Annotated in this window: 54 protein-coding genes, 1 other RNA gene and 1 pseudogene (1 of these 56 running past the window's edge); 48 read left to right on the top strand and 8 right to left on the bottom strand. The window is 56.8% G+C overall.

The window, feature by feature from the left end:
* Positions 1-615, top strand: partial view of a histidinol-phosphate transaminase gene (gene hisC / locus FHR87_RS14995; RefSeq protein WP_183167519.1) — the 3' portion only. The gene continues 444 nt to the left of window position 1, outside the view; 615 of the gene's 1,059 nt are visible here — the last part of the coding sequence; the start codon falls outside the window, past its left edge; the stop codon is at positions 613-615.
* Between the two features lie 33 nt (positions 616-648).
* Here the strand turns inward: hisC and algW are convergent, their stop codons facing one another.
* Positions 649-1,791, bottom strand: coding sequence for a Do family serine endopeptidase AlgW (gene algW, locus FHR87_RS14990; RefSeq protein WP_183167518.1), 1,143 nt, complete (start codon positions 1,789-1,791; stop codon positions 649-651).
* A gap of 112 nt (positions 1,792-1,903) precedes the next feature.
* On the opposite strand from algW, the gene FHR87_RS14985 reads away from it, so the two are divergent.
* The 3 genes from FHR87_RS14985 to cysN all read left to right on the top strand — a co-directional run bounded on the left by FHR87_RS14985 (position 1,904) and on the right by cysN (position 5,654).
* On the top strand, positions 1,904-2,662 hold the full coding sequence (locus tag FHR87_RS14985) for a Nif3-like dinuclear metal center hexameric protein (RefSeq protein ID WP_183167517.1): 759 nt from the start codon (positions 1,904-1,906) through the stop codon (positions 2,660-2,662).
* Positions 2,663-2,822: 160 nt separating this feature from the next.
* A complete protein-coding gene (cysD, locus tag FHR87_RS14980) occupies positions 2,823-3,740 on the top strand; it encodes a sulfate adenylyltransferase subunit CysD (protein WP_183167516.1) in 918 nt (305 codons plus the stop codon).
* A 12-nt stretch (positions 3,741-3,752) separates the two neighbouring features.
* Positions 3,753-5,654, top strand: a complete 1,902-nt coding sequence (cysN, locus tag FHR87_RS14975; protein WP_183167515.1) for a sulfate adenylyltransferase subunit CysN — start codon at positions 3,753-3,755, stop codon at positions 5,652-5,654.
* An 81-nt stretch (positions 5,655-5,735) separates the two neighbouring features.
* Here cysN and FHR87_RS14970 read toward each other — a convergent pair whose 3' ends face one another.
* The gene (locus FHR87_RS14970) at positions 5,736-6,212 is read right to left on the bottom strand and encodes a phosphate-starvation-inducible protein PsiE (RefSeq protein ID WP_183167557.1); all 477 of its coding nucleotides are present in this window, start codon (positions 6,210-6,212) and stop codon (positions 5,736-5,738) included.
* Positions 6,213-7,246: 1,034 nt separating this feature from the next.
* Between FHR87_RS14970 and FHR87_RS14965 the strand changes: the two genes are divergently transcribed.
* Positions 7,247-7,771, top strand: a complete 525-nt coding sequence (locus FHR87_RS14965; RefSeq protein ID WP_183167514.1) for an REP-associated tyrosine transposase — start codon at positions 7,247-7,249, stop codon at positions 7,769-7,771.
* 610 nt (positions 7,772-8,381) lie between these two features.
* Here FHR87_RS14965 and FHR87_RS14960 read toward each other — a convergent pair.
* Positions 8,382-8,951, bottom strand: a complete 570-nt coding sequence (locus FHR87_RS14960; protein WP_183167513.1) for a pilin — start codon at positions 8,949-8,951, stop codon at positions 8,382-8,384.
* Positions 8,952-9,280: 329 nt separating this feature from the next.
* Here FHR87_RS14960 and pilB point away from each other — a divergent pair, with 329 nt between their 5' ends.
* The 7 genes from pilB (at position 9,281) to FHR87_RS14925 (ending at position 15,169) form a co-directional block, all read left to right on the top strand.
* On the top strand, positions 9,281-10,981 hold the full coding sequence (gene pilB, locus FHR87_RS14955; protein ID WP_183167556.1) for a type IV-A pilus assembly ATPase PilB: 1,701 nt from the start codon (positions 9,281-9,283) through the stop codon (positions 10,979-10,981).
* A gap of 2 nt (positions 10,982-10,983) precedes the next feature.
* Positions 10,984-12,201, top strand: coding sequence for a type II secretion system F family protein (locus FHR87_RS14950; protein ID WP_183167512.1), 1,218 nt, complete (start codon positions 10,984-10,986; stop codon positions 12,199-12,201).
* A 4-nt stretch (positions 12,202-12,205) separates the two neighbouring features.
* Positions 12,206-13,075, top strand: coding sequence for a prepilin peptidase (locus FHR87_RS14945; protein ID WP_183167511.1), 870 nt, complete (start codon positions 12,206-12,208; stop codon positions 13,073-13,075).
* Positions 13,076-13,178: 103 nt separating this feature from the next.
* Positions 13,179-13,793, top strand: a complete 615-nt coding sequence (coaE, locus tag FHR87_RS14940; protein ID WP_183167510.1) for a dephospho-CoA kinase — start codon at positions 13,179-13,181, stop codon at positions 13,791-13,793.
* Positions 13,790-13,987, top strand: a complete 198-nt coding sequence (yacG, locus tag FHR87_RS14935) for a DNA gyrase inhibitor YacG (RefSeq protein ID WP_183167509.1) — start codon at positions 13,790-13,792, stop codon at positions 13,985-13,987. Before coaE ends, yacG begins: the two co-directional genes overlap by 4 nt.
* A gap of 190 nt (positions 13,988-14,177) precedes the next feature.
* Complete coding sequence (locus tag FHR87_RS14930) at positions 14,178-14,501, top strand: hypothetical protein (RefSeq protein WP_183167561.1); 324 nt, start codon at positions 14,178-14,180, stop codon at positions 14,499-14,501.
* A 344-nt stretch (positions 14,502-14,845) separates the two neighbouring features.
* Positions 14,846-15,169, top strand: a complete 324-nt coding sequence (locus FHR87_RS14925; protein WP_183167560.1) for a hypothetical protein — start codon at positions 14,846-14,848, stop codon at positions 15,167-15,169.
* A 138-nt stretch (positions 15,170-15,307) separates the two neighbouring features.
* Here FHR87_RS14925 and FHR87_RS14920 read toward each other — a convergent pair whose 3' ends face one another.
* Positions 15,308-16,345: an NADP(H)-dependent aldo-keto reductase gene (locus FHR87_RS14920; protein WP_183167508.1), complete on the bottom strand. Its 1,038-nt coding sequence runs from the start codon at positions 16,343-16,345 to the stop codon at positions 15,308-15,310.
* 394 nt (positions 16,346-16,739) lie between these two features.
* Here FHR87_RS14920 and rplM point away from each other — a divergent pair, with 394 nt between their 5' ends.
* The 6 genes from rplM (at position 16,740) to FHR87_RS14890 (ending at position 20,895) form a co-directional block, all read left to right on the top strand.
* Complete coding sequence (gene rplM / locus FHR87_RS14915) at positions 16,740-17,168, top strand: 50S ribosomal protein L13 (protein WP_183167507.1); 429 nt, start codon at positions 16,740-16,742, stop codon at positions 17,166-17,168.
* Positions 17,169-17,182: 14 nt separating this feature from the next.
* Complete coding sequence (rpsI, locus tag FHR87_RS14910) at positions 17,183-17,575, top strand: 30S ribosomal protein S9 (protein ID WP_183167506.1); 393 nt, start codon at positions 17,183-17,185, stop codon at positions 17,573-17,575.
* Between the two features lie 208 nt (positions 17,576-17,783).
* Complete coding sequence (petA, locus tag FHR87_RS14905) at positions 17,784-18,377, top strand: ubiquinol-cytochrome c reductase iron-sulfur subunit (protein WP_183167555.1); 594 nt, start codon at positions 17,784-17,786, stop codon at positions 18,375-18,377.
* Complete coding sequence (locus tag FHR87_RS14900) at positions 18,377-19,591, top strand: cytochrome b (protein WP_183167505.1); 1,215 nt, start codon at positions 18,377-18,379, stop codon at positions 19,589-19,591. The genes petA and FHR87_RS14900 overlap by 1 nt, the downstream gene beginning before the upstream one ends.
* Positions 19,588-20,313, top strand: a complete 726-nt coding sequence (locus tag FHR87_RS14895; RefSeq protein ID WP_183167504.1) for a cytochrome c1 — start codon at positions 19,588-19,590, stop codon at positions 20,311-20,313. Before FHR87_RS14900 ends, FHR87_RS14895 begins: the two co-directional genes overlap by 4 nt.
* Before the next feature lie 180 nt (positions 20,314-20,493).
* On the top strand, positions 20,494-20,895 hold the full coding sequence (locus FHR87_RS14890; RefSeq protein WP_183167503.1) for a ClpXP protease specificity-enhancing factor: 402 nt from the start codon (positions 20,494-20,496) through the stop codon (positions 20,893-20,895).
* A gap of 163 nt (positions 20,896-21,058) precedes the next feature.
* On the opposite strand, the gene FHR87_RS14885 is transcribed toward FHR87_RS14890, so the two are convergent.
* The 4 genes from FHR87_RS14885 to FHR87_RS14870 all read right to left on the bottom strand — a co-directional run bounded on the left by FHR87_RS14885 (position 21,059) and on the right by FHR87_RS14870 (position 24,486).
* Entirely contained in the window at positions 21,059-21,616 is a 558-nt protein-coding gene (locus FHR87_RS14885) for a BON domain-containing protein (protein ID WP_183167502.1), read from the bottom strand.
* The gene (locus FHR87_RS14880) at positions 21,613-22,206 is read right to left on the bottom strand and encodes a phosphoheptose isomerase (protein WP_183167501.1); all 594 of its coding nucleotides are present in this window, start codon (positions 22,204-22,206) and stop codon (positions 21,613-21,615) included. The genes FHR87_RS14885 and FHR87_RS14880 overlap by 4 nt, the downstream gene beginning before the upstream one ends.
* A 91-nt stretch (positions 22,207-22,297) precedes the next feature.
* The gene (locus tag FHR87_RS14875; RefSeq protein ID WP_183167500.1) at positions 22,298-22,663 is read right to left on the bottom strand and encodes a YraN family protein; all 366 of its coding nucleotides are present in this window, start codon (positions 22,661-22,663) and stop codon (positions 22,298-22,300) included.
* The gene (locus tag FHR87_RS14870; protein WP_183167499.1) at positions 22,660-24,486 is read right to left on the bottom strand and encodes a penicillin-binding protein activator; all 1,827 of its coding nucleotides are present in this window, start codon (positions 24,484-24,486) and stop codon (positions 22,660-22,662) included. Before FHR87_RS14870 ends, FHR87_RS14875 begins: the two co-directional genes overlap by 4 nt.
* Positions 24,487-24,571: 85 nt before the next feature.
* Here FHR87_RS14870 and rsmI point away from each other — a divergent pair, with 85 nt between their 5' ends.
* The 30 genes and pseudogenes from rsmI (at position 24,572) to FHR87_RS14725 (ending at position 56,410) form a co-directional block, all read left to right on the top strand.
* Positions 24,572-25,519 (top strand): 16S rRNA (cytidine(1402)-2'-O)-methyltransferase, encoded by a 948-nt coding sequence (rsmI, locus tag FHR87_RS14865; RefSeq protein ID WP_183167498.1) that lies wholly within the window; start codon positions 24,572-24,574, stop codon positions 25,517-25,519.
* Between the two features lie 74 nt (positions 25,520-25,593).
* Positions 25,594-25,952: RNase P RNA component class A (gene rnpB, locus FHR87_RS14860), an RNA gene on the top strand.
* Between the two features lie 271 nt (positions 25,953-26,223).
* Positions 26,224-26,679 carry a division/cell wall cluster transcriptional repressor MraZ gene (mraZ, locus tag FHR87_RS14855; protein ID WP_183167497.1) on the top strand — a complete coding sequence of 152 codons (456 nt, stop codon included), beginning with the start codon at positions 26,224-26,226 and terminating at the stop codon, positions 26,677-26,679.
* Entirely contained in the window at positions 26,676-27,623 is a 948-nt protein-coding gene (gene rsmH / locus FHR87_RS14850; RefSeq protein ID WP_183167496.1) for a 16S rRNA (cytosine(1402)-N(4))-methyltransferase RsmH, read from the top strand. The genes mraZ and rsmH overlap by 4 nt, the downstream gene beginning before the upstream one ends.
* Complete coding sequence (gene ftsL / locus FHR87_RS14845) at positions 27,620-27,910, top strand: cell division protein FtsL (RefSeq protein ID WP_183167495.1); 291 nt, start codon at positions 27,620-27,622, stop codon at positions 27,908-27,910. Before rsmH ends, ftsL begins: the two co-directional genes overlap by 4 nt.
* Positions 27,910-29,634, top strand: a complete 1,725-nt coding sequence (locus FHR87_RS14840; RefSeq protein WP_183167554.1) for a peptidoglycan D,D-transpeptidase FtsI family protein — start codon at positions 27,910-27,912, stop codon at positions 29,632-29,634. The genes ftsL and FHR87_RS14840 overlap by 1 nt, the downstream gene beginning before the upstream one ends.
* The gene (locus FHR87_RS14835; RefSeq protein ID WP_183167494.1) at positions 29,634-31,100 is read left to right on the top strand and encodes a UDP-N-acetylmuramoyl-L-alanyl-D-glutamate--2,6-diaminopimelate ligase; all 1,467 of its coding nucleotides are present in this window, start codon (positions 29,634-29,636) and stop codon (positions 31,098-31,100) included. The genes FHR87_RS14840 and FHR87_RS14835 overlap by 1 nt, the downstream gene beginning before the upstream one ends.
* Complete coding sequence (locus FHR87_RS14830) at positions 31,093-32,475, top strand: UDP-N-acetylmuramoyl-tripeptide--D-alanyl-D-alanine ligase (protein ID WP_183167493.1); 1,383 nt, start codon at positions 31,093-31,095, stop codon at positions 32,473-32,475. The genes FHR87_RS14835 and FHR87_RS14830 overlap by 8 nt, the downstream gene beginning before the upstream one ends.
* Positions 32,475-33,557, top strand: coding sequence for a phospho-N-acetylmuramoyl-pentapeptide-transferase (mraY, locus tag FHR87_RS14825; protein WP_183167492.1), 1,083 nt, complete (start codon positions 32,475-32,477; stop codon positions 33,555-33,557). The genes FHR87_RS14830 and mraY overlap by 1 nt, the downstream gene beginning before the upstream one ends.
* Positions 33,558-33,563: 6 nt before the next feature.
* Positions 33,564-34,910 carry a UDP-N-acetylmuramoyl-L-alanine--D-glutamate ligase gene (gene murD, locus FHR87_RS14820; protein ID WP_183167491.1) on the top strand — a complete coding sequence of 449 codons (1,347 nt, stop codon included), beginning with the start codon at positions 33,564-33,566 and terminating at the stop codon, positions 34,908-34,910.
* Positions 34,910-36,136 (top strand): putative lipid II flippase FtsW, encoded by a 1,227-nt coding sequence (ftsW, locus tag FHR87_RS14815; protein WP_183167490.1) that lies wholly within the window; start codon positions 34,910-34,912, stop codon positions 36,134-36,136. The genes murD and ftsW overlap by 1 nt, the downstream gene beginning before the upstream one ends.
* Positions 36,126-37,196 (top strand): undecaprenyldiphospho-muramoylpentapeptide beta-N-acetylglucosaminyltransferase, encoded by a 1,071-nt coding sequence (murG, locus tag FHR87_RS14810; RefSeq protein ID WP_183167489.1) that lies wholly within the window; start codon positions 36,126-36,128, stop codon positions 37,194-37,196. The genes ftsW and murG overlap by 11 nt, the downstream gene beginning before the upstream one ends.
* Positions 37,189-38,643 (top strand): UDP-N-acetylmuramate--L-alanine ligase, encoded by a 1,455-nt coding sequence (gene murC / locus FHR87_RS14805; RefSeq protein ID WP_183167488.1) that lies wholly within the window; start codon positions 37,189-37,191, stop codon positions 38,641-38,643. The genes murG and murC overlap by 8 nt, the downstream gene beginning before the upstream one ends.
* A 1-nt stretch (position 38,644) precedes the next feature.
* Positions 38,645-39,589 carry a D-alanine--D-alanine ligase gene (locus FHR87_RS14800; RefSeq protein ID WP_183167487.1) on the top strand — a complete coding sequence of 315 codons (945 nt, stop codon included), beginning with the start codon at positions 38,645-38,647 and terminating at the stop codon, positions 39,587-39,589.
* Between the two features lie 3 nt (positions 39,590-39,592).
* A complete protein-coding gene (locus FHR87_RS14795; RefSeq protein ID WP_183167486.1) occupies positions 39,593-40,465 on the top strand; it encodes a cell division protein FtsQ/DivIB in 873 nt (290 codons plus the stop codon).
* A gap of 13 nt (positions 40,466-40,478) precedes the next feature.
* A complete protein-coding gene (gene ftsA / locus FHR87_RS14790) occupies positions 40,479-41,726 on the top strand; it encodes a cell division protein FtsA (RefSeq protein ID WP_183167485.1) in 1,248 nt (415 codons plus the stop codon).
* A 46-nt stretch (positions 41,727-41,772) separates the two neighbouring features.
* Complete coding sequence (gene ftsZ, locus FHR87_RS14785) at positions 41,773-42,969, top strand: cell division protein FtsZ (RefSeq protein ID WP_183167484.1); 1,197 nt, start codon at positions 41,773-41,775, stop codon at positions 42,967-42,969.
* Between the two features lie 105 nt (positions 42,970-43,074).
* Entirely contained in the window at positions 43,075-43,986 is a 912-nt protein-coding gene (gene lpxC / locus FHR87_RS14780) for a UDP-3-O-acyl-N-acetylglucosamine deacetylase (protein ID WP_183167483.1), read from the top strand.
* Between the two features lie 213 nt (positions 43,987-44,199).
* The gene (gene pcaQ, locus FHR87_RS14775; protein WP_338021258.1) at positions 44,200-45,114 is read left to right on the top strand and encodes a pca operon transcription factor PcaQ; all 915 of its coding nucleotides are present in this window, start codon (positions 44,200-44,202) and stop codon (positions 45,112-45,114) included.
* 65 nt (positions 45,115-45,179) lie between these two features.
* Positions 45,180-45,413, top strand: a pseudogene (locus FHR87_RS19305) (peptidase associated/transthyretin-like domain-containing protein); the annotation flags it as partial.
* Positions 45,414-45,419: 6 nt separating this feature from the next.
* Positions 45,420-46,505, top strand: coding sequence for a cell division protein ZapE (zapE, locus tag FHR87_RS14770; protein ID WP_420826745.1), 1,086 nt, complete (start codon positions 45,420-45,422; stop codon positions 46,503-46,505).
* A gap of 3 nt (positions 46,506-46,508) precedes the next feature.
* Positions 46,509-47,438, top strand: coding sequence for an AEC family transporter (locus tag FHR87_RS14765; RefSeq protein ID WP_183167481.1), 930 nt, complete (start codon positions 46,509-46,511; stop codon positions 47,436-47,438).
* Between the two features lie 169 nt (positions 47,439-47,607).
* Complete coding sequence (gene pcaD, locus FHR87_RS14760) at positions 47,608-48,396, top strand: 3-oxoadipate enol-lactonase (RefSeq protein WP_183167480.1); 789 nt, start codon at positions 47,608-47,610, stop codon at positions 48,394-48,396.
* A gap of 247 nt (positions 48,397-48,643) precedes the next feature.
* Positions 48,644-49,591, top strand: coding sequence for a DMT family transporter (locus FHR87_RS14755; protein ID WP_183167479.1), 948 nt, complete (start codon positions 48,644-48,646; stop codon positions 49,589-49,591).
* A gap of 174 nt (positions 49,592-49,765) precedes the next feature.
* Complete coding sequence (gene quiC / locus FHR87_RS14750) at positions 49,766-51,676, top strand: 3-dehydroshikimate dehydratase QuiC (protein ID WP_183167478.1); 1,911 nt, start codon at positions 49,766-49,768, stop codon at positions 51,674-51,676.
* A 297-nt stretch (positions 51,677-51,973) separates the two neighbouring features.
* Positions 51,974-53,401, top strand: a complete 1,428-nt coding sequence (locus FHR87_RS14745; protein ID WP_183167477.1) for an MFS transporter — start codon at positions 51,974-51,976, stop codon at positions 53,399-53,401.
* Between the two features lie 72 nt (positions 53,402-53,473).
* On the top strand, positions 53,474-54,187 hold the full coding sequence (locus FHR87_RS14740) for an ABC transporter ATP-binding protein (RefSeq protein WP_183167476.1): 714 nt from the start codon (positions 53,474-53,476) through the stop codon (positions 54,185-54,187).
* Between the two features lie 49 nt (positions 54,188-54,236).
* Positions 54,237-55,502, top strand: a complete 1,266-nt coding sequence (locus FHR87_RS14735) for an ABC transporter permease (RefSeq protein ID WP_183167475.1) — start codon at positions 54,237-54,239, stop codon at positions 55,500-55,502.
* A 17-nt stretch (positions 55,503-55,519) separates the two neighbouring features.
* Complete coding sequence (locus tag FHR87_RS14730; protein WP_183167552.1) at positions 55,520-56,017, top strand: DUF3299 domain-containing protein; 498 nt, start codon at positions 55,520-55,522, stop codon at positions 56,015-56,017.
* Positions 56,018-56,176: 159 nt separating this feature from the next.
* Positions 56,177-56,410 (top strand): hypothetical protein, encoded by a 234-nt coding sequence (locus FHR87_RS14725; RefSeq protein ID WP_183167474.1) that lies wholly within the window; start codon positions 56,177-56,179, stop codon positions 56,408-56,410.
* Positions 56,411-56,687 lie beyond the last annotated feature (277 nt).

Genomic DNA, 56,687 nt, shown 5'->3' with positions numbered 1-56,687 from the left:
GTTTTTCCCAACCCCAATGCACCGACTGGCTGCCTGCTGCCGCTGGTTGCTATTGAGCGCATTTTGCAGGCCAATCCCGATTCAGTCGTGCTGGTAGACGAGGCGTATATCGATTTCGGCGGCGAGACAGCGGTCGGTCTGGTGGATCGGTATCCCAATCTGCTGGTTTGCCAGACGCTGTCCAAATCGCGCTCGCTGGCTGGTCTGCGGGTTGGTCTGGCCATCGGTCACCCGGAACTGATCGAGGCTCTCGAGCGGGTCAAGAACAGCTTCAATTCCTATCCGCTCGACCGTCTGGCTATTGCCGGAGCAGCAGCTGCATTCGCGGATCGCGAGCACTTCAGCCGGACGTGCAACGCCGTGATCGACAGCCGCGAACGGCTGGTCGCCGCGTTGCAAGTTCTGGGATTTGAGGCGCTACCCTCGGCGGCCAACTTCATTTTTGTCCGCCATCCGGCATGGGATGCCGCCCAACTGGCCGCAACCTTGCGAGAGCAAGGCGTGATCGTTCGTCACTTCAAACATCCGCGAATCGAACAATTCCTGCGTATCACCATCGGCACGCCGGAGCAGAATCAGGCACTGCTGGACGCCCTGGCTGGGCAGCAAGGCTGAAGGAAGCCTGGGCCTGGCGGGGGGGGCCAGGCCTTACTTCTTGACCTGCGGACGTATGCCCACTTCGGCGGTAAAGGTCATGGGCTTGCCATTGCGCAGGATCTTGATATCGATGTGATCGCCAGGCCGCGTCCGCGCAACCTGGTTCATCGATGTGCGGCCATCGCTAGCGACGGCACCATCAATGCTGACGATGACGTCGCCCGGCTGCAGCCCTGCCAGGGCTGCCGGCCCCTTGTCATAGGCTCCGGCGACCACGATCCCTGGGTGACCCTTCATCCCGTAGGATTCCGCCAGTTCGGGCGTCATGGACTGGACTTCCACGCCGAGCCAACCTCGAATGACCTGGCCATACCGGATAATCGAATCCATTACCTCGAGCGCCAGCTTGACCGGGATCGCAAAGCCGATTCCTTGCGAAGCGCCGGTTTCAGAGATGATTGCCGCATTGATTCCGATCAGGTTGCCATCCGCGTCCACCAATGCGCCACCGGAATTCCCCCGATTGATCGCAGCATCGGTCTGGATGAAATCCTCATAGGTATTCAGGCCCAGTTGGTTACGGCCAGTTGCACTGATAATCCCCATGGTCACAGTCTGGCCGACTCCGAAGGGGTTGCCGATGGCAAGGGTGACATCGCCGATGCGGATCTGGTCGGAATGGCCGATAGTGATGCTCGGCAGGTTGGCAAGATCTATCTTGAGCACCGCCAAATCTGTTTCCGGATCGCTGCCTATCAGGCGTGCCAGAGTTTCCCTGCCATCTTTGAGCGCCACGATGATCTGATCGGCATTAGCCGTCACATGGTAGTTGGTCAGCAGATAGCCTTCGGTACTCATGATCACCGCCGAGCCCAGGCTTGATTCGATCCGCTTCTGGCGTGGCAGGTTATCACTGAAAAACTTCTGCATGGCCGGATCTTTACTGGCCGGGCCTTCGGGGTTCGCTGCCGTCTTGGTCGTATAGAGATTGGCCACGGCCGGCGCCGCATGGCTCACCGCATAGGCATAGGAACGAGGCGCCTGCTGCTGGGAGCCCAGTGTTGAATGCGACTGTTGCAGGTGGTAATCGTGTTTGGGCAGGCCCACCCAGTGTGGAAAGCGCTGGATAATCAGCAAGGCCACAAGTACGCCGACCAGCAATGGCCAGCCAAGGAAGCGTAGCGCGTTTACCATCGATGACAACTATCCGGGCAGTTGCGGGCGCGGAAATCGGCCCTTAATGTGCGGCATTATACGAAGCTGCATAAAGAATGCAGTCTCGGCATCAGTCGAAAAGGACAAGAACATGCACACTTCTCTTTCCACGCTCGTCGAGGAAGCCAATCGCTATCTGAATGTAACCAAAATTGCCGATTACTGCCCGAATGGTTTACAGGTCCAGGGGCGTTCGCAGGTTCGGCGCATCGTCAGTGGCGTCACGGCCAGCCAGGCATTGCTCGATGCAGCCGTCCGGGCCGAAGCCGATGCAATACTGGTTCATCACGGCTATTTCTGGAAAAACGAAGCCCCCTGCATTGTCGGAATCAAGCAGCGGCGTCTGAAAACCTTGTTGAACAACGACATCAGCCTGCTTGCCTATCATCTTCCCCTGGATGTCCATCCCGAGGTCGGCAACAACGTCCAGCTTGCCCGCTTGCTCGGCCTGATCGTCGAAGGGCCATTGGAGCCGGATAACCCCAGATCGGTCGGCCTGCTCGGCTCGCTCAAGGCAGCGGTGACGCCCAGCGAATTCCAGCGCCGCATCCAGCAGGTCTTGGGACGTGAGCCCCTGATGATTGATGCCGAAAAGAGCATTCGTCGCATCGCCTGGTGTACCGGAGCGGCCCAGGGCTATATCGAGCAGGCCGTAGCTGCCGGGGTCGATGCCTACCTGACTGGAGAAGCCTCCGAACCCAGTGTGCATATCGCCCGGGAAAGCGGCCTGAGCTTTTTTGCCGCCGGCCATCATGCGACCGAGCGTTATGGAGTACAGGCGCTTGGTGATTACCTGGCGCGGCATTTCGATATCGAACATCTTTTCATTGATTGCCCGAACCCGGTCTGACAAAGGCTTCTCCTGCATCGTAGCAACTTCATGCTTTTGACCCTTGCTGCATATAATTAGATTGCTTTCATCTAGAGCTGCCGCCTGAATAGAAGCTTTTATCATGATAAAATGCAGCGTTTCCTGGCCTGCCGGCCGCAATTGCCTTTCGTGAGTAGCCATGGTCGACAAACTGACGCATTTAAAGCAGCTGGAGGCGGAAAGCATCCACATCATTCGTGAAGTGGCTGCCGAGTTCGATAATCCGGTGATGCTCTATTCCATCGGGAAGGATTCCGCCGTGATGCTGCATCTCGCGCGCAAAGCCTTCTTCCCCGGCAAACTGCCGTTCCCGGTCATGCATGTCGATACGCAATGGAAATTCCAGGAGATGTATCGTTTCCGCGAGAAAATAGTTGCCGAAATGAATCTGGACCTGATCACCTATGTAAACCTCGACGGTCAGGCTCAGGGCATCAACCCCTTCACTCACGGCAGCGCCAAGCATACCGACGTGATGAAGACCGAGGGCCTGAAGCAGGCGCTCGACAAATATGGTTTCGATGCTGCTTTCGGTGGCGCTCGGCGCGACGAGGAAAAATCCCGCGCCAAGGAGCGGGTGTATTCCTTCCGTGACAGCAAGCACCGTTGGGACCCGAAGAACCAGCGACCTGAGTTGTGGAACGTCTACAACGGCAAGGTCAAGAAGGGCGAATCCATTCGCGTATTCCCACTCTCCAACTGGACCGAGCTGGACATCTGGCAATATATCTACCTGGAAAGCATTCCGATCGTGCCACTGTATTTTGCCGCCGAACGTGAAGTGGTCGAGCGGAACGGTACGCTGGTCATGATCGACGATGAGCGAATTCTCGAACACCTCTCCGATGAGGAAAAGGCGCGTATCCAGAAGAAAATGGTCCGCTTCCGCACCCTGGGCTGCTACCCACTGACCGGCGCGGTGGAATCCACTGCTGCCACCTTGCCGGATATCATCCAGGAAATGCTCCTGACCAGAACCTCCGAACGTCAGGGCCGGGTCATCGACCACGACGGCGCCGGATCGATGGAAGAAAAAAAACGTCAGGGCTACTTCTAAGGTTTACGCATCATGTCGCATCAATCCGAACTGATCAGCGAGGATATCCTCGCTTACCTGGCCCAGCACGAGCGCAAGGAACTGCTGCGCTTTCTGACCTGTGGCAATGTCGATGACGGCAAGAGCACCCTGATCGGGCGTTTGCTGCACGACTCCAAGATGATCTACGAAGACCACCTCGAAGCCATTACCCGTGATTCCAAAAAAGTCGGCACCACCGGTGAAGACGTGGACCTGGCGTTGCTGGTCGATGGCTTGCAAGCCGAGCGGGAGCAGGGCATCACCATCGATGTGGCCTACCGTTACTTCAGCACGGCCAAGCGCAAGTTCATCATTGCCGATACGCCCGGCCATGAGCAGTACACCCGCAACATGGCCACCGGTGCCTCGACCTGCGATCTGGCGATCATCCTGATCGACGCCCGCTATGGCGTACAGACCCAGACGCGCCGGCACAGCTTCATCGCATCCCTGCTGGGTATCCGGCATATCGTCGTGGCCATCAACAAGATGGACCTGATGGATTTCGACCAAACCGTCTTCGAACGCATCAAGGCCGATTACCTGGCTTTTGCCGACCGCATCGGCTTGAAGCCCACGTCGCTGTACTTCGTACCGATGTCGGCGCTCAAGGGCGATAACGTAGTCAACCGCACCGAGAAAGCGCCCTGGTACGACGGCCAGTCGTTGATGGAAATCCTCGAAACCGTAGAGATCGCCGGTGATCGCAACTTCGACGATATGCGCTTCCCGGTGCAGTACGTCAACCGACCGAACCTGAATTTCCGTGGCTTCGCCGGCACCCTGGCCAGCGGTATTGTGCGCAAGGGTGATGAGGTCGTGGCATTGCCTTCCGGCAAGGGCAGCAAGATCAAATCCATCGTTACCTTCGATGGTGAGCTGGAGCAGGCCGGTCCGGGTGAAGCCATCACCCTGACGCTGGAGGACGAGATAGACGTTTCCCGTGGCGACATGCTGGTGCATGCCGACAACCTGCCACAGGTTACTGACAGCTTTGATGCTATGTTGGTCTGGATGGCCGAAGAACCGCTGCTTCCGGGCAAAAAGTACGACATCAAGCGTGCTACCAGCTACGTACCCGGCAATATTGCGGCTATCGAATACCGCATTGACGTTAACAGCCTGGAAAAGAATGCGACGAGCGAACTCAAGCTCAACGAAATCGCCAAGGTTCGCGTCAGCCTGGACGCTGCTATTGCTTTGGATGGCTACGAGCAGAACCGCACCACAGGCGCTTTTATTGTCATCGACCGTCTCACCAACGGCACGGTCGGCGCCGGCATGATCGTCGCCGAGCCAACACGTGGGCACAGTTCGGGGAGACATCATGGCAAGCTGGCGCATGTTGCCACTGAAGAACGGGCGGCCCGCTTCGGCCAGCAGCCGGCCACGCTGTTATTCACCGGCCTGTCCGGCGCGGGCAAAAGTACCCTGGCCTATGCCGTCGAGCGCAAGCTATTCGATAGCGGACGGGCGGTCTATGTCCTGGATGGGCAGAACCTGCGTCACGACCTGAACAAGGGACTGCCGCCCAATCGGGCCGGACGTGCCGAAAACTGGCGCCGGGCCGCCCAGGTTGCCAAGCAGTTCAATGAAGCAGGCCTGCTTACCCTGGCCGCTTTCGTCGCTCCGGATGCCGAAGGCCGCGAGCAGGCCAAGGCGCTTATCGGTGCCGGACGCTTGATCACCGTCTACGTCCAGGCTTCACTACAAACCTGCCGCGAGCGCGATCCGCAAGGCTTGTATGCGGCTGGTGGGGATAATATTCCTGGCGAATCCTTCCCGTACGACGCACCGGTAGATACCGACCTGGTGATCGATACCGAATCCGTTTCCATAGAGCAGGGCGTCAAGGACGTATTGGCTCTCTTGCGTGGACGCGGCTTGATCTGAGGACACTGGTTTCCCTTCCCCTGCAATGGGGGAAGGTAAGTGCCACGTCGTTTCAGCTTCCAGGTTCGACCGAATACAGCATCAATCGCCTTCGTTGGGACGGGGCTTTTGCTGCTCTATGCTATCGCTCGAACCAGAAGGGAAACGATAAGAGCCATAACGAACCACCAGCGTCGCTAACGACAGCAGCAGGATAGCGCCGCTGATCATGATGATGCCCATATTCGGCGTATGGTCATGCTGGATGGAACCAATCAGCATGCGAGTCAGCGCGGTGATTGCTACATAAATCAGAAAGCGCACCGGCATGTGCTTGGTTTTGAAGTAGATGCCAACCATCGCACCCAGTTCGAGATAGATGAACAGCAGCAGGATATGGTCAATCGTCGCGTTTCCTTCTTCGAGCATGTCGAAAAAGGTCCCGATACCGGCCCAGGTGACGGTAGCCCCGATGGCAAACAGTGCCAGATAGTGGAAGGCATCGACCAACAGACTGCCGTAGCTGTCCGCCTGCACGTTGATATAGCTGTGAAGGCGCTTGGCCCAATGGATACGCATGTTCGAAGAATCTCCTTGGATAGACTTCTCCAGGTGTCGAAAAGCCTTGGTGAGCAGGTTGTAAAGGATATCGGCAAGGCCGAGCAGCAAGTGTTTCAGGCACTTGAGCCAGTCGGTAAGCATGGCGGCGAGAATCTCCTCGTCCTTGATTAGCTGGGGCTTAATCAGGCCATAACGAAACGATTGTGACAAGTTTGGGAATGACTGCCTGGCGGATAATAGGTCATTCTCATTGCCATTGTGCCTCAGGGAGCCTATGGCAGGTTGTAACGCTTGGTATTCCCGGCGATTTGGCGTTTTTTTGGCGCGATAGCGGCGCTGGATACGACTCATCGGATGTGTGCCAATACAGCAGAATGCAAACACCCCGCATGGGGCGGGGTATTCGGTGATGCGTGCCGGTTTGTAATGGCGGGTTGCACCCGCCCTACGGAAGCGGATTTTGTAGGGCGGGTGCAACTCGCCGATGAAGGGGCGGGCCGGTTCGTGTTGGTGGATTGTGCCGTAAGGCCATCCGTAATCGACGAGGCCATAGAATACAAACACCCCGCACGGGGCGGGGTATTCGGTGGATAATGCGTGCCGGTTTGTAATGGCGGGTTGCACCCGCCCTACGGAAGCGGATTTTGTAGGGCGGGTGCAACTCGCCGATGAAGGAGCGGGCCGGTTCGTGGTGGTGGATTGTGCCGTAAGGCCATCGGTAATTGACGAGGCCATAGAATACAAACACCCCGCACGGGGCGGGGTATTCGGTGGATGATGCGTGCCGATTTGTAATGGCGGGTTGCATCCGCCCTACAAGGCTACGGAAGCGGATTTTGTAGGGCGGGTGCAACCCGCCGATGAAGGAGCGGGCTGGTTCAGCGCGGTGGGTTGTGCCGCAGGCCATAGGCAATCGACGAGACCGCAAAATGCAAACATCCCGTATAGAATGAGTGTCCGGCGATGCGCGCTGGTTTGCAATGCCGCCTCACGAAAATCCGATTCAGACAATATGGATCGTTCCCCTGTTCCAGCACAACAAGGATGTTGTCATGTCAGGTTATCGGCGGGCCACTGTTCCCGGTGGGACTTATTTCTTCACAGTGGTTACGGAGCGGCGTCAGCCAATCCTGAATAATGCAGATATCCGGCAAGCCCTGCGCGAGGCTATCGTTCTTGTGCGGGAAACGCTGCCTTTTCGCATCGATGGTTGGGTATTGCTGCCCGATCATTTGCATGCCATGTGGACCTTGCCCGAAGGCGATGCCGATTTTTCCAGCCGCTGGCAGCGGATCAAGCGCCATGTCACCCATAGCTGCGGGGCTACTTATGCACGTCCAGACTACCTGACCCCGCGACGCATAGCGAAGCAATGCGGCACGCTCTGGCAGCATCGGTTCTGGGAGCATCTGATTCGCGACGAGCAAGATTTCCGGCGGCATCTGGACTACCTGCACGGCAACCCATTGAAGCATGGCCTGGTCGAACGGGTGGCTGACTGGCCGTGGTCTTCGTTCCATCGTTGGGTTCGGCAGGGCGTGTATCCGAACGATTGGGGTGGTGACGATTTGGGGTGAGGGAACGGAGTTTGTGGTGGTCAGGTATACCGCCATGTAATGGCGGGTTGCACCCGCCCTACGGAAGCGGATTTTGTAGGGCGGGTGCAACTCGCCGATGAAGGAGCGGGCCGGTTCGTGGTGGTGGATGGTGCCGTAAGGCCATCGGTAATCGACGAGGCCATAGAATACAAACACCCCGCACGGGGCGGGGTATTTGGTGGGTGATGCGTGCCGGTTTGTAATGGCGGGTTGCACCCGCCCTACGGAAGCGGATTTTGTAGGGCGGGTGTAACCCGCCGATGAAGGAGCGTGCCGGTTCGCGGTGGTGGATTGTGCCGTAAGGCCATCGGTAATTGACGAGGCCATAGAATATAAATACCCCGCACGGGGCGGGGTATTCGGTGATGTGCGCCGGTGTGCAGTGGCGGGTTGCACCCGCCCTACAAGGCTACGGAAGCGGATTTTGTAGGGCGAGTGTAACCCGCCGATGAAGGAGCGTGCCGGTTCGCGGCAGTGGGTTGTGCCGCAGAGTCATAGGCAATCGACGGGGCCGCAGAATGCGAATACCCCGCACGAGGCGGGGTATTTAGTGATGTGCGCCGGTGTGCAGTGGCGGGTTGCACCCGCCCTACAAGGCTTCAGGAGGACCAGTCAAAAAATCTCCAGCGTTAGTAATGCCTGCGTCAGAGCATGAACCTGGAAGATATTTTTTTACTGTAGCATCAGGAGTACCGCAGCGCCACGAGTTCACTGCTTTACCAAGATCGTTTGCAACTGTCATTGCTGTAGCTGAAGTTCCTCCGTTCATTGGTTCTAAATAAATGTATCCTACAGAGTCAGCACTGGCTGTAGTAAGAGGATCTCCAATGACTCCAGAGTTTGTACGGATACCGACTCGCACCTTGCCATTTAGAGTTGTTCCAATTTCAGATACGTATTTTGTTCCAGTTGTGCCATCAGTAGTTCCAGCAAATTCGCAACCCCAGTTACCTGCACCAGGACCATTACCTGTTGTTGCTGTTTGATATTTTTCAGTAATTGTGGTGCGACAAGAAGATGCTGCAAGAATGACTTCTGTCATCTTGGCTTTTCTTGTGTAATCTTGATAAGCCGGTAACGCCACTGCCGCCAAAATCCCGATAATCGCCACCACGATCATCAATTCAATAAGCGTAAAACCCTGCTGTTTCGAATTCATCCTATAACTCCTTGTTGATGTTTCAGACTCGAAAGAGCAAAGGCATTACTTGTGCCGCTATTGGGCCATTATGTGTATTTGGTATTTGTTCTGTGATCAATCTCTCAAATTAACCGGCATGCTTGATAAATATTATTCGGATTTTTATTAAAGGGCTTTTGAATGGGTAAAACTTGATGTGAATTTATAAAGGTAAGTTATCTGAGGTTGTTTTTTTAACCTCCCCAGGTCATGAACTGACAACTTTTGTCACCTCCCTTTAATCCAGTTTGGCTGGCGAAAACAGTTGGGATATAAGCGCAGCATCAATCCAATGCATGAGTACTTATATGGACGATAACGCGCCGCTTGGCGGCTTTGTCCGGCAGTTGGTACTGGCGGGTCATCTGGACGAGAAAAATGCTCGATATGGGCAAGCACAGGCCCGGCGTGACCAGGTGCCGCTGGTCAGCTGGCTGGTGCAGAACAAATTGATCAATAGCCGGACAGTGCTTGAGATCGCTACCGAGCAGTTCGGTCTCCCCTGTTTGGACTTGGATGCACTGGATAAAGAGGCGCTGCCCAAGGATATCGTCAGCGAAAAGCTGGTTCGCCAGCATCATGTGCTACCGCTCAGATTGCGAGGCAACAAGCTGTATATCGCGCTTTCCGATCCTTCCAACCACCAGGCAATCGTCGATATCCAGTTCAGTACCCAACTGACGGTCGAGGCTGTGCTGGTCGAAGAAAAGCAGCTGAAAGTCGCTGTCGACAAGTTTTACGAGTCGGCCGAAAGTGGTTTGGGGGCCTTGCTGGAAAGCGACTTGGGTGAACTGGAGATCGAGGCGGGTAACGAGCAGAAGGACGAAGAGGAAGAAAAGCCCGAGGAAGACGGCCCAGTGGTTCGCTTCGTCAACAAGATGCTGCTGGATGCCATTCGCCTGGGTTCTTCGGATTTGCACTTCGAGCCTTATGAAAAGACGTACCGGGTGCGCTTCCGTACCGATGGTGTGCTGCACGAGGTGGCGCGGCCGCCGGTCGGGCTGGTCAGCCGTATTTCCGCGCGTCTGAAGGTGATGGCCAGCCTGGATATCGCCGAGCGCCGCAAGCCGCAGGACGGGCGCATCAAGCTCAAGGTTTCCACTACCAAGTCCATCGATTTTCGCGTCAATACCCTGCCCACGCTGTGGGGCGAGAAGATCGTGATGCGGATTCTCGATTCCGCCAGCGCCAAGATGGGGATCGATGCGCTGGGCTATGAACCGGAGCAGAAGGAATTGTACCTGCAGGCGTTGAAGCAGCCGCAGGGCATGATCCTGGTGACCGGGCCGACCGGTTCAGGCAAGACGGTCTCGCTGTACACCGGCCTGAATATTCTCAATACGCCGGATGTGAATATCTCCACGGCCGAAGACCCGGTGGAGATCAATCTGGAGGGGATCAACCAGGTCAACGTCAACCCGCGCCAGGGGTTGGATTTCGCACAGGCGCTGCGGGCCTTCCTGCGCCAGGACCCGGATATCATCATGGTCGGCGAGATCCGCGATCTGGAAACCGCCGAGATCGCCATCAAGGCAGCGCAGACGGGGCATATGGTGCTCTCGACCCTGCACACCAACAGTGCGGCGGAAACCCTGACGCGCCTGCGCAACATGGGGGTGCCGTCGTTCAATATCGCCACGTCGGTGAACCTGATCATCGCCCAGCGCCTGGCGCGCAAGCTATGCCCGGCCTGCAAGCAGGAGGTGGAGCTGCCGCATGATGTGCTGCTTGAGGAAGGCTTCGCAGAAAGCACCATCGGTACGTTCAAGCTGTACCGCCCGGTCGGTTGCGATCATTGCACTGGCGGCTACAAGGGGCGTGTCGGCATTTATGAAGTGGTTAAAGTCACGCCACCCCTGCAGCAGCTTATTATGGAGGACGGCAACTCCATCGATATTTCCAGCACGATGCGCCGGGAAGGCTTCAACGACCTGCGTACTTCGGCCCTGTATAAGGCTATGCAGGGTGTGACCAGCCTGGAAGAGGTCAACCGCGTAACCAAGGATTGAATATGGCGCAAAAGGCGATGAAGACGAGCGTTTTCCTATGGGAGGGGCTCGACAGGAAGGGCGCCAGAATCAAGGGGGAGATGAGTGGAATCAGCCCGGCCCTGATCAAGGCCCAACTGCGCAAGCAGGGTATCAATCCGCAGAAGGTGCGCAAGAGGGGTATTTCGCTGTTGAGTTCGGGCAAGAAGATCAAGCCGATGGATATCGCCTTGTTCACCCGGCAGATGGCGACCATGATGAAGGCCGGGGTGCCGTTGCTGCAGGCCTTCGATATCATTTCCGGCGGTTTCGAAAACCCGAACATGCGCAAGCTGGTGGACGACATCAAGCTGGAGGTCGCTGCGGGCAACAGCTTCGCCAATTCCTTGCGCAAGAAGCCGACTTTTTTCGATGATCTTTACTGCAACCTGGTCGACTCTGGCGAGCAGTCTGGTGCGCTGGAGTCTTTGCTGGACCGGGTGGCGACCTACAAGGAAAAAACCGAGGCGCTGAAGGCCAAGATCAAGAAGGCGATGACCTATCCGATTGCGGTAGTTGTAGTGGCTGTCATCGTGTCCGCTATTTTGCTGATCAAGGTTGTGCCGCAGTTCGAAACCGTTTTCGCCAGTTTCGGTGCCGAGCTTCCTGCTTTCACCATGATGGTCATCGCTATGTCGCGCTGGTTGCAGGAGTGGTGGTATGTGGCGTTGTTTGGTTTTTTTGCGGCTGCTTTCACCATCAAGGAAATATACCGGCGTTCGGCAAAGTTCCGTGACGGCTGGGACCGGTTGCTGCTCAAGCTGCCTCTCGTTGGCAGCATCGTCTATAAGTCGGTCATCGCCCGTTATGCCAGAACCCTGGCGACGACTTTCGCGGCCGGCGTGCCGCTGGTCGAGGCGTTGGAGTCCGTATCCGGGGCGACGGGCAACGTGGTATTCAAGAATGCCGTGGACAAGATCCGCAACGATGTGTCATCGGGCGTGCAACTGAACGTCTCGATGCGAAACGTCAGCGTATTTCCAGCGATGGCCGTGCAGATGACCGCCATTGGCGAGGAATCCGGAGCCCTGGACGAGATGTTGGATAAGGTGGCCAGTTTCTACGAGGCCGAGGTCGACAATATGGTGGATAACCTCACCACGTTGATGGAGCCAATGATCATGGCGGTTCTTGGCGTGTTGGTGGGTGGTTTGATCATCGCCATGTATCTGCCGATTTTCCAACTGGGAGCCGTGGTTTAAGTCAATGGATCTTGTCGAATTTCTGGCCAGCAATACGCTGGCCTTCGTTTTGTCTGCGCTGGTGCTGGGGCTTCTGGTCGGCAGTTTCCTGAATGTTGTGATCTATCGCCTGCCGATCATGCTGCTGCGCGACTGGCGTGCGCAGGCGCGGGAGTTTCTGGAGCTGCCAGCGGAGCCGGAATCCGAGCCTTTCGATCTGGCGCGACCGGCTTCGCGCTGTCCGCATTGCGGGCACCGGATTCGCCCGTGGGAAAATATTCCACTGTTCAGCTGGCTGGCCTTGCGTGGTCGGTGTTCTGCGTGCCAGGCCGTAATCAGCAAGCGTTATCCGCTGATCGAGTTGGTTGCGGGGCTGCTTTCGGCCTATGTGGCCTGGCATTTCGGGTTCGGCTGGCAGGCCGCTGCGCTGCTGGTGCTGACGTGGGGCTTGCTGGCCATGAGCATGATCGATATCGATCATCAGCTAATTCCCGATTCCCTGGTGCTGCCGCTGTTGTGGCTGGGTCTTATCGTCAATTGCTTCGGTCTTTTCGCTTCGCTGGAGGATGCTGTCTGGGGCGCGGTTGGCGGATATCTTTCCCTGTGGTCGGTGTATTGGCTGTTCAAGCTGGCAACGGGCAAGGAGGGCATGGGCCATGGCGATTTCAAGCTGCTGGCGCTGCTGGGCGCCTGGGGTAGCTGGCAGATTCTGCCTTTGACGATTCTGTTCTCAGCCCTGGTTGGCGCGATTCTCGGTACCATAATGCTGCGCTTGCGCGGTGCTGATAGCAGTACGCCAATTCCATTCGGGCCTTTTCTTGCTGTTGCCGGCTGGGTAGCGTTGCTGTGGGGCGATTTCCTTACTGCAAGCTATCTGGCGTTTGCCGGGTTTTGATCTCGGCTTCGTTAGGCGTGCCTGGCCTGGCTTCCTTCGGTCAAACCGATTTGCTTTTCAGTGCTTCGGGCACTATTTCTTCGTACTCCAGCTTGTGTAGGGGATGGTATTGAAACCTTGGGTTCTCGGTCTGACAGGTGGCATCGGTAGCGGTAAGAGTGCGGCGGCGGAAAACTTTTCCGAGCTGGGCGTGCATCTGGTCGATGCCGATCAGGTCGCTCGCTGGGTCGTCGAGCCGGGGCAACCGGCGCTCGAACGGATTGTCGAGCATTTCGGCAGAGAGGTGTTGCTGGCTTCCGGTGCGCTGGACCGTGGCGCGCTACGGGCGCGGATCTTCCAGGATGCCGAGCAGCGCAAGTGGCTGGAGGGTTTGCTGCATCCTCTGATCAGGGAGGAGATTGGCCATAGCCTCGCGCTTGCTCAATCGCCTTACGCTATCTTGGTATCGCCGCTGTTGATCGAGTCGGGGCAATATCAGCGCATGCAGCGGGTGTTGGTGGTCGATACGCCCGAGTCGCTGCAAATACAGCGTGCCATGGCGCGCGATTCCGCCGATGAAGAGCAGGTCCGCGCTATTCTCAAGATCCAGATGCAACGCGATGAGCGCTTGCGGCATGCCGACGATGTGCTGGTAAACGATCGCGATCGATCCTGGTTGCGCCAGGAGGTCGAGCGCCTGCACGGTTTCTATCTGACTCTGAAAGGAGGTCGAACATGACGAGTACCATTATACGTTGCCCAACCTGCGGCTCTCCGGTGGAATGGGGGCCGCAAAGTACGCACCGGCCTTTTTGCTCTCATCGTTGCAAGTTGATCGACCTTGGCGCCTGGGCGGCCGAAGAGCATGCGATCCCCGGTGATTTGCTGGCAGATGAGCTGTTTTCCGAAGATCTGCCGCCGCGCAAGCACTGAAGCCAGGCTATTGCTCGATTGCGTTGCCAGAATTGGGTCGTTGTCGCCAATAAGAAAAAATCTTTATTGACCATCAGTGGAAAATCTTTGAATCTGAAAGTGTGTAACAAAAAGATGCTGTAGACATCTTGCGGTATCTTGCCTCGCGTGCCTTATCCAGAAATTACAGAGCAAAAAGGAACTTTATCGAATGAAAAAGATCGTTGCTTTTTCCCTGCTGCTGGCAGGGAGTCATTACGCGAGTGCCTCCGAAGTACATGCTGAAAGCGATGCCAAGGCGGGAGAGGGGTTTGGCGGCCTGTCCGGCATGATGGTGGGCGCAGCTGCGGGTGGTCCCGTTGGCGCGTTGGCTGGTGCCATGGCCGGTATGTTCACCGGTGAAAACGTCCAGGACGTAACCGGGATCTCCGCCACCGATAATAAAGATGTATTAGCCAGCAAGTTGTCGGAGAAGAAGGCTCTCGACGAGCGCTTTGCTAACCTGGAGCGTGGAAGCAGAAACGCTCTCAACTGATGTAGCTCTGCTCGGCAATTACCCGTTCCTCTTGGTGATTGCCGAGCTGTTCCTGCCGATAATCATTCACTTCCTTAAGGCCAGTTCATCGCGGGCTGGCTATGCCATGGGCCGGCGGCAATGGGTTGTGAGCGGGTATGCAGTATGAAAATACGCAGGCTCTAAGATGGTCGGCCATTCCTATCAGAATGGGAAGGTTGTTGTAAATAAGGAAAAATCCTTATTGACCATTAGTAAAAAATCTTTGAATCTGTATGTAACAAAAGATGCTGTAGACATCTTTTTTCCTTGCCTTGCGTGACTGTATTCAAAGAACTCCAGAGCAAAAAAGGAACTTCGTTAAAATGAAGAAAATTGTTGCTTTTTCCCTGCTTCTGGCAGGAAGTCAATATTCAGCAGCCTCTGAGGTGCATGCCGAAAGTGATGCCAAGGCAGGAGAGGGGTTCGGTGGCCTGTCCGGCATGATGGTGGGTGCTGCTGCCGGTGGCCCCATCGGTGCAGTAGCCGGTGCCGTGGCTGGCATGTTCACTGGTGGAAGCGTTCAGGACGTAGCCGGTATTTCCGCCAACGACAATAAAGAAATGCTGGCTAAAAAGATGTCAGAGAAAAAATCCGCCGACGAGCGCGTTGCTAATCTGGAGCGTAGAGGCAGAAACGCTCTTAACTGATTCTGCTTCGTTCGGCTCGACAACCACCTGTTCTGCTCGGTGGCTGTCGGGCAGTTTCTTTCAGCAATTATTCCCTTTCTTGCGTCAGCCCGTCCTGGACTGGCCGTCTATATTTCCAACCTTGGTCCGACTCGATATTCAGGGGGCGGGATTGGGTTGTTTCCGATGAATGGCTTCGATGGCTTCGAGCAGGTCGCTCGATAGGTCGAGATCGATGCTGGCCAGATTGCTTTCCAACTGCTTGAGCGTCGTGGCGCCGATGATATTGCTGGTCACGAATGGTTGTCCGGTAACGAAGGCCAGGGCCATCTGCGCTGGGTCCAGGCTGTGCTGGCGAGCCAGTTCGACGTATTGCGAACAGGCGGCAATGGCTTGCGGGTTGGTATAGCGCGTGAAGCGGCTGAACAAGGTAATGCGGGCGTCTGCCGGATGGGCTCCGTTTTCGTATTTGCCCGATAGCATGCCGAACGCCATCGGTGAGTAGGCCAGCAGGCCACAATCTTCGCGTAGCGCAATTTCCGCCAGGCCGACCTCGAAGCTGCGGTTGAGCAGGTTGTAGGGATTCTGGATTGAAACGGCTCGTGGCCAGCCACGAGATTCAGCCAACTGAAGATACTTCATGGTTCCCCAGGGCGTTTCGTTGGACAGGCCAATATGGCGGATCTTGCCGGCTTTCACCTGTTCGTCCAATGCAGCCAGGGTTTCTTCGAGCGGCGTGAAATTCTGTTCCTTGTGGCTATAGCCGAGTTGCCCGAAAAAATTGGTGCTGCGTTCGGGCCAATGCAATTGATAGAGGTCGATCCAGTCGGTCTGCAAGCGTTCGAGGCTTGCGTCTACGGCTGCCTGGATATGCTGGCGATTGAATTTCAGTTCACCGTTCCTGATGTAGTCGATGCCATTGCCCGGCCCGGCGATCTTGCTGGCGAGAATCCAGTCGGCACGATTGCCGTGTGTCTTGAAGTAGTTACCGATGATGCGTTCGGTCGAGGCATAGGTTTCGGCCTTTGGCGGAACCGGATACATCTCGGCCGTATCGATGAAGTTGACTCCTGCTGCTTTTGCCATATCGATCTGGGCAAAGGCCTCGGCCTGGGTGTTCTGCTCGCCCCAGGTCATGGTGCCCAGGCAGAGCGCGCTGACATTGAGGTCCGTTCGGCTTAGTCGGCGATATTTCATGCTTCTCCTCATTATCGAATTCGCTGGGTGTCTGCAAGCTTAGCCAAAAAAACCGCTGGAAGGCCAAAGAGCGAAGCTTGGGCGTTAGCTGGACATGCCGGTAATCAAGGCGAGTGCGTTGCCGATTCGGACAAGCATTTTTTGTCTGTAGATTTGGCAGGTTGCTATTTTTCTCGAAATCAGCATAATTTTGCGCCTTCGTCGGGAACGCCTGGCCCGTCGAGTGAAATTCCGGCAGGGGATGCCTAGCCTGTCGCATTTCTGCCGTGGCGGACGCGCTGACCCGAGCCCCCGATAGCGTCTGTTTCCGGCCGCCTGGCCTTGCCAGGGAAAGTACTTATTCGGTAAGATCCGCCGTCTTATTTCAGGGCGGCCCCTGAGGCTATTAGAAAGAATGAAGACTTACACAGCTAAACCGGAAACTGTAAAGCGCGACTGGTATGTGGTCGATGCTGCCGGTCAGACCCTGGGTCGTCTGGCCACCGAAATCGCTACGCGTCTGCGCGGCAAGCACAAGCCCGAATACACTCCGCATGTTGATACTGGCGACTATATCGTCGTGATCAATGCCGAGCAGGTGCGTGTTACCGGTGCCAAGTCCAGCGACAAGATGTACTACTCCCATTCCGGTTTTCCGGGCGGCATCAAGTCGATCAGTTTCGAGAAACTGATCGACCGGGCTCCCGAGCGCGTGATCGAGATCGCAGTCAAAGGCATGTTGCCGAAGAACCCACTGGGTCGAGACATGTATCGCAAGCTGAAGGTGTACAAGGGTTCAGCCCATCCGCACACTGCCCAGCAGCCCCAAGAACTCAAGATTTAACGGGATAGATCATTATGTCGGCGACTCAAAACTACGGCACTGGCCGTCGTAAGACTGCAACTGCTCGGGTGTTCCTGCGCCCGGGTACTGGTAAGATTTCCATCAATGATCGCACGCTGGAAAACTTCTTTGGCCGCGAAACTGCGCGGATGGTCGTGCGTCAGCCCCTGGAGCTGACCGAGACTGTCGAGAAGTTCGACATTTACGTGACTGTTCTGGGTGGTGGCGTGAGCGGACAGGCTGGTGCCATTCGTCACGGTATCACTCGGGCATTGATCGAGTACGACGAGTCTCTGCGTGGTTCGCTGCGCAAAGCTGGTTATGTTACCCGCGATGCACGTGAAGTTGAGCGTAAGAAAGTTGGTCTACGCAAAGCGCGTAAACGTCCGCAGTACTCCAAGCGCTGATTTTTCATCGCTTGTACGAAACGCCCGGCTTCTTCGAAGCACGGGCGTTTTTGTTTTTCGGGCTTTATTGTTTTATTCATGGCCCGTTTTCTATTTGTGCGGTTTTCTTGTCCAAATGAGATTGCTTCTCTAACATCCTTCCGAATTTTTCGAGCGCTTGCTCATTGTTCAGCAAGAAATAAGAAACGGCCTGGATGGAGGCAGTTGGATGAGGGATGACGGCGAAAATGCCGGGCGGCGTCGGTTTCTGGTGGCCGCTACTTCTGTCATGGGGGCGGTAGGAATAGCAGGTGCCGCTGTTCCTTTTATAAAGTCCTGGCTCCCTAGTGCTAAAGCCAGGGCTGCAGGCGCTCCGGTGAAAATCGATATCGGCAAGATCGCGCCTGGCCAGCAGGTTGTGATCGAGTGGCGAGGTCAACCGATTTTCATTTTGCGGCGGAGCGAGCAAATTCTACGAAACCTTGAAAAGTTACCGAGCGTGCTGGCAGATGCTGAATCCCGTGCTTCGGTCCAGCCTGCTTATGTCGATCCCGGAAATCGCTCGATCAGACCGGATATTCTGGTCGTCATCGGTCTGTGCACCCATCTTGGTTGCGCCCCATCTTTCCGTCCTGAGAGTGCTCCTGCCGATCTCGGTTCCGATTGGCTCGGCGGTTATTTCTGTCCTTGCCATGGTTCTCGCTATGATCTGGCCGGGCGAGTCTATAAGAGGCAGCCGGCACCCTTGAATCTGCCGGTACCTCCTTATTCGTATGAATCGGATGACGTGATCGTTATCGGTGCCGATCAGGAGAACGCTTGATGAGCAAGCTTATGGATTGGATCGATGCACGGTTTCCTGCAACCCATCTATGGGAAAACCATCTTGGCAGGTATTACGTTCCCAAGAACTTCAATGTCTTGTATTTCTTCGGTTCGCTGGCCCTACTGATTCTGCTCAACCAGATCGTTACCGGTATCTGGCTGGCTATGAGTTTCGAGCCTTCTGCCGAAGGGGCCTTTGCTTCCGTCGAGTACATCATGCGCGATGTGGAGTTCGGCTGGTTGATTCGCTATCTGCATTCAACCGGCGCATCAGCATTCTTTATCGTTCTATATCTGCATATGTTTCGTGGCTTGCTCTACGGTTCCTATCAGAAACCGCGCGAGCTGGTATGGATCTTCGGAATGCTGATCTATCTCGTGGTGATGGCCGAGGCATTCATGGGTTACCTCTTGCCCTGGGGGCAGATGTCTTACTGGGGCGCCCAGGTCATTATTTCGTTGTTCAGTGCGATTCCTTTTATCGGTGATGATCTCGCCCAGTGGATTCGTGGCGACTATCTGGTTTCGGGAATTACCTTGAACCGTTTTTTCGCCCTGCATGTAATTGCCCTGCCTCTGATTCTTGTAGGGTTGGTCGCCTTGCATGTGGTGGCTTTGCATGAGGTGGGGGCGAATAATCCGCTGGGTGTGGATATTAAAAAGGCCAGGGATGAATCTGGTCGGCCATTAGACGGGATTCCGTTTCACCCTTACTACACGGTGAAGGACATCGTCGGTGTGGTGGTTTTTCTATTCATTTTCTGCACCGTCGTGTTCTTTTTTCCAGAGATGGGAGGCTATTTTCTGGAAAGGTCGAATTTCGAAGTGGCGAATCCGCTGAAGACTCCCGAACACATTACGCCTGCCTGGTATTTCACGCCGTTCTACGCAATTTTGCGTGCAGTGCCGGATAAGTTGCTGGGGGTCATGGCCATGGGGGCTTCGATTGCCGTGCTGTTTATTCTGCCCTGGTTGGACCGCAGCCCGGTCAAGTCCATGCATTACAAGGGGTGGGGCAGCAGGGTTGCCTTGCTGGTGTTCTGCCTTTCCTTTATCTCGCTTGGGGTGCTTGGCGTGTTGTCTCCTACGCCCGAGCGGATTCTGCTATCGCGAATCTGTACGGTGGCCTATTTCGCTTTTTTCATTCTGATGCCGTTCTATACCCGGATGGAGCGCACGCGGGCAGTGCCCCAGAGAGTAGGCAGCCGATGAAACGGTTTTTCATCATGCTGATCGTCGTGCTTCTGCCTGCCCTGTCTCTGGCTGATGGCACTCTGTCGCTCGACAGGGTTGCGCTGGATCTGCAGGACAAGGCGGCGATGCAGGATGGCTTGCGTACCTTTGTCAATTACTGCATGGGTTGTCACGGTGCCCGTTATCAACGTTACGAACGAGTGGCTGCTGATCTTGGTATTCCCGAGGCGATCTTGCTGAAGAGTGTGGTATTCACTGGCGCGAGGGTTGGCGATCACATGGAGTCCAGCATGCAGTCTGCGGATGCCAAGGCCTGGTTCGGGTCCGGAGCGCCGGATCTGACCCTGGTCGCGAGGGTGCGCGGGAGCGATTGGCTCTATACCTATCTGCGGGGTTTCTACGAGGATTCCACCCGCCCGTATGGTGTGAACAATACGGTTTTTCCGAATGTGGGAATGCCGCATGTGCTTGCTCCTCTGCAGGGACGCCAGGTACTTACCTGTGCGCCTGCCGGGAATGACGGGGCTTGCGAGCGCCTGGCTGTCATACCGGGTACCGGCAGGCTGAGTCAGAGCGACTATGATGAAATGGTCAGGAACTTGGTGACGTTCCTAGCTTATTCCGCCGATCCGTCCAGGTTGGAGAGCCGGCGTATCGGCACTTACGTACTGCTGTTTCTTTTGGTGTTTTTCGTTTTTGCCTATTTGCTCAAAAGAGAATATTGGCGGGATATCCGCTGATATGGTCTGGTTTTTAGCGTGTTTTTGGTTCAGGGCGCAGGTCTTGGTAGACTGGCGACAATTGCCTGTCCTGCAACTGGATATCGGATGCTGCAGGAATCGGTCATGGCGCGACAAGTGCCAGGCCTGAAAGGCTGGTTTTCCGATATCGAGCGACAGATTCGCTAAGAGGCCGTTGTGATGACTTCAAGCCGACCCTACCTTGTTCGTGCCTTGTACGAGTGGATTGTCGACAATGAATGTACGCCACATCTCCTGGTAGATGCCGAGCACCCAAAGGTGCAGGTACCCTCCGGATATGTGAATGATGGGCAGATTGTGCTGAACGTTTCTCCGAACGCTATTCGTCAACTGCAGATGAATAATGATGCGGTGAGTTTCGAAGGGCGCTTTGGTGGCGTCGCACATGAGCTCTATATTCCCGTCAATGCTGTCATGGCCATCTATGCTCGGGAAAACGGGCAAGGCATGGTGTTCGAAACCGAGCCTGAGCCGGAAGGTGATGGGCCTGACGATAGTGCTCCTTCGGATGTTGCCGGTTCCCGGCCCACTGGTCGTCCGAGCTTGAAGGTGGTGAAGTAGGGGGCAGCCTTGACGAAGTGCATCTTGCTTGGTGCGCTTTTTTGCAGTGTCCTGAATCGTCAGCGGTGCTGTTGATTATGCCAAGTGCACTGGAGGCTGAACGGGCTGCTGCTTGTCTTGCCCTCAGCCTCCTACGCCTTTCCAGTGAAGGCTTGGTGATCGCTTAGTCGATATATTCGAACAACTTGACGACACGCTGAACGCCAGACACGCCTTGAGCGGTGCTGGCTGCGAGGTTGCCCTGCTGCTGGGTAACCAGGCCCATCAGATAGACGATGCCGTTTTCAGTGATTACCTTGATGGTCGTGCCGTCACCGAGCATCTGGGTCTTGATCTTAGTGGTCAGCCAGGCATCGTTGCTTCTGGCCAGCCCGGAAGAGGGTGCCAGAATCTGCAGTTCGTTGTGGACGAGCTTCACGCCCTGAATATTACTGGCCGCCTGGCCGGCTTTTTCCTTCAATTCCTGCCGTGGAGTCTGGCCAGCGATCAGAAGGACGCCGTTGTAGCTGGCAACGACGATATGGGAAGTCTCCAGATTGGGATCGGCCTTGGCAATGTTTACCGACGCTTTGGTTTCGATCAGGGAGTCATCGATTTTCCTGCCAAAGGTGCGCGTGCTTCGGTCGTCGTCGATAGGTTCGCTGCGCGTGGCATTGAGCATCGAGCCGCAGCCTGTAAGCACCAAGCAAACACCGAGCAGGGATGTTCGCAGCTTGTTCATTCTTCGCTCCCGAACAGTTGGTTGTCGATCAGGTCGCATAGACAATGGATGACCAGAAGATGCACTTCCTGGATCCGGGCAGTGACTTTTGCAGGCACGCGTATTTCCACATCTTCGGGGAGCAGTAGCGATGCCATGCCACCGCCATCGCGACCACTGAGCGCCACGATGGTCATTTCTCGATCGTGGGCAGCCTGAATTGCCTGGATCACGTTGGCGGAGTTGCCGCTGGTGGAAATGGCCATAAGGACATCGCCAGGCTGGCCCAGGGCGCGAATCTGCTTGGAAAAGACTTCGTTGTAGCTGTAGTCGTTGGCGATCGACGTAAGTGTCGATGTGTCGGTCGTGAGGGCTATGGCCGGCAGGCTTGGTCGCTCGCGCTCGAACCGGTTGAGCAACTCCGAGGAAAAATGCTGGGCATCGCCGGCAGAGCCGCCATTGCCGCAGGTCAGGATCTTGCCTTCGGTGAGCAAGGCATCAACCATGACCTGTCCTGCAAGCTCGATGGACGGAGCCAATACGTCCATGGCTTGTTGCTTGGTTTCGATGCTGGCTTGGAACAGTTGAAGGATTCGGGATTGCATGTCCATCGATGATCTACTCTTGGTGTGTCGCCAGGTGCCTGTTCGTCATGATCGGCCGGGGCTTGCCGGACGATGATCCACTTTGCGCAATCGATCCTCAGCCGTCGAAGGCGTTGCGAATCCAGCTCGGCTCCGGGCGAGGGCTGCTGGAGTCGAGAGCAACGACATCGAATCGGCAAGGATGTTCGGCCCAGCGGCGTTCTTTCTGTAGAAACAACTGAGCTGCGCGGATCAGTTTTTGCTGTTTGCGCGCATTCACGCTTTCCAGTGCGCCACCCCAGGCCTGGTGGCTTCTGTAGCGAACCTCGACAAATACTACTGTATCGCCGTCGAGCATGACCAGATCGAGTTCGCCCAGGCGACAGGACCAGTTTTGTGCCAGTAGCCGCAAACCGTGCCGACTGAGATGGGCGAGTGCGAACGCTTCAGCTGCGCGTCCGCGGCTCCGGGTGTCGTCGGTCATTGACTATTGCCGGTTGTCGCCAGCGGCACGACTGTGCCATTACGGAACTCTGCCCAAGACAAGGTGCGGACGATCCGTTGTTGCGGGCCTAGACTAAGCCTGCCGGAAAGTCCGTCGAGCTGGGTAGAAGGCAATACTGCAAGTTGATTCAGGAGCGGTGCGAGCAGATAGGCGTCGGCGCCCATGGCGTACAGGCGTCCGAGACTGCCGCCGGCCTGTGGCCACTGCCTTTCCGCCTGTTGCCGCAAAGGTTGTTGGGTGTTCAACAGCCAGGGAGTTTCGGTAAAGCGGATACCTTCGAGATCCTGGAATTGACTGGGATTATTGTTGGCAGCGTATACATGCGAGGTGGCATAGACCGGTATGTCGCCGGCGTTCTGATAGGCCAGGGTTGGGTTGACCTGTTGGGCTTGTTGCGGTGTTGCGGTCAGAAAGAGAAAGTCGGCACCCTGCCTGCGTGCGGGTTGCGAAGCTATGGCTTGGCCTGTCGTACCCTCTGCTTGTTGGTCGCGAGCCGCACTTGCATGCAGTTTGAGCAGGTTGGCTATCTGCTGGGCCAGTGCAACTGGTTGGGCCAGTGGTTCGGCGGCTACGACTGTACCGCCGGCATCCTGCCAACTCTGGCGGAAGGCGGCCAGGACCCGATTACCCCAATCTCCCGCCGGAACCAGGGCAATCGCATTGCGGTGGCCATCGACCCAGGCCTGGCGAGCGACTTCGCGGGCTTCGTCTTCGGCGGCCAGGCCGAACTGAAACAATTGGGGAGGTAGTCGCTGTCCAATATCGCCGTAGTTCAACGCCAGGGTAGTGATGGGTAGTTGTTGGCGATTGCCCAACTGGCGGACCAGATCTTTCTCGAGTGGCCCGATGACCAGTTGCATGCCGTCAGCCTGGGCTTGTTGATAGAACGCATCCAGCGATGTAATACGGCTGCTGTCATACAGTTTTATATAAGGGAGCGCCTGGCCAGTCTGCTGTGCCTGCAGATGGGCAGTCAGGAAGCCATTGCGAATGGCCTGGGCAACATTGGCCAATTGCCCTTGTGTGGGAAGCAGCAAGGCAACGCGATCGACTGGCCGCTCGGTCAATGCCAGCAGTTTCACCAGTGGCTCGGGTAATTGCCTGGCCGCCGGATGCTTTGGATTCTGCTTTTGCCAGTTGCCGATGGCTGTTTGTTGCAGGCTCAGGGTCCCTGCTTGCCTGATACCGGCAGCCAGGCTGAGCCAGCCATCGAGATCCGTTTCGCCGGTCGGTTGCAGGTTCTCGATTGGCAGGATCGATACTTGCGACCAGATAGCTTCGTGGTTTTCTTTGGCCTGGGTCGGTTGCGCGTTCAGAAGCGGTGCGAGGAAAACTCGCTCCCGGATCGCTGTCATGGCTTGCTTGTTGGCTTCGAATGTCCGGGCTCGGATCAGGTGGCTGCGAATTTGCTGCGCGGGAGGCATTTCGGCGAGCCACTGGAAGCTGGGGTGCTGAATAGCCGCCAGTGCCTGATCGGGTCGGTTATCGGCCATTGCCAGTTCTGCAAGGAGGGTGCTGGCAAAGATCTGCTGGGCAGGCTTCAGGGCGTCCAGCGGTACCTGTTCCATGATTCGCCTGGCTTGTGCCTGATCGCCTTGGCGGAAGCTCTGATCCGCAGCGGAAAGGCGTAATAGTCGAGCTTCTTCGGGGTCGCTGGCGTCCGCTTGCTGCAAGAGCTGTTGTGTCGTGGCTTGGGGAGTGCGGGGCAGTTCTCCGAGAGGGGATGAGGGAGTGCTGCTGCAAGCTGAGAGAAATATGGCAAGACAAATGGGGAAAAGCTGGCGCAGGCGGGCGGCCGTCATTGGACTGTTCCTGATAATCGCGTGAACGCGGATTGTAACCAAGCGATGAACGGGCTGCGACGTTGCTAACGTGAAACGAGATACAATGCCGCCTTTTTATAACCGAGGTATAAGCACTGTGACTTCTTCGGATTGCACGGACACAGAGGCTGGCACGCTATATGTGGTGGCTACGCCGATAGGCAACCTCGAAGATATCAGTGCGCGGGCTCTACGCATTCTGCGGGATGTAGCACTGATCGCCGCCGAAGACACCCGCCATTCGATCAGGTTGCTGCAGCATTTCGGCATAACTACGCCACTGACGGCCTGCCATGACCATAACGAACGAGACGAAAGTGCCCGATTCCTGGCGCGCTTGCAGGCTGGCGATGATGTGGCATTGATTTCCGATGCAGGAACTCCGTTGATTTCCGATCCGGGCTTCAATCTGGTCCGGCATGTTCGGACGGCAGGTATAACGGTAGTCCCGGTGCCTGGAGCTTGTGCCTTGGTTGCTGCCCTGTCGGCGGCCGGACTGCCTTGCGACCGGTTTGTTTTCGAAGGCTTCCTGCCAGCCAAGGCTGTCGCTCGCCAGACACGTCTGGAGCAGCTCAAGGAGGAAGTGCGAACGCTGATTTTCTACGAAGCGCCGCATCGCCTGCTCGATTGTCTGAGCGACCTTGAAAAGCTGTGGGGACATGAACGTCCCGCACTTCTGGCGCGGGAATTGACGAAAACCTTTGAGACCTTGAAAGGGGCACCGCTCGGCGAATTGCGGGCCTGGGTCGCGGCTGATCGCAACCAGCAGCGTGGCGAATGCGTCCTATTGGTATCTGGGTGGCAGGCGCCAGAAGATGAAGATGCGCTCGATGCCCGCACGCTCAAGGTGCTGGATTTATTGCTGTCTGAGTTGCCCGTCAAGCGTGCCGTGGCATTGGCAGCGGAAATCACCGGGGTCAGGAAGAACCTGCTGTATCACGTGGCTTTGGAGAAAAAAGCAGCGGCAAGCGACAGGCCACAGGCTGCAGGCAAAAGCGAAGAGGGCGCTTGAGTAGGCGGGAGGCTGTTCCACTACAAGCACTACAGTTTGCAGTTTGCAGTTTACCGCCCTATCCTTGCGCCCGGAGAGTCGGTTGGGCAGTCGCTGTCCTTTTTCGCATTGCGCAAAGGGAGGGAGGAAAGTCCGGGCTCCATAGGGCAAAGTGCCAGGTAACGCCTGGGAGGCGTGAGCCTACGGAAAGTGCCACAGAAAATAACCGCCTAAGCGCTTCGGCGCCGGTAAGGGTGAAAAGGTGCGGTAAGAGCGCACCGCACGGCTGGCAACAGTTCGTGGCTAGGTAAACCCCACTTGGAGCAAGACCAAATAGGGATCCATCGGCGTGGCCCGCGCTGGATCCGGGTAGGTTGCTAGAGGCGGTCAGCGATGGCCGTCGTAGAGGAATGGCTGTCCTCGACAGAACCCGGCTTACAGACCGACTCTCTTCTTTTTCCTCATATCTGTTTTTAGTTCGAATCCTTCTTTAAATGCTGCCATGTCTGCCCTTGGTGGGCAGGGTGTTCCTTTTCTCGCAAACGCAGGATTCAAGGGCATTTGCGGTCTGTTCCGCCCTGCGTCATTAAACCTCTCTCTTTTGAGAACCCGTCTCGATTCGTTGCCTTGACGGTGGGGGAAGGCATTTCTATAGTGTGTGGAAGTGGTAGAAAGTGGGAATAAGTGGATTTCATCGGCATGGATAGCCAAGGGGAATCGCGAACGTGTTTCGTGGCGCCAATTCGATCAATCTCGATACCAAAGGGCGGCTTGCGATGCCCAGCCGGTATCGCGATGAGTTGGTTTCGCGTTGTGCCGGTCAGTTGATCGTTACGATCGACGCGATTGATCGTTGCCTTTGTATATACCCCTTGCCTGAATGGGAGCTGATTGAAGCCAAGCTGCGCGAATTGCCTTCATTGCGCGAGGAAGCGCGGCGACTGCAAAGATTGCTGATTGGTAATGCCGTAGACCTGGAGTTGGATGCCAATGGTCGTGTGTTGATACCGCCGCGTTTGCGTGATTACGCAAGCCTGGACAAGCGCGTCGTTCTTGTAGGGCAGCTGAATAAGTTCCAACTGTGGAATGAAAACGACTGGAACGCGATTTCCGCTGCGGATCTTGCGGCCATCAAACAACCTGGCGGCCTGCCGGATGAGATGCGTGATCTAATCCTGTGAATCAGAACAGCAATCTGCAACATGTCACTGTGTTGCTCGACGAGGCGATTAGCGCACTCGCCGTTCAACCGAATGGCCGTTATGTCGACGGTACATTCGGTCGTGGAGGACATAGCCGTTTACTGCTGAGTCGACTGGGCTCGGAAGGGCGTCTGCTCGGGTTCGATAAGGATCCGCAAGCCATTCAGGTCGGAAAATCCCTGGCGTGCGACGACAGCCGGTTTTCGATCGTGCAGCGAAGCTTTTCCGAACTGGGCAGCGAGCTTGAAGAAAATGGTTGGGCTGGCCAGGTTTGCGGCGTGCTCCTGGATCTTGGCGTTTCGTCGCCACAATTGGACGAAGCCGGGCGGGGATTCAGCTTCCTTAACGATGGTCCGCTGGATATGCGCATGAATCCGGAGCAGGGCGTGAGCGCTGCCCAGTGGTTGGCTCTGGCGCCCGAGCAGGATATCGCCCGAGTCTTCAAGGAATACGGTGAAGAGCGTTTCGCCAAGCGAATGGCGCGGGCTGTGGTCGCACGCAGGGCCGAGCGGCCTTTCGAGCGGACCTGCGATCTGGCCGAGGTGTTGAGCGTGGCCAATCCCGCTTGGGAAAAGGGCAGGCACCCGGCAACCCGTGCCTTCCAGGGATTACGCATTCATATCAATAACGAGCTGGTCGATCTGGAGAATGGCCTCGAAGCGGCGTTCGATGCACTTGGCGTCGGCGGGCGCTTGGTGACGATCAGCTTTCATTCCTTGGAAGATCGCATCGTCAAGCATTTCATGCGTCGACTCGCCAAAGGCGAAGCCGATCATCTGCCGCGCGACCTGCCGGTGAGGTCGAGTATTTTCGAGCCACGTCTGCGAGTGATCGGCAAGCCTCAGTACGCTTCACCGGCAGAGGTGGCGAGCAACTTCAGGTCGCGAAGTGCCATCATGCGCGTTGCGGAGAAACTCCGATGAATCATGTAATCCGCCGCTTGCCTGGTGGCAGCCTGCTCATGCTAGTGTTGTTCGTCGCCATTCTCCTGTCATCGTTGGCAGTTGCCTATAGCGCACATTGGAGTCGGCAATTGCTCAACGAGCTGTTCACCGAGCTCAATACGCGTGATCGGGCCCAGGCCGAATGGGGGCGCTTGATCCTTGAGCAGAGTACTTGGACAGCCCACGGCCGGGTCGAGACTCTAGCTGCGGAAAAACTGGGGATGCGAGTACCCGATGCCGCAGAAGTCAATATGGTGAAGCCATGATGAAGTTGGAAGGGGCACTTCATCCTTGGCGTTTTCGCTTGATGCTCGGGTTGTTGATGCTGCTGATCGCGGTCATTGCCTGGCGTATCGTCGATCTGCAAGTGCTTAATCAGGGTTTTCTCAAGGTACAAGGTGACGCGCGCAGTGTCAGGCACATCCCCATTCCTGCGCACCGGGGCTTGGTTACCGACCGCAATGGTGAGCCGCTGGCTGTGAGCACGCCGGTGACTACGGTCTGGGCCAATCCTTCGGAGCTGGTTGCGGTTCCCAATCGCTGGGTGGATCTGGCGGCTGCGATTGGTCAGGATGCCAAGGTTCTGGCGCAGCGTATCAATGAGGTGAAAACTCGCGAATTCATGTATCTGGTTCGTGGGCTCACGCCTGAGCAGGGGCAACGAGTGCTCGATCTGAAGATTCCGGGAGTGTATGCCCAGGAAGAGTTTCGGCGCTTCTACCCTGCTGGTGAGGTGGCTGCCCATCTGGTGGGCTTTACCGATATCGACGATCGGGGTCGTGAAGGCATGGAACTGGCCTATGACGAATGGCTTGCTGGTGTGCCGGGGCGGCGCCAGGTGCTCAAGGACCGTCGAGGCCGGGTGATTCAGGATGTGCAAGTGCTCAGAAATGCCAAGCCCGGTAAGGCGCTGGCTCTGTCCATCGATCTGCGACTGCAGTATCTGGCTCATCGCGAGCTGCGCAACGCGATGCTCGAGAACAAGGCCAAGGCCGCGACGCTGGTGATGATCGACGTCAAGACGGGCGAGATCCTGGCTATGGCCAATCAGCCTACCTACAACCCCAACAACCGGCGCAACCTGCATCCGGCGGCCATGCGCAACCGGGCCATGATCGATGTGTTCGAGCCCGGCTCGACGGTCAAGCCTTTCTCGATTACCGCAGCTCTGGGTACCGGGCGTTATACGCCGTCTTCGGTCGTCGACACCAGCCCAGGCTGGATTCATATCGGCCGCTATACCATTCGTGACGTTTCCCGTGGCGGTTTGTTGGATCTGACCGGAATCCTGAAAAAGTCCAGCAACGTGGGCGTCAGTAAGATTGCACTGAATATCGGGGTCGAGCCGATCTACAGCATCATGCAAAAAGTTGGTCTGGGGCAGGATACCGGACTCGGTTTTCCTGGCGAGCGCATTGGCGGCCTGCCTATCCATCGCAAATGGCGCGACCCTGAAATCGCCTCGTTCGCCTATGGCTACGGCCTTTCCGTCACGGCGGTTCAACTGGCCCATGCCTATGCTGTGCTGGGCAATGGTGGCAAGAATGTTCCCTTGTCGCTGCAACGACTGGAAAAGCCACGTGAAGGTGAGCAGGTGATCGATCCCAAGATTGCCGACACCGTGCTGCACATGCTGCGTGCAGTGGTTGAGGAAGACGGTGGTGGTGGTGCCCGCGCAAGGATTCCTGGCTACCACGTAGCAGGCAAGAGTGGCACCGCGAAGAAGATTTCCGGGACCGGCGGTTATACCCAGAGTGCGTATCGCGCCTTCTTTGCCGGTGTGGCCCCGGTCACTAATCCACGACTCGCCATGGTGGTCATGATCGATGAGCCTGCTACCGGCCATTACTACGGTGGCCTGGTGGCTGCTCCCGTATTCGGCAAGGTGATGGCTCGGGCGCTGCGCTTGATGAACGTGGCGCCGGACGATCTACCGAGCGCCCCGGTACGCACAGCCGAAGCCAAACCGGGTTCGGGAGGGCGTGGCTGATGGCGATGCTCTTGAATCATCTGTTGCCGCAGACGGAAGGCTCGATACTGATTCGGGCTCTAACGCTGGATAGCCGAAAGGTTCGGCCGGGCGATCTGTTTCTCGCCGTTCCGGGAGCAGTCCACGATGGCCGCCAGCATATTGCCGATGCCATTGCCCGTGGTGCCGTTGCTGTCGCTTATGAGGCGGATGGCAGTGCGCAGCAGCTGGATATTCCGGGTGCTCTGCTGGTGCCAGTCAAAGGGCTTGCTCGCCAATTATCGGCACTGGCTGGACGTTTCTATGGCGAACCCTGCCGAAGTCTGCGCCTGATCGGCGTTACCGGTACCAATGGCAAAACCAGTGTCAGCCACCTGATCGCTCAGGGGCTCGATCTTCTGGGGGAGCGTTGCGGCATCATCGGTACCTTGGGCACTGGTTTCCATGGCGAGCTGGAGCAGGGTATCTATACCACGCCGGATGCCATCGGCGTCCAGGAAAGCCTGGCCCGTATGAAGCAGGCCGGTGCGCGTGCCGTAGCGATGGAGGTGTCTTCCCATGGGTTGGAGCAGGGACGGGTAGCTGCACTGGATTTCGATGTGGCGGTTTTCACCAATCTGTCGCGCGATCATCTGGATTATCACGGCACCATGCAGGCTTATGGCGAAGCCAAGGCCCGCCTGTTCGAAGCGCTCGACCTGGGGTGCCGAGTCGTCAATCTGGACGATGCTTTCGGCCGTGAGTTGGCCAGGCGCAAGCATGCTTCGCGATTGATTACCTACAGTCTGGAGGATGCCTCCGCTACGCTTTTCTGCCCGAATCCATTGTTGAACGACGATGGCATCCAGGCGCAGCTGATCACTCCTCAGGGTAAGGCTTCCCTGCGCAGTTCTCTGCTAGGCCGTTTTAACCTCAGCAACATCCTGGCGGCCTTGGGTGCATTGCTGAGCATGGATTATCCATTGGACGAAGTGCTTGCGGTTCTGCCGCAGTTGCAAGGGCCAATAGGACGCATGCAGCGCCTGGGCGGCGGCAATGTCCCGCTGGTCGTCGTCGATTACGCCCATACACCGGATGCCCTGGAAAAAGTATTGACGGCTCTGCGTCCGCATACTCAGGGACGTTTGCGCTGCCTATTCGGCTGTGGTGGCGATCGTGATCGTGGCAAGCGCCCGTTGATGGCCGGGACAGTCGAACGTCTGGCCGATACGGTCCTGGTCACCGATGACAATCCGCGCAATGAAGATCCGGAGCGCATCCGGGGCGATATCCGCGCCGGTTTCGAGCAACCGGATCGTGTCGAGTTCGTAGCCGGCCGTGCCAAAGCGATTGCCGGGTTGATTGCCGATAGTCATCCCACTGATGTGGTGGTACTGGCGGGCAAGGGGCATGAAAACTATCAGGAGATACAAGGTATGCGTTCGCCTTTTTCCGATATCGATGAGGCACGCAAGGCTTTGAGCGCCTGGGAGGTTGGCCATGCTTGAGGCCATGTCTCTTTCGCGTTTGCAAGATGCGCTTTCGGCTCGCCTGATCGGCGACGATGCAGCTTTTTCGGCAGTTAGCACCGATAGTCGGGCCATTGAGCCGGGACAGTTATTCGTAGCCCTGGTTGGACCTCGTTTCGATGGCCACGATTATCTGGCCGAGGTTGCGAGCAAGGGTGCCGTTGCTGCGCTGGTTTCACGAGAGATGGAAAATCCGCCCTTGCCTCTGTTGCTGGTGTCCGATACCCGCCTGGCACTGGGTAAGCTGGGAGCGTTGAACCGTGCTGCCTTTCATGGCTCGGTGGCCGCCGTTACCGGCTCCAGTGGCAAAACCACGGCCAAGGAGATGATCGCCAGTATCCTGCGCGTTGCGCAGGGTGATATCGCTGGCGTACTGGCCACTCGTGGCAACCTCAACAATGATCTCGGCGTTCCGCTCACGTTGCTGGCGCTGGGGGCGGAGCATCGTTCCGCGGTCATCGAGCTTGGCGCTTCCGGCGTTGGTGAAATTGCCTATACGGTTTCATTGGTGCGTCCCCAGATCAGCCTGATTACCAATGCCGGTACAGCCCACGTAGGGGAATTCGGCGGGCCGGAAAAGATCGTCGAAGCCAAGGGTGAAATTCTCGATGGGCTCGCCGAGGACGGTACGGCGGTACTCAATCTGGATGATCGAGCTTTCGCCATCTGGCGTCAGCGCGCAGGCAAGCGTCGAGTGCTCGGTTTTGCCCTGGAAAATCAACAAGCCGATTTCCATGCCACCTCGATAACTCGTGACGAGCGGGGTTGCCCCGGTTTCACCCTGTGCAGCCCTGCCGGCTCTGCTGCGGTGCAGCTGAACCTGCTTGGGCGTCACAACATCGCCAATGCCTTGGCTGCGGCAGCTGTCGCTCATGCGTTGGGGGTTGGCCTGGGGACGATCGTTTCCGGCTTGCAGAGTATGCAGCCGGTCAAGGGGCGCACGGTCGCGAGCATCGGGTTCAATAACGTTCGTCTAATCGATGACAGCTATAACGCCAATCCAGTTGCAATGTGCGCTGCCGTCGATATTCTGGCCGGCTTTTGTGCTGGGCGGACCCTGCTCGTCCTAGGCGATATGGGCGAGTTGGGCCAGTGGGCCGAGGAGGGACATCGCGAGGTAGGTAGCTACGCTTCTGGCAAGGTCAATGCACTTTGGGCAATCGGCCCATTGATGAGTCATGCAGTCGCTGCATTTGGAAACGGAGGCAGGCATTTCGGTGATCAGGCCTCCTTGATCGAGGCTTTGCGCCAGGAGTGCAAGGCCAACACCACTATTCTGATAAAGGGTTCTCGTAGTGCCGCGATGGATAAGGTCGTCGCCGCGTTGAGCGAAGCAACCATGGAGAAACATTGATGCTGTTGTTGCTCGCGGAGTACCTGCAACATGTGTATTCGGGCTTTTCGGTTTTCCAGTATTTGAGCCTGCGCGGCATTCTTGGAGTCCTGACGGCGCTGGTGCTGGCCCTTTGGCTGGGGCCGTGGATGATTCGTACATTGCAGATTCGCCAGATCGGTCAGTCTGTCCGGCATGATGGCCCCCAGTCGCACCTGTCGAAAAAAGGCACTCCGACCATGGGCGGTGCCTTGATCCTGTCTGCCATCGCCATCAGCACGTTGCTCTGGGCCGATCTTTCCAATCGCTATGTCTGGGTGGTTCTAGCGGTCACTCTGTTGTTCGGTGCCATTGGCTGGGTCGATGACTATCGCAAGGTGATCGAGAAGAACTCGCGTGGCCTGCCGAGTCGCTGGAAATATTTCTGGCAGTCGGTATTTGGCCTGGGAGCCGCTCTTTTCCTTTATATATCGGCGCAAACGCCGAGCGAGACCACCCTGATCCTGCCGCTCCTGAAGAATATCGAAATTCCGCTGGGTATCGGTTTCGTGGTGCTGACCTACTTCGTCATCGTCGGTTCGAGCAACGCGGTGAATCTCACCGATGGTCTGGATGGATTGGCGATCATGCCGACGGTCATGGTTGGTGGTGCCCTGGGAATTTTCTGCTACCTGTCGGGTAACGTTAAATTCGCTCAATACCTGTTCATTCCCTATGTACCGGGTTCTGGTGAATTGGTGGTTTTCTGTGGCGCCTTGATTGGTTCGGGCTTGGGGTTTCTCTGGTTCAACACCTATCCAGCCCAGGTCTTCATGGGCGATGTGGGGGCTCTTGCGCTCGGCGCTGCGCTCGGGACCATTGCGGTCATCGTTCGCCAGGAAGTGGTGTTGTTCATCATGGGTGGGGTGTTCGTGATGGAAACCCTATCGGTAATGATTCAGGTCGCTTCTTTCAAACTGACCGGCAAGCGGGTCTTTCGCATGGCTCCGATCCATCATCATTTCGAACTGAAAGGCTGGCCTGAACCACGGGTGATCGTCCGTTTCTGGATAATTACCGTGATTCTGGTGCTGATCGGTCTAGCCACCTTGAAACTGAGGTAGACGAGAGTGCCTATCGCTTCCAGTCAATTGCGCATCGTTGTCGGCCTTGGCAAGAGTGGCATGTCCGTGGTTCGTCATCTGGCGAGCCGGAATCTGCCTTTTGCTGTGGCCGACACACGTGCCACCCCTCCGGAACTGGCGACCTTGCGCCGGGATTTTCCTGGAGTGGAGGTGCGTTGCGGCGAACTGGATGTGGAATTTCTTTGCCAGGCCGGTGAGTTGCTGGTCAGTCCGGGACTGGCGCTGGCAATTCCTGCGCTACAGGCAGCCGCTGCGCACGGTGTGCGGATGTCGGGAGATATCGACCTGTTTGCGCGCCAGGCGGAAGCACCAATCCTGGCAATTACCGGCTCCAATGCGAAAAGTACTGTCACCACATTGGTCGGCGAAATGGCCAGGGTTGCCGGTCGCAAAGTGGCCGTCGGCGGCAACTTGGGCACACCGGCACTCGATCTTCTCGACGCCGAAATAGATTTGTATGTGCTGGAACTGTCCAGCTTCCAGTTGGAGACGACCGAGGCGCTGGGGGCCGAAGTCGCAACCTGCCTCAATGTCAGCGAAGATCATATGGATCGCTATCGTGACCTTGTGGCGTATCGCCAGGCCAAGCAGCGGATTTTCCAGAATGCCCGTCAGATGGTCGTCAACCGCGGCGATCCGGCGAGCCAGCCCGACTCTTTTCCATCCCGGATACCCGTCTGGTCGTTCGGTCTGGATGCTCCGGATGCCAACGGCTTCGGGCTGCTCGAACATAAGGGCGAGAAGTACCTGGCTTTCGAGTCAGAGGTTCTGATGCCGGTACGTGAATTGACGATCCGGGGTGCCCATAATCAAGCCAATGCCCTGGCTGCCTTGGCCATGGGATATGCGACCGGGCTGCCGATGGCGTCCATGCTCGAAGCCCTGCGGACCTTCGCAGGCTTGCCTCATCGCTGCCAGTGGGTCGGTAAGCACCATGGCGTGAATTACTACGACGATTCGAAAGCGACCAATGTGGGAGCTGCCTTGGCAGCCATCGAAGGTTTGGGTGCCGATATTCCGGGCAAGCTGGTTCTGATTGCCGGTGGCGATGGTAAGGGTGCGGATTTTTCTTTTCTGCGCGACTCCGTAGCCAGGCGTTGCCGCGCCGTGATTCTGTTGGGGCGTGACGCCGATCGGTTGCGCTTGGCCCTGGAGGGTGCTGCTCCGCTCGAACATGTCAAAACCCTGGACGAGGCGGTCTGGGCTGCGAGTAGTCTGGCTGTTCCAGGAGATGCCGTATTGCTTTCGCCAGCTTGTGCCAGCCTCGATATGTTCAAGAATTTTGAAGAGCGCGGGCGTCTGTTCGCTGCTGCCGTCGGAGGGCTCGATTAATGCTGGCTTTCCTGCGCCGCCATCCTTCTCCGTTGTTCAATCGCCATGGCATCGATATCGATTTCCCTATGCTGGCCGGTTGCCTGGCCCTGCTTGGGCTTGGCCTGGTCATGATTGCCTCGGCCTCTTCGGAGATTGCCGCCGCCAACACCGGCAGCACTCTGTATTACCTGGTCCGCCATCTGGTTTATGTGCTGCTTGGACTGATTGCCGCAGGGCTGACATTGCTGGTACCCGTTTCCACCTGGATGCGCCTGAGCGGGCCGTTGCTGTTGGCTGCTGTCCTGTTGCTGATCATGGTCCTGGTGCCCGGTATCGGTCGGGAGGTTAATGGTTCGATGCGCTGGATCGGCTTCGGGCTGTTCAACATTCAGCCTTCCGAGCTGGCCAAGATCTTCGTGATCATTTACCTGGCCAGCTATCTGGCCCGTCGCCAGAGTGAGGTACGTGACCAATGGTGGGGCTTTCTCAAACCGTTTCTGATCCTGTTGCCGATGGCTTTCCTGCTATTGATGGAGCCTGATTTCGGCGCAACGGTCGTGATGATGGGAGCAGCAGTCGCGATGCTGTTCCTCGGCGGAGTAGGCTTGTTTCGCTTCGGGCTCTTGGTAGTCCTGGCCGTCCTGGCGGTCTATGTCCTGGTGCAAACCCAGCAATATCGTATGCAGCGGCTTATTACCTTTACTGATCCGTGGGCCGATCAGTACGGTGCCGGTTATCAGCTGACTCAGGCATTGATCGCCTTCGGGCGTGGCGAATGGCTGGGGCTGGGGCTGGGCAATAGTGTGCAAAAGCAATTCTTTCTTCCTGAAGCCCATACCGACTTCGTCTTCTCCGTTCTGGCCGAGGAGCTGGGTGCCATCGGTGCACTGGCAACCGTGGCGCTTTTCGCCTTCATCGGTATTCGCGCATTATTTATCGGTTTGTGGGCCGAAAAAGCCAGGAACTTCTTTGGCGCCTATGTTGCCTGGGGTATGTCCTTTTTGTGGCTCGGCCAGTTCTTGATCAATGTCGGCGTGAATGTCGGTTTGCTACCAACCAAGGGGCTAACGTTGCCGTTTCTCAGCTATGGAGGTAGTTCTCTGGTGGTCACTTGCGCAAGCATGGCGATACTTCTGCGCATCGAATGGGAAAGCCGGATCGATCCGGCCGACAAGAAAAACCGTTTCGAAAAAGAAGACCCCACTAACGGAAGTTTTGCCGATGGAGCCACGCATGGCCGCTAACGTATTAATCATGGCAGGCGGCACTGGTGGCCATGTTTTCCCGGCGCTGGCCTGTGCACGCGAATTCCAGGCACGCGGCTACAGTGTGCATTGGCTGGGTACCCCGCGTGGAATCGAGAACGAGCTGGTTCCGGCCGCTGGATTGCCTCTGCATTTAATTCATGTCAGTGGCTTGCGTGGCAAGAACCTTGGCGCTTTGTTGAAGGCTCCGCTGCAGTTGCTCCGCTCGTTGTTCCAGGCTCGCAAAATCGTGCGTGAGTTGAATCCGGTCTGTGTCCTGGGATTGGGAGGCTACGTTACGGGGCCGGGTGGCTTGGCTGCCAGGCTCTCTGGAGTACCGTTGGTCATTCATGAACAGAATGCCGTGGCGGGCACAGCCAATCGTAGTCTTGCCCCTTTTGCAAGCCGGGTCTGCGAAGCGTTTCCGGATACTTTTGCGTTCAGCGACAAGCGTCGAACGACCGGCAATCCAGTACGTGAAGAGCTGTTTCAGGTCGCTCCGCACGAGTTGCCCGCCACGCGGCCATCGAGGTTATTGATTCTTGGTGGCAGCCTTGGTGCCGAGCCCTTGAACAAGCTGTTGCCTGAGGCCTTGGCCAGGGTTCCACTGCAAGCGCGACCGGAAATTCTGCACCAGACAGGCAGGCAGCATGCGGATGTGACGGGCGAGCGTTATCGGGCCGTTGGGGTTGATGCCCGGGTCGAGCCTTTTATCAAGGATATGGCTCAGGCCTATGCCTGGGCCGATCTGGTTCTCTGCCGGTCTGGCGCGCTGACTGTCAGCGAATTGGCCGCTGTTGGCCTGCCATCGATTCTTGTGCCTTTGCCGCACGCCATCGACGATCACCAAACGCGCAACGCCGGCTATCTGGCCAAGGAAGGCGCTGCCATTCTCCTGCCACAGGCGGAAACCGATGCAGACAGGCTTGCTGTTCAACTGACCGATATCCTGACTCAGCCGGAAAAGCTCCGGGCTATGGGCATTGCAGCTCGCCGCCTGGCCAGGCCCGACGCCACCCGTACGGTCGTCGATCTCTGCCTGGAGGTGGCGCATGGCTAAGTCACCGGATGCAGCCAAGGCAGAAGTCCGCCGCATGCGGCGGATTCGCCGCATTCACTTCGTTGGAATCGGTGGCGTGGGCATGTGCGGTATCGCAGAGGTATTGCTGAATCTCGGCTACGAGGTGTCCGGCTCGGATCTCAAGTCTTCAGCATCCACGGAGCGCCTGGAGCGTTTCGGTGCGCAGATTTATATCGGGCACCGCCCGGAAAACGTTTCCAATACTGATGTAGTGGTGGTTTCCAGTGCGGTGAACGTGTTCAATCCCGAGGTTGCCACTGCACTGGAAATGCGTATACCGGTCGTTCGTCGAGCCGAAATGTTGGCTGAACTGATGCGCTATCGCCACGGTATAGCCGTGGCCGGAACCCACGGCAAGACCACGACTACCAGTTTATTGGCATCTGTATTTGCTGCCGGCAAGCTCGATCCTACCTTCGTTATCGGCGGGCGCCTGACCGCCGCAGGAACCAACGCCCAGTTGGGGAGCAGTCGTTATCTGATCGCTGAAGCCGACGAGAGCGATGCCAGTTTCCTGCATTTGCAGCCCATGGTTGCCGTCGTGACCAATATCGATGCCGATCATATGGATACCTATGACGGTGATTTCGGCAGGCTGAAGAAAACCTTTATCGATTTTCTGCATAACCTGCCGTTCTATGGACTGGCTGTATTGTGTGTGGACGATCCGGTGATTCGTGAAATTCTGCCGCAGGTCGGTCGTCCCACGGTAACCTACGGTTTCGCTGAAGATGCGGATGTTCGGGCAGTCGATGTTCGCCAGGATGGCATGCGTACCTATTTCACCGTCTTGCGCGATGGTCATGACCCACTCGAAGTCTCGGTGAATATGCCGGGCAGTCATAATGTACTGAATGCCCTGGCAACCATTGCCGTCGCCGCCGACGAAGGCATCGACGAACTGGCGATCATCCAGGGACTGGCAGAATTCCAGGGCGTCGGTCGGCGTTTTCAGGTCTACGGTAATCTTCAGGTCGACGGTGGCAGCGTGATGCTGGTCGATGACTATGGTCATCATCCGCGCGAGGTGGCTGCCGTGATCAAGGCGGTGCGTGGTGGCTGGCCGGAGCGCCGGCTGGTGATGGTCTACCAGCCGCATCGGTTCACGCGTACGCGAGATCTTTACGAAGATTTCGTGCAGGTGCTGGCGGATGCCAATGTGCTGCTGCTGATGGAGGTGTATCCGGCTGGCGAGGAACCGATAGCCGGCGCCGACAGCCGCAACCTGTGCCACAGCATTCGTCAGCGTGGCCGGCTCGACCCGATCTATATCGACCGTGGCGCCGAGCTGGCACCACTCCTGTGTCCGCTCCTGAAGCCTGGTGACATTCTGCTTTGCCAAGGTGCTGGCGATATCGGTTCGTTGATTCCCCAATTGCTCAAGAGTCCGCTGTTTGCCAGTAAATCCACTGCGAGGAATAGTTGAAATGACTGCGCTGCAATCGCCTCGTGATGCCCGGGCCTTTGGCCGTGTGGCTGTCCTGTTCGGAGGATTGAGTGCCGAACGCGAGATTTCGCTCAAGTCTGGACAGGCGGTGCTGGCTGCACTGCTGGCAGCTGACGTGGATGCTTTCGGCATAGACGTCGGTAAGGATCTGTTGGCCCGCCTGGCCACCGAGCGTATTGATCGAGCCTTCATCGTCCTGCATGGACGTGGTGGCGAGGATGGGAGCATGCAAGGATTATTGGAGTGCGCGGGGATTCCTTACACCGGTAGTGGTGTCCTGGCTTCTGCGCTGGCTATGGATAAGCTGCGTACCAAGCAGATATGGCAGAACCTTGGGCTGCCGACACCGCGCCACGCCGTGCTGGCGACCGAAGATGATTGCCATGCGGCCGCGCAGGTGCTCGGTTTTCCATTGATCGTCAAGCCGGTTCACGAGGGCTCCAGTATCGGCATGGCCAAGGTCGGTGACGTTGCGCAATTGATTGCAGCCTGGCGCTCGGCCAGCGCTTACGACTCGCAAGTCCTAGTCGAGCAATGGATTCATGGGCCGGAATTCACTGTATCCATGTTGCTCGGTGAGATTCTGCCGCCCATCGGTCTTGGAACCCCGCATGTATTTTATGACTACGACGCAAAATACATGGCTGCGGATACCCAATACCGGATTCCCTGTGGTCTAGATGAAGCCAAAGAGCGAGAGCTGAAGAGTCTTTCGGCACAGGCTTGCTCGGCCATTGGCGTCAGCGGTTGGGCACGGGTGGATGTCATGCAGGATGCACAGGGTCGCTTCTGGTTGCTGGAGATCAATACTGTTCCCGGAATGACCGATCACAGCCTGGTCCCCATGGCTGCCAAGGCTGCAGGATTGGATTTCCAGCAACTGGTATTGGCTATTTTGGAAGATAGCTGCAAGGAGAGGGCTTGAATCATGATCCTCAGGCTGCGTCATTCTCAACCAGGGTTCGGTCGAGCTCCCCAGGGGCGGGGCGTACTTCGCGGAGCCAGTCGCCAGGTCGAACGCGAGCCTCTTCTCGCTCGCTTGCCCAGGCCTGGATTCGGCGCTCTCAAATACCTGTTGAGTACATTGGCGGTAGTTGGGGCTGTGGCTGGCGTACTGGTAGGCGCTTATGAGTTCGGCCCTGAAGTACTGTCCTATGCCAATCGACCAATCGCAAAAGTGGTTATCGAAGGCGATCTGGTTTATGCCGACCGTCAGGCCGTGCAGCAAAATATTTCCTTCTTTGCCGAACGGAACTTTTTCGACGTGGATCTTGTCGGCATGCGCCATGGTCTTGAACAGATGCCATGGATCGCCCACGCTGAAGTGCGCCGAGTCTGGCCCGATCAGATCGTCGTCCATCTGGATGAGCAACTACCGATTGCGCGCTGGGGCGATGAAGCCTTGTTGAACAATCAGGGACAGACATTCAAGCCCGCTGAATTGAAAGAATATGAGCATCTGCCACAACTGCAAGGGCCACAATGGGCCAAGCAACGGATCATGCAGCAATATCAGACTCTGAGTCAGATGCTGCGTCCGGTGGGGTTTTCCATAACACGTCTGGAGTTACGTGATCGTGGTAGCTGGTTTCTCTCCACCGGGCAGGGAATCGAGTTGCTATTGGGCAGGGATCATCTGGTAGAAAAGATTCGCCGTTTCGGCACTATTTATCGGCAAACACTTAAACAGCAAAGCGAAAATATCGCGAGGATCGATCTTCGTTACTCCAATGGTCTGGCCGTTGCGTGGCGAGGGTCGGTCTCTGGCGTGGCGGGTGCGGCTGCGTCCGGAAAGAATTAAGGAAAACCAGAACATGTCCAATGCGCTAAGCGGCAAGATGATCGTTGGGCTCGACATCGGTACCTCCAAGGTCGTGGCCTTGGTTGGCGAAGTCGCGTCGGATGGTCAACTAGAGATCGTCGGGATCGGCAGCCACCCGTCCCGAGGCTTGAAAAAAGGTGTCGTGGTAAATATCGAGTCAACTGTACAGTCGATTCAGCGCGCTATTGAAGAAGCCCAGCTGATGGCCGGATGTCGTATCCATTCGGCTTTTGTCGGCCTGGCTGGCAGTCATGTTCGCAGTCTGAACTCCCATGGCATCGTCGCCATCCGTAATCGCGAGGTCAGCGAGGCCGATCTGGAGCGCGTACTGGATGCAGCCCAGGCCGTCGCGATACCGGCTGACCAACGGGTGCTGCATACTCTTCCCCAGGACTATGTCATCGATAATCAGGAAGGTGTCCGAGAGCCGCTGGGAATGTCTGGCGTTCGCCTGGAGGCCAAGGTCCATGTCGTCACCTGCGCGGTGAACGCGGCACAGAACATTGAAAAATGTGTCCGCCGTTGCGGGTTGGAGGTCGACGATATCATTCTCGAGCAACTGGCTTCGGCTCACGCCGTTCTTACCGATGATGAAAAGGAGTTGGGTGTGTGTCTGGTGGATATCGGTGGCGGAACCACGGATATCTGCATTTTCACCGAGGGTGCGATTCGCCATACGGCAGTCATCCCGATTGCTGGCGACCAGGTGACCAATGACATCGCCATGGCTCTGCGCACACCGACGCAATATGCTGAGGAAATCAAGATTCGCTATGCCTGTGCCTTGGCGAAACTGGCAGGCGCTGGTGACACCATCAAGGTTCCCAGCGTGGGTGATCGACCGCCGCGAGAACTTTCTCGACAGGCTTTGGCCGAGGTGGTGGAACCTCGTTACGATGAGTTGTTCACCTTGATTCAAGCCGAATTGCGTCGTAGCGGTTACGAGGATTTGATTCCTGCCGGGATCGTTCTCACTGGAGGAACAGCAAAGATGGAAGGAGCCGTCGAACTTGCCGAAGAAATATTTCATATGCCGGTCCGCCTGGGGGTGCCACAGGACGTCCAGGGATTGGCCGATGTAGTTCGTAATCCGATTTATTCAACAGGCGTGGGGTTATTGCTGTACGGGTTGCGCAAGCAATCCGAAGGAACTCCCGTTGCTATCCGTGGCCATCTGGTCGAAGAGCCAAAATCATCCGTTCTGGAAAAGCTGAAAAGCTGGATCCAGGGTAATTTTTAAACAGCAGCGCGCAGCATAGAGCTTAAACTAACAAGGAGAGCGGGCAATGTTCGAACTCGTAGACCATACCCCACAAAACGCAGTCATCAAGGTTATCGGTGTTGGTGGTGGCGGCGGCAATGCCGTCAATCATATGGTGCGCAGCAACGTCGAAGGTGTGGAGTTTATCTGTGCCAACACAGATGCCCAAGCCTTGAAAAAGGTTGATGTACGCACTGTTCTGCAACTCGGCTCAGGTATTACCAAAGGGCTGGGAGCCGGAACCAATCCTGATATCGGTCGCCAGGCAGCGCTGGAAGATCGCGAGCGTGTCGCCGAGGTACTGGAAGGCGCCGATATGGTGTTTATCACGACCGGCATGGGTGGTGGAACCGGTACCGGGGCAGCACCCATCATTGCTCAGGTAGCCAAGGAAATGGGGATTCTGACCATCGCCGTGGTAACCCGTCCCTTCCCGTTCGAAGGCCGTCGCCGCATGCAGGTTGCCGATGATGGTATCCGTGCCCTGTCTGAATGCGTGGATTCTTTGATCACGATTCCCAACGAGAAGCTACTGACCATTCTGGGCAAGGAAGCCAGCCTGCTGACGGCTTTCGCCAAGGCCGATGATGTCCTGGCCGGTGCCGTGCGCGGTATTTCGGACATCATGCAGCGTCCTGGTCTGATGAACGTCGACTTTGCCGACGTCAAGACCGTAATGGGTGAAATGGGCATGGCCATGATGGGAACTGGCTGCGCCAGCGGTCCGAATCGTGCTCGGGAAGCTACCGAGGCCGCTATTCGCAATCCGCTGCTGGAAGACGTCAACCTGCAAGGGGCACGCGGTATCCTGGTCAACATCACTGCCGGGCTTGACCTGTCTCTCGGTGAATATTCCGCCGTTGGTGAAATCATCGAAGCCTTCGCTTCCGATGAAGCGACTGTAAAAGTTGGTGCTGTCATCGATCCCGAGATGGGTGACGAATTGAATGTCACCGTAGTGGCGACCGGACTGAGCTCTCGTCTCGATAAACCAGTCAAGATCGTGGATAACACCGTTCAGACCAGTGCTGCTGGCAATTCATCTGCATCTGCCCTGCGTAATGGTGGGGGAGAGCAGGGAGCTGTGAACTATCGTGATCTGGAGCGCCCTACTGTCATGCGCAATCAGGCTCAGGCAACTGCCATGGCAACCAAGCTGAATACTCAGGAAGATTTGGATTACCTGGATATTCCTGCTTTCTTGAGACGTCAGGCTGATTGATTTTTTGAATCAGCAAGCTACTTGTTATTGGTGTTTAGCAAATAAGGCTTCTGCTATGATCGACAACAAATGGGAATTCGCGCACAGGCCACAGCGAAGCGAGCCATGATCAGACAACGCACCTTGAAGAACACCATCCGTGCCACAGGTGTCGGTTTACACTCAGGGGAAAAGGTTTACCTGACCCTGAAGCCGGCACCTGTAGATACCGGAATCGTATTCTGTCGAACAGATCTTGTTCCTCCGGTCGAAATACAGGCTCTCGCGGGAAATGTCGGCGAAACTACTATGTCGACAACGCTGATCAGCGATGGCGTCAAGGTCGATACCGTCGAGCATCTGCTTTCAGCCATGGCTGGCTTGGGTATTGATAACGCCTATGTCGAATTATCCGCTTCCGAAGTACCGATCATGGATGGAAGCGCCGGTCCTTTCGTATTTCTTATCCAGTCTGCCGGCCTTCAAGAACAGGAAGCTGCCAAGAAATTCATCCGCATAAAACGTGAAGTTACCGTGGAGGATGGTGATAAGCGCGCCACCTTCCTGCCATTCGATGGCTTCAAGGTTAGTTTCGAAATCGATTTCGATCATCCCGTCTTCAAAGGGCGAACCCAGATTGCCAGCGTGGATTTCTCAAGTACTTCTTTTGTCAAGGAAGTCAGTCGTGCCCGCACATTCGGATTCATGCGGGATATCGAGTTTCTGCGCTCGCACAATCTGGCGCTGGGTGGAAGCGTCGATAACGCCATTGTGGTCGACGAGCATCGTGTCCTGAATGAAGAAGGCTTGCGTTACGAGGATGAGTTCGTCAAGCACAAGATCCTGGATGCCATTGGCGATCTTTATCTACTTGGTAATAGCCTTATCGGCGAGTTTCGGGGGTACAAGTCCGGCCATGCGCTGAATAACCGTTTGTTGCGAACTCTGATGGCACAGGGGGACGCTTGGGAAATAGTGACTTTCGACAGTTCGAGAGCTGCTCCGATTTCATATATGCGGCCCATCGCTGCAGGTTGACTGTAGAGCCGGTTTTGTAAAGGATTTGCAAGAGATTTTATGATCCCGGCTTGTTCGATAATCGGGCTATCAACACTGAAAAAGCAGTCGTTGTCATTCTTGGCTTGTGCTTGAGGTTTGCCTCATTCGTTGATTTCGCGAGCGGATGCCCCGCCAGCGTCTCTTCTCATGCCATCGCCCTGGACGCGCCGTTGCATCAGGTTCGGGGTATTCGTGAACAATAATGTCGACAATCGCATCAAGTATCGTCATTTGCTGTGTTTTCTCGAGGTTTCCCGCCAGGGTAGTCTGGTACGCGCTGCTGAAGCATTGGCTGTCAGCCAGCCGGCGATTTCGAAGACGCTCCGGGAGCTGGAAGATGTGCTCGGGTCGAGCCTGTTCGACCGGGGCAAGAATGGCGTTACCTTGACCGCAGCGGGAAGCGCTTTCCTGCGTTATGCCGGACCTAGTGTCCAATCCTTGCGCGAAGGTGTACGCAGTTTGCGGGCCGGTGAGCATGAAGTGGGTATCGTGCGTGTTGGGGTGCTGTCCACGCTCGAAAGTTCGTTGATGCCGGAGGTGATTGAGTGCCTGCATGCCCAGCATGCAGCGCTGGTAATCAGTGTAGTCACTGGCTCGAGTGCGTATCTCCTGGAAAAGCTGCGTAGTGGCGAGTTGGATCTGGTGGTCGGCCGGGTGGCCGACAATGCGCCGCTCGAAGGTCTGACCTTCGAGCATCTTTATAGCGAATCGATGACGCTTGTCGTGCGTGCAGGGCATGTTTTACTAACGGGAGAGCTGAACCGGCTAGGCGATTTTCCTGTGGTGCTGCCGTTGGCGGGAAGTGCGCTTCGCCGTTGTGCTGATAATATTTTGGTTCAGTTGGGAATCAGTCTGCCCTTACGCCGCCTGGAAACCCTGTCGATCGCCCTCAGTCGTCATTATGTTTTTCAAAGCGATGCTGTCTGGGTGGCCCCTTTGGATGCTGTGCGGCAAGACTTGCAGAGTGAAAAACTGGTCGAACTGGATCTGAATTATAAAGAACCGGCAGGATCGGTCGGGATTTGCAGCAATTCATCGCTGCCCTTATCCCTGACTGCTCAGTGGTGCTGTGAAGCTTTACGCGCGTTCTCGGTAAGTTACCGCTGAAACCATGGCGAGGTTGATCGTGCATTGAGCGACAGCGAAGGCCTGGGGTCGATCAAAACAGTCACAAGTCTGGTGTAGCCAATAACGCCGGTGGCGTACCGATGGATGGCTCCGTGCCTCAATGTGTCGCTGTTCGCCAGTGGAATCAATATTCACTTGCAGACTCGTATCTCGAAGATGAATTCGAAGCCAATGTCAAGATCTGGTCCTGCGTTTGATGGACTGGAGCTATCGTCGAGAGACTTTACTGGTACGGCGCTTTGCAGGGCGAGAACGAGACTGTCTTCTTTGACTTCTAGGCCATTTTGAACTCCACCATCAAGGAATCTGCCGAATCGGTCGAACGGCAGGTCACCAGACACTTCCAGGCCATGTTGTCAGCCCGGGATTTCCGGGCCGACAGCGCTCAGCAAGCAGCTATCGAGGCATTGGCCCAATGGCTGGGTTCCTGGCTGCGCGGACGCCGGACACTGTTGCGTGTGCCTGCTGCCGGCGTCTATCTCTGGGGAGGTGTCGGGCGTGGCAAAAGTTTTGTCATGGATGCCTTTTTTTCTGCCATTCCCTTGCCAGCCAAGAGACGAGTGCATTTCCATGCTTTTCTGCGCGAGGTTCAAGTACGGTTGCGTGAGATAAGCGGGCAACCCGACCCTCTGGCATTGGTTGCCCGGCAAATCGCTGCGCAAACCCGGATTCTCTGCTTCGATGAATTCCATGTGCACGATATCGGCGATGCCGTGCTGCTCGGACGAATCCTGAAAATGCTGGTGGAGCATGATGTCGGCCTGGTAATGACTTCCAACTATGCTCCTTCAGGCCTTTGTCCGAATCCGCTGTACCGGGATCGCTTCAAGTCAGCCATCGCCTTGCTGGAAAAGCGTTTTAATGTGCTGCATGTGGATGGGGGCGAAGATTATCGTCAGCGGCCGGACATCGGTCAGTCTTGGGGACATTTCCGTGCATTGCGCTCTACCGAGGACAAGGACTGGCTAGGCCGGCAGTCGGGCCTGCATGCGGCAGCAGTCCAGGATGTGGTGATCCAAGTGAATCACCGGCCATTGCGCGTGCGGGCACATGATGCAGCAAGCGCCTGGCTGGATTTCGACGAGCTTTGCCGCGGCCCACGTTCCAGTGCCGACTTTCTCTGGCTCTGCCAGCGTTTCGAGCGGCTGGCCATCGGTGTGGTGCCGCGCCTGGATGGCGAAAGTATCGATGTACAGCAGCGTTTTCTCAATTTCATCGATATCGTCTACGACAGCGGGATTCATCTGCTACTTTTGGGCGAAACACATCTGGACGAGCTTCTCAGCGACGGAGCGCACACGGATTTTTCGCGGACGCACAGCCGCTTGCAGCAGCTTCGAATCACCGATGAGCTTTCTGGCGAGGCTTAGCCTGTGCTTTCGATCCTTGGTATCACTGCGCCGATCTTCATCATCATTGCCATTGGTTTCCTGGCTACTCGCTTTCATGTGATAAACCGCGAGCAGGCCCTTGGGACAGGGCGGTTCGTCATCAGCTTTGCGTTGCCGGCATTGGTGATAAGGGCCCTGCTGGCCAGCCCCATTCAGGAAGTCTTCGAGCTGAATTTTCTGCTGGCTTACGGCGCGGCCTCACAGGCTGTATTCTGGCTCGGGTTCGCGTTTTCCCGCTTTATTCGCAAAGATACGCTTGCCGGCAGTTCGCTGAGCGCCTTGGGCATGTCGGTATCCAACAGTGGTTTCATCGGTTATCCCATCGTTGCCATGGCCGTGGGCCATAGCGCTGCGGTCGCCTTGGCCCTGTGCATGCTGGTCGAAAACCTGCTGATGATCCCCATGGCGTTGGCTATGGCGGAGGTAGGTCACCAAAGCGGGGGTGGGCTTGGGCAATCCCTGAAAAACACCTTCGAGCGTCTATTGGGTAATCCCATCATTATTTCCATTTCGGTTGGGCTGTTCCTTTCGCTATTGGGTTGGCAACCCCCTGCAATCATCATGAAAGTGATCGATATGCTGGCCAATGCTTCTGCGCCGGTAGCGCTGTTCGTCATAGGTGCGAATCTGTATGGATTGAAAGGCGATGGGTTGCTTGCCGATGTGACTCAACTGGCTATCGGCAAGCTGATTCTCCACCCCTTGGCCGTATTGCTGTGCCTGTCGCAATTGCCGACTCTGGAACCGGATCTGTATACGGCTGCGGTGCTCTTTGCCTGTTCTCCTATGATGAGCATTTTCCCTATTCTTGGGCAGCGTTACGGCCTGGAAAGGCGCTGCGCTGCCACGTTGGTGGCGGCCACCGTGCTTTCCTTCCTGACTATCAGTTTCTTCGTGTGGGTAATGACCTGATTGGTTGAGCATTCGATTTTTCATAAGTATCGAGTCCCGGATATTGTTTCTGGCAAACCCGTTCGTTTTGGGCTTGCCCACGATCAAGCACGCCGCTGGCTGTGCGAAGTGCAGGGCGATGCGCCTGCGGTAGCCGAACACCGAAATCTTTCTTGTCGAGGATGATCCTATGCCTGCTGTAAGAATTGCTGATGGCGACCTGAACTACCGTTTCGATGGTCCGAACGATGCGCCGGTACTGTTGCTCTCCAACTCGCTGGGTACCAATCTTTCTATGTGGGATGTGCAGATTCCTGCCTTCAGCGAGCATTTGCGTGTGCTGCGTTATGACACACGCGGCCATGGTGGATCGCTGGTCACTCCCGGGGCTTACAGTATCGACCAGCTGGGCCGCGACGTGCTGGCTATGCTGGATGCTCTGAAGATCCAGACATTCAACTTCTGCGGGCTGTCTATGGGCGGCCTGATCGGCCAGTGGCTGGGTATCAATGCCGGCGAGCGACTGGACAAGCTGGTGTTGTGCAATACCGGTGCGAAAATCGGTACTGATGAAATCTGGAATGAGCGGATCGACAGTGTTCAGGCTGGTGGCGGCCATGCCATGCGCAATTTGCGCGATGCCTCTATTGGCCGCTGGTTCACCCCGGCCTTTGCTGAGGCGAAACCGGAGGATGCCGGGGCCATTGCCGACATGATCGCCGCCACGTCGCCACAAGGGTATGCTGCCAATTGTGCGGCTGTGCGCGACGCCGATTTCCGTGAGCAAATCGGTACGATCACGGCACCAACCCTGATCGTGTGTGGCAGCCATGATCCAGTCACTACCCTCGAGCACGGTCGCTTCATGCAGGAGCGCATTCCCGGTGCGCAATTGATCGAACTGGAGACCGCACACCTGTCCAATGTCGAAGCACGAGATGACTTCACGCATCCTGTGCTGGCTTTCCTGCGTAGCTGAATTCACAGAAGCGGCCAACGCCACCCACCTTCCACTTGATCAAAGAGGTTTGGAACGAGCAGGGCGTATAACGAGCGGCAATTTCCCCGCACCCATGATTTCGACCGGCCCGGCTCGTTGCACTGCCCTGCTGCGAACATTCCGTTAAGCTTGGTAAGCTCGACCCGGTGGTTCATATTGTCGCAGCATCAGCCGTGATGTCGGCGCGCCGCCCATTGATACAGTCAGAATTTCGAAGGATAGGATAATGAAAATACCAGCTACGCCGTTGACTACACCCCAGCGGCCGCTCATGGGCATCCTGCTGATCATTCTGGCAACCTTCCTGTTTTCCAGCCACGATGCGCTATCGAAATATTTGAGTAGTATCTATCCAATCATCATGGTGGTCTGGGTGCGTTATGTGGTGCATTCCCTGCTGATGGCCTGTTTCTTCCTGCCAAAATCAGGCCTGCGTCTGTTGCGCACCAAGCGTCCAGGCATGCAGGTGCTGCGTGCCTTCTGCCTGCTGGGTACCAGCCTGTTTTTCACGTCCGGCCTGCGCTACATTCCGCTGGCCGAGGCGACTGCCGTCAACTTCCTCGCGCCGTTGTTCGTCACGGCGCTTTCGGTGCCCTTTTTGGGCGAGCCGGTCAGCCGCGGCCAGTGGCTGGCGGTACTGGTTGGATTCGTCGGCGTGATGATCGTGGTCCACCCCGGCGGAGCCTTGTTCACTCCGGCGATCCTGTTTCCACTCGGCTCGGCACTATGTTTCAGCTTTTATCAGTTGCTCACACGCAAACTCAGTGCCCATGACGGCCCGGCTACCAGTAATTTTCTCTCGGGTCTGTGTGCCACTGCCGTGATGAGCATACTGGTGCCGTTCTACTGGGTAACCCCGAGTTACGAATATCTCGTACCAATGCTGGCGCTCGGCTTTTGCGGAATGTTCGCTCACCTGCTCCTGACTCAGGCTTTTCGCCATGCCGCTCCCGCCCTGCTGGCGCCGTTTACCTATTGCCAGATCGTCTTCGCCGGTCTGCTTGGCGCCGTGATCTTCGCGCATGTGCCGGATTTCGTGTCGCTGTTCGGCATTCTGGTGATCTGCCTGAGTGGCTTTGCCGCCGCCTGGCAGCAACGTAAACCCCTGCCGATCCCTGAAACGCCGGATGCTGCTGTTTCGAACACCATGCAGAGTAAAGGGGAAGTAGGGTAAAACGCCAGCTTTCGCCACCTGGCCAATTAGGCTCACTGGTTCGTCAGTCATTTGTGAATAATCGTTTCACCTCGGCTTCTGGTATTGATTGGTGGACCATGTACGCTTAGCCATTGAACCGAACCGAAGCAGAGGCTTCGTTACTACGCCGCGCTATCGACCAGGAGTCAAAGCATGCATCGCTCGATCGCTACTGTTTCTTTGAGCGGAACCCTTCCGGAAAAGCTCGAAGCCGTTGCCGCCGCCGGTTTCGATGGTGTCGAGATCTTCGAGAACGATCTGTTGTACTACTCAGGCAGTCCGCGCGATGTTCGCCGTCTGTGCGAGGATCTTGGGATTGCGATCACCCTGTTCCAGCCTTTTCGTGACTTTGAAGGATGTCGCCGCGATCGCTTGCAGAAGAACCTCGATCGCGCCGAGCGTAAGTTCGATGTGATGCAGGAACTGGGCACGGATCTGGTCCTGGTCTGCAGCAATGTCGCTGTCGATTCCCTGGGCGAGCAGGAAATCCTCGTCGATGACCTGCGCCAACTGGCCGAGCGCGCCGGCGCTCGCAACCTGCGTATCGGCTACGAAGCATTGGCCTGGGGACGCCACGTCAATACCTGGCAGCAGGTCTGGAGCATCGTGAAGCAGGCCGACCATCCGGCGCTCGGCGTGCTACTGGACAGCTTTCATACCCTTTCGCTCAAGGGTGATCCCAGCGCTATCGCCGATATTCCTGGCGACAAGATATTCTTCGTGCAGATGGCCGATGCGCCGATCCTGGCCATGGACGTGCTGGAATGGAGTCGACACTTTCGCTGCTTCCCGGGGCAGGGCGAATTCGATCTGGCCGGTTTTCTCGCGCCGATCCTCAAGAGTGGCTACACTGGCCCGCTGTCCCTGGAAATCTTCAACGATGGCTTCCGCGCCGCGCCGCCGCGGGCCAATGCCGCTGACGGGCTACGTTCCTTGCTGTACCTGGAAGAAAAAACCCGCAAGCTGCTGAAAAAAGACCCTGTCCCGCCGGCGAACCTCGACATTCTCTATAATCCGGTGCAGGCCAGCCGCTACGAAGGTGTCGAATTCCTTGAATTCGCTGTCGACGAGGCACAGGGTGCCAAGCTGGCCGGCTGGTTGGAGCATCTCGGCTTCGCGCAGGTAGGTAAGCACCGTTCCAAGGATGTCAGCCTGTTACGCCAGGGTGGCATCAACATCGTGCTCAATGCCGAGCCCTATTCTTTTGCGCACAATTTCTACGCAGCCCATGGCCCGTCGCTGTGTGCCACCGCGTTCCGCGTCAAGGATGGTCATGCGGCGCTGGAGCGTGCCCGGGCTTTCAAGGGGCAGCCTTTCCGCGGCCTGCTGGGTCCCAACGAGCGCGAAATTCCTGCTGTGCGGGCGCTGGATGGCAGTCTCATCTACTTGGTCGAGCATGGCGAACCCGGCCAGACTATTTACGATAGCGACTTCATCCTGAACGAGAAGGCGATCCCTGGCGGCAGCCTGAGCAGTATCGATCATCTGGCCATGGCCGTGCCGGCCGATACGCTCGACAGCTGGGTCCTGTTCTATAAAAGCCTGTTCGATTTCGCCGCCGACGACGAAGTCGTGCTGCCCGATCCCTATGGCCTGGTAAAAAGCCGGGCGATCCGCAGCCTGTGCAGCAGTATCCGCCTGCCGCTGAATGTTTCGGAAAACCGCAACACGGCCATTTCCCATGCCTTGTCCAACTATCGAGGCTCCGGCGTGCATCACATTGCCTTTGCCTGCGAGAACATCTTTACCGAGGTCAGTCGAGCCAAGGATGCCGGCCTTCCGCTGCTGGAAATTCCGCTGAATTACTACGACGACCTCGCGGCGCGCTTCGATTTCGACGACGAGTTCCTCAGCGAACTGGCCTACTATAACGTCCTGTACGACCGTGATGCTCAGGGTGGCGAACTGTTCCATGTCTACACTGAGCCTTTCGAGGATCGCTTCTTCTTCGAAGTCCTGCAGCGCCGAAATGGCTATGTAGGGTATGGCGCGGCAAACGTGGCGGTGCGGCTGGCTGCGCTGGCCAAGGTGCGCAGCGGTGTCTCGACGCCTGTCAGGCTCTAGGGCGTGTCATCAATTGCCACTCCGTTGCGCCGGAGCCGTATTTTGCGCAGGGCAAGGCGTGAGGAGAGACGTTTGGTCATTCCAAATGAACGACGAGCAACGCCGCACTGCGCAAAATACGGCCCGTCCCTTCGGGTTGCGGCTGAACACGGGCCAGGCGGCAACGCAATCGGGGTGGCAATTGATGACACGCCCTAATGCCATGAACGGATATCCTGCCCTGTGCGTTGGTGCTGCAAGTGGTCCCTGCTGCAAGCAGCAAAAAGCAATATTGCCTTGTTGAATGATGGAGCCTCGATGACAACGACAAGATCGGGAGCGCTGGCCCCCCATGCACGCCGGATTGCTCTGTTGGTTGCCAGTGCGTTTTTCATGGAAAACCTCGACGCCACGGTGATCGTCACGGCCCTGCCGCAGATGGCCGACTCCTTCGGCGTGAACGCGGTGGACGTGAGCATCGGCATCACCGCCTATGTGCTGACCGTCGCGATCTTCATCCCGGCCAGCGGCTGGGTGGCGGATCGTTTCGGCCACCGATCGGTATTCAGCGCGGCGATCGCTTTGTTCACGTTGGCCTCAATTCTCTGTGCCTGTTCGACCAGTCTCTGGGTGTTCACTGGCGCACGCGTATTGCAAGGACTTGCCGGTGCGATGATGGTGCCGGTCGGCCGGCTGGCGGTGCTCAATAACACGCCGAAGGACGATCTGGTAAAAGCCATCGCCTATCTCACCTGGCCAGGGCTGACTGCACCGGTACTGGGGCCGCCCATTGGCGGCTTTATTACGACCTATGCTTCTTGGCACTGGATTTTTTTGCTCAATGTGCCGCTTGGTCTGATCGCCCTGGTGCTGGCCTGGCGGCTGATTCCCGCCAATGCTGGTAGCATCGTCCGTGCCCAGTTCGATACTACAGGTTTCGTCCTTTGCGCATTGGCCTGTCTGGGACTGCTTTACAGCCTGGAAAAAATCGGCCAGGACGTTGCGGCCTGGCCTTTTCCCTTGGCCTTGCTGGTCGCCGGAGGTGTGCTGGGGGGCGTTCTGTTTCGCCACTGCCGACGGCATCCTGCGCCGCTGCTGCGTTTCGACAATTTCAACGTGACCACCTATGCCGTCACTATCTTCGGCGGTTCGGTATTCCGGGCCATGGTCAGTGCCATGCCATTTCTGCTGCCGCTGATGTTCCAACTTGGTTTCGGTTATGACGCCTTTACTTCCGGCTTGCTGGTGCTGACGCTATTCGCCGGTAATATCGGCATGAAACCCATGACCGGCTGGGTACTGCGCAACTACGGTTTTCGCCAGTCGCTTCTCGCCAGCGTGCTGATCCTGGCCGCGACCGTGTTCGCCTGCGCGTTTTTTACCCAGGACACGCCGCTGTTCATCCTGCTGCCGGTTCTACTGTTATCCGGCATGGCTCGTTCCATGGGCTTCACTGTCTACGCCACCATGGCTTTCGCCGACATACCCAAGGATAGGATGACTGGTGCGAACACGTTGTTCAGCATGGCGCAGCAGTTCGCCTTCGGCCTCGGCGTGGCCATCGCGGCCATTCTGCTGCGCCTGGGCGAGACCTTCGACAGTGGCACTGGCCACCAGCTCGGGCATTTCCACTTTGCCTGGGTCGTGATCGGCATTCTGACCCTGCTGTCTCTAGTCGATGGCATGCGGCTACCAGTGAATGCCGGCGCGGCGGTGAGCGGACATGGAAAGCCGCGGGCCAATTGATCTGTAACCGGAGTTTTTTCTCAAGCGCTGTGGCTGGACTCATCCTGCCGCGAGCCATTTCGAGCACACCCCATGAATTCATTACTTGAACTCGACGGGCTCGGCTTCGCCTGGCCCGGCCAAGCGGAACTGCTGGATATTCCTGAATTTCGTCTCGTGCGGGGTGAAACTCTATTCCTCCGGGGGCCGAGCGGTAGCGGCAAGACTACTCTGCTGGGGCTGCTCGGTGGTGTGCAACGGGCCAGCCGGGGCAGGGTCCGCCTGCTCGAAGAAGACCTTGGCCGGCTTTCTTCCGGGGCGCGTGATCGTTTTCGTGCCAACCATATCGGCTACATTTTCCAGCAGTTCAACCTACTGCCATTTCTGTCAGTACGGGAAAACGTCGAGCTGCCTTGCCGTTTCTCCAGGTTGCGTGCCGCGCACGCCTGCCAGCGTCATGGTAGCGTGGAAAAAGCTGCCGTGACGTTGCTTGAACATCTTGGTTTGAGCGCTGAACTGCAGGGGCGACGGGCCGACAGTTTATCCATTGGGCAGCAGCAGCGGATTGCTGCCGCTCGTGCCTTGATCGGTCAGCCTGAACTGGTGATTGCCGACGAGCCCACATCGGCCCTGGACGCCGACACCCGTGAGGCTTTTTTACAATTGCTGTTCGGTGAATGCCGAGCGGCGGGTGCCAGCCTGCTGTTCGTCAGCCATGACCAGAGCCTGGCACCATTGTTCGACCGCAGCCTGTCATTAGTTGAGCTCAATCGAGCGCACGCCGAAGATCATTGCAACATTTTGTAGACGCTGTTTCGGTTTTTTATCCACTTTTCGTTCAAAAGCCTCCTTACTTATGCATCTTCTGCGTCTTGCTCTGGCTAGCCTGGCCAATCGCCGTTTCACCGTATTGCTAACCGTATTCGCCGTTGCTCTTTCGGTGACCCTGCTGCTGGCCGTTGAGCGGATACGCAGTGAAGCGCGAGTCAGTTTCGCCAGTACTATCAGTGGTACCGATCTGGTCGTTGGAGCGCGCTCCGGCCCAGTCAACCTGCTGCTCTATTCGGTTTTCCGTATCGGCAATGCCACCAGCAATATCCGCTGGGATAGTTTCCTGCACTATGCCGAGCACCCTCGGGTGAGCTGGGCAATTCCCTTGTCACTGGGCGATTCACATCGTGGTTATCGCGTGCTCGGTACCAACCAGGTCTATTTTGAACACTATCACTACGGGCACGGCCAGCCATTGCGGCTAGCCGAAGGGCGTGCCTTCGCTGACGATCCGTTCGAAGTTGTACTTGGCGCCGAGGTGGCTCAGGCGCTGCACTACCGGCTAGGTGAGCACATCGTGCTGGCCCACGGTGTCGCCACTGTCAGTCTGGTGCAGCACGACGACAAGCCCTTCACCGTGGTTGGCGTACTGGCGCGTACCGGCACGCCGGTGGATCGCACCCTGCATATTTCCCTCGCCGGAATGGAGGCCATCCATATCGACTGGCACAGCGGCATGCCGGCTCAAGGCACGGCCAGAATCAGTGCCGACGAGTCTCGCCGGCGGGACCTGACGCCCAAGGCTATCACTGCTTTCCTGCTGGGGCTGGACAGCAAGATCGCTACCTTCACGCTGCAGCGCGAGATTAATGACTATCAGGGCGAGCCCTTGCTGGCGATTTTGCCCGGTGTTGCCTTGCAAGAGCTGTGGAGTCTGATGGGGACGGCAGAAAAGGCGCTGTTCGTTGTCTCGTTGTTTGTCGTCCTAACGGGCCTGATTGGTATGCTTACCGCAATCCTGGCCAGTCTCAACGAGCGCCGTCGGGAAATGGCCATTCTCCGTTCAGTAGGGGCGCGGCCCTGGCATATCGCTGGGTTGTTGATTTTCGAATCCACTTTTCTAGCGCTCGCCGGCGTGTCTTTCGGGTTGGCCCTGTTGTACTTTGGCATCGTTATAGCCCGAGGTTATCTGCAAGCCAATTACGGCCTGTATCTGCCGCTGGCTTGGCCGAACCTTCACGAATGGATACTGCTCGGTGGAATTCTGCTGGCTGCCCTGTTAATGGGCTGTCTGCCAGCCTGGCGTGCCTATCGGCAATCGCTGGCCGATGGATTGTCTATTCGCCTATGAGTGAGTATCCACTGATGATGCGCCTTCTATTGTTGCATGTGGTTTTGCTGCTGAGCATGCCTGCCTGGGCGCAGGAGATCCGTGAGTTGTCCTGGAGCGAGATGGTTCCGCAAGGCAGCATGCCGGCAGAGATACCTATGGCGATCCACGAAGCGGGAGAAGAGGCGCCAGCCGCCATCCAGCAACTGCCGAATGCTCCAGTCGTACCTGAGCTGACTGGTGCCTGGGTCAAGCTGCCGGGGTATATCGTGCCGCTGGAAACAGACAGTAATGGCCGGGTCATCGAATTCTTCCTGGTGCCGTATTTCGGGGCCTGTATTCATGTACCGCCACCGCCTTCGAACCAGATCGTACATGTCAGCAGCGAGCCTGGCGTGGTTCAGGAGGCGCTTTACCAGCCATATTGGATTGAAGGCCGGTTGAAGGTCGAACTGAGCCGGCACGAACTGACCACAGCCGGCTACGCGATGCAGGCCGAGAAGATCTATGTGTATGAATTGCCCGAGGGCAATTGAAGTCCAGTACCGCGTGATATTCCGTACTGCTCAGCAAGGGGCGGCAATACGCAGTCCAGGCTTTACTTCTTCGGCAATGTAGTAGCCGGCTCGTTTATGTGCGGAAAAATTCTGCTATGGTTGTTAACTCTTGGAATTTATGACAATCAGGAGAACATCATGCGGATATCTTTTGCTCACGCTCTGCTGCTGACTACTACCATTGCGCTGGCAGCTTGCGACAAGCCGGCTCAGCCCAAGGCTCCGGAAGTTAATCCGCCACAACAACAAGATATCGAACAAAAGCCGGCTGCCCCTGCCAGCGAAGTGCCGTCGACTCCAGGTACTGCCAACCCCGCTGAGCAAACTCCCGCTGCGCCTGTTGGAGAACCCGCAGCTCCGCAACAGCACTGATCTTCTTTGCCCGCTGCCTGTCTGAGCTCCTTCTTCTGAAAGCTGGTTGGAGGAGTGAAAGGCCTGGCCAGGTTCCATAGTGTTCCTGGCCGTCATACCTGAAGCCTCTGTAGTGTGATCGTGTTCATTACTTGTCCCCTGAATTTCGTTCGTTGTTTTAATTTTGACTGAATCGCTTTATTGGCTTGACGGTAGTTTGAGATGCTGTATTATGCGCCTCCCGCAGGCAGCTGGTTAGCCCAGCAGTCAGCGGCAAGCAATTGAGTAGAAAACGAAA

The organism is Azomonas macrocytogenes, from assembly GCF_014191985.1.
Taxonomy (GTDB): Bacteria; Pseudomonadota; Gammaproteobacteria; order Pseudomonadales; family Pseudomonadaceae; genus Azomonas; species Azomonas macrocytogenes.
The sequence above is the reverse complement of the archived record's forward strand: the minus strand, read 5'-3'. Positions and strand labels throughout refer to the sequence as shown.

Excerpts from the sequence above, each read along its gene's own strand:
- coaE (WP_183167510.1), top strand. The coding sequence starts at position 13,179 with ATGGTATTGAAACCTTGGGTTCTCGGTCTGACAGGTGGCATCGGTAGC.
- FHR87_RS14965 (WP_183167514.1), top strand. The coding sequence starts at position 7,247 with ATGTCAGGTTATCGGCGGGCCACTGTTCCCGGTGGGACTTATTTCTTC.
- cysN (WP_183167515.1), top strand. The coding sequence starts at position 3,753 with ATGTCGCATCAATCCGAACTGATCAGCGAGGATATCCTCGCTTACCTG.
- algW (WP_183167518.1), bottom strand. The coding sequence starts at position 1,791 with ATGGTAAACGCGCTACGCTTCCTTGGCTGGCCATTGCTGGTCGGCGTA.
- murG (WP_183167489.1), top strand. The coding sequence starts at position 36,126 with ATGGCCGCTAACGTATTAATCATGGCAGGCGGCACTGGTGGCCATGTT.
- FHR87_RS14875 (WP_183167500.1), bottom strand. The coding sequence starts at position 22,663 with ATGACCGACGACACCCGGAGCCGCGGACGCGCAGCTGAAGCGTTCGCA.
- petA (WP_183167555.1), top strand. The coding sequence starts at position 17,784 with ATGAGGGATGACGGCGAAAATGCCGGGCGGCGTCGGTTTCTGGTGGCC.
- FHR87_RS14895 (WP_183167504.1), top strand. The coding sequence starts at position 19,588 with ATGAAACGGTTTTTCATCATGCTGATCGTCGTGCTTCTGCCTGCCCTG.
- pilB (WP_183167556.1), top strand. The coding sequence starts at position 9,281 with ATGGACGATAACGCGCCGCTTGGCGGCTTTGTCCGGCAGTTGGTACTG.
- FHR87_RS14840 (WP_183167554.1), top strand. The coding sequence starts at position 27,910 with ATGAAGTTGGAAGGGGCACTTCATCCTTGGCGTTTTCGCTTGATGCTC.
- FHR87_RS14970 (WP_183167557.1), bottom strand. The coding sequence starts at position 6,212 with ATGCGTATCCATTGGGCCAAGCGCCTTCACAGCTATATCAACGTGCAG.
- FHR87_RS14900 (WP_183167505.1), top strand. The coding sequence starts at position 18,377 with ATGAGCAAGCTTATGGATTGGATCGATGCACGGTTTCCTGCAACCCAT.
- ftsL (WP_183167495.1), top strand. The coding sequence starts at position 27,620 with ATGAATCATGTAATCCGCCGCTTGCCTGGTGGCAGCCTGCTCATGCTA.
- FHR87_RS14960 (WP_183167513.1), bottom strand. The coding sequence starts at position 8,951 with ATGAATTCGAAACAGCAGGGTTTTACGCTTATTGAATTGATGATCGTG.
- FHR87_RS14735 (WP_183167475.1), top strand. The coding sequence starts at position 54,237 with ATGCATCTTCTGCGTCTTGCTCTGGCTAGCCTGGCCAATCGCCGTTTC.
- FHR87_RS14885 (WP_183167502.1), bottom strand. The coding sequence starts at position 21,616 with ATGAACAAGCTGCGAACATCCCTGCTCGGTGTTTGCTTGGTGCTTACA.
- ftsA (WP_183167485.1), top strand. The coding sequence starts at position 40,479 with ATGTCCAATGCGCTAAGCGGCAAGATGATCGTTGGGCTCGACATCGGT.
- FHR87_RS14890 (WP_183167503.1), top strand. The coding sequence starts at position 20,494 with ATGACTTCAAGCCGACCCTACCTTGTTCGTGCCTTGTACGAGTGGATT.
- murC (WP_183167488.1), top strand. The coding sequence starts at position 37,189 with ATGGCTAAGTCACCGGATGCAGCCAAGGCAGAAGTCCGCCGCATGCGG.
- FHR87_RS14800 (WP_183167487.1), top strand. The coding sequence starts at position 38,645 with ATGACTGCGCTGCAATCGCCTCGTGATGCCCGGGCCTTTGGCCGTGTG.
- FHR87_RS14870 (WP_183167499.1), bottom strand. The coding sequence starts at position 24,486 with ATGACGGCCGCCCGCCTGCGCCAGCTTTTCCCCATTTGTCTTGCCATA.
- rsmI (WP_183167498.1), top strand. The coding sequence starts at position 24,572 with ATGCCGCCTTTTTATAACCGAGGTATAAGCACTGTGACTTCTTCGGAT.
- FHR87_RS14925 (WP_183167560.1), top strand. The coding sequence starts at position 14,846 with ATGAAGAAAATTGTTGCTTTTTCCCTGCTTCTGGCAGGAAGTCAATAT.
- mraY (WP_183167492.1), top strand. The coding sequence starts at position 32,475 with ATGCTGTTGTTGCTCGCGGAGTACCTGCAACATGTGTATTCGGGCTTT.
- FHR87_RS14730 (WP_183167552.1), top strand. The coding sequence starts at position 55,520 with ATGCGCCTTCTATTGTTGCATGTGGTTTTGCTGCTGAGCATGCCTGCC.
- lpxC (WP_183167483.1), top strand. The coding sequence starts at position 43,075 with ATGATCAGACAACGCACCTTGAAGAACACCATCCGTGCCACAGGTGTC.
- quiC (WP_183167478.1), top strand. The coding sequence starts at position 49,766 with ATGCATCGCTCGATCGCTACTGTTTCTTTGAGCGGAACCCTTCCGGAA.
- yacG (WP_183167509.1), top strand. The coding sequence starts at position 13,790 with ATGACGAGTACCATTATACGTTGCCCAACCTGCGGCTCTCCGGTGGAA.
- FHR87_RS14725 (WP_183167474.1), top strand. The coding sequence starts at position 56,177 with ATGCGGATATCTTTTGCTCACGCTCTGCTGCTGACTACTACCATTGCG.
- ftsW (WP_183167490.1), top strand. The coding sequence starts at position 34,910 with ATGCTGGCTTTCCTGCGCCGCCATCCTTCTCCGTTGTTCAATCGCCAT.
- FHR87_RS14930 (WP_183167561.1), top strand. The coding sequence starts at position 14,178 with ATGAAAAAGATCGTTGCTTTTTCCCTGCTGCTGGCAGGGAGTCATTAC.
- FHR87_RS14740 (WP_183167476.1), top strand. The coding sequence starts at position 53,474 with ATGAATTCATTACTTGAACTCGACGGGCTCGGCTTCGCCTGGCCCGGC.
- FHR87_RS14880 (WP_183167501.1), bottom strand. The coding sequence starts at position 22,206 with ATGGACATGCAATCCCGAATCCTTCAACTGTTCCAAGCCAGCATCGAA.
- rpsI (WP_183167506.1), top strand. The coding sequence starts at position 17,183 with ATGTCGGCGACTCAAAACTACGGCACTGGCCGTCGTAAGACTGCAACT.
- FHR87_RS14950 (WP_183167512.1), top strand. The coding sequence starts at position 10,984 with ATGGCGCAAAAGGCGATGAAGACGAGCGTTTTCCTATGGGAGGGGCTC.
- cysD (WP_183167516.1), top strand. The coding sequence starts at position 2,823 with ATGGTCGACAAACTGACGCATTTAAAGCAGCTGGAGGCGGAAAGCATC.
- FHR87_RS14835 (WP_183167494.1), top strand. The coding sequence starts at position 29,634 with ATGGCGATGCTCTTGAATCATCTGTTGCCGCAGACGGAAGGCTCGATA.
- ftsZ (WP_183167484.1), top strand. The coding sequence starts at position 41,773 with ATGTTCGAACTCGTAGACCATACCCCACAAAACGCAGTCATCAAGGTT.
- FHR87_RS14795 (WP_183167486.1), top strand. The coding sequence starts at position 39,593 with ATGATCCTCAGGCTGCGTCATTCTCAACCAGGGTTCGGTCGAGCTCCC.
- FHR87_RS14755 (WP_183167479.1), top strand. The coding sequence starts at position 48,644 with ATGAAAATACCAGCTACGCCGTTGACTACACCCCAGCGGCCGCTCATG.
- FHR87_RS14745 (WP_183167477.1), top strand. The coding sequence starts at position 51,974 with ATGACAACGACAAGATCGGGAGCGCTGGCCCCCCATGCACGCCGGATT.
- FHR87_RS14920 (WP_183167508.1), bottom strand. The coding sequence starts at position 16,345 with ATGAAATATCGCCGACTAAGCCGAACGGACCTCAATGTCAGCGCGCTC.
- FHR87_RS14830 (WP_183167493.1), top strand. The coding sequence starts at position 31,093 with ATGCTTGAGGCCATGTCTCTTTCGCGTTTGCAAGATGCGCTTTCGGCT.
- pcaD (WP_183167480.1), top strand. The coding sequence starts at position 47,608 with ATGCCTGCTGTAAGAATTGCTGATGGCGACCTGAACTACCGTTTCGAT.
- FHR87_RS14945 (WP_183167511.1), top strand. The coding sequence starts at position 12,206 with ATGGATCTTGTCGAATTTCTGGCCAGCAATACGCTGGCCTTCGTTTTG.
- rplM (WP_183167507.1), top strand. The coding sequence starts at position 16,740 with ATGAAGACTTACACAGCTAAACCGGAAACTGTAAAGCGCGACTGGTAT.
- FHR87_RS14985 (WP_183167517.1), top strand. The coding sequence starts at position 1,904 with ATGCACACTTCTCTTTCCACGCTCGTCGAGGAAGCCAATCGCTATCTG.